The sequence below is a fragment of the Streptomyces afghaniensis genome, from assembly GCF_044327915.1.
Classification (GTDB): Bacteria; Actinomycetota; Actinomycetes; order Streptomycetales; family Streptomycetaceae; genus Streptomyces; species Streptomyces afghaniensis.
This window is the reverse complement of sequence record NZ_JBIRGJ010000007.1, coordinates 54,602-111,656: the sequence shown is the minus strand read 5'-3', so window position 1 is coordinate 111,656 and position 57,055 is coordinate 54,602. Positions and strand designations below refer to the sequence as shown.

Sequence of the window (57,055 nt, the reverse complement as noted above, 5' to 3'; positions counted from 1 at the left end):
GCTTCGGCGAGGACGGCGCCGTCTGGTCCGACACCCGCTTCGAGTACTGCAAGCAGCAGCGGCAGCTGCGCCAGACCGGCTCGAACAAGGAGAAGGCGCAGATCCAGCTCACCGTGCCGAGCAACACGACCCTCGTCGGCACGGGCCGCGACGCCCGGCTGCTCGGGGTGTTCCTGACGGTCAACACCGGCAGCAACATCGTCGTGCGGAACCTGCACCTGGAGGCGCCCGTCGACCACTTCACCAGCTGGTCCCCGGACGACGGCACGCGGGGCAGCTGGAACGCCCGCTTCGACGCGCTCACCGTCATCACCGGCCGGAACATCTGGATCGACCACTGCACCTTCACCGACGGCCGGTTCCCCGACCGCGAGGCACCCCTCGGTTTCCACGGGGAGCGCGTGCAGCGGCACGACGGGCTGCTCGACATCGAGGACGGTTCCGACCTCGTCACGGTCTCCGACAGCCGGTTCGAGGACCACGACAAGGCGATCCTCATCGGGTCGGGCGACGGCCGCGGCGACCGGGACCGGGGACACCTCAAGGTGACCTTCGTCCGCAACCTGTTCAGCGGCATCGTGCAGCGCGCCCCGCGGGTCCGCTTCGGGCAGGTGCACGTCGTCAACAACGTCCACCGGGGGCAGGCACCTCTCTACGCCCTGGGCGTCGGCGTGGAGTCAGCGATCTTCTCCGAGCGCAACGTCTTCCGGTATCCCGGGGGACGGCCGTCCCTCGCCGTCGCGGACTACGGGGGCGAACGGTTCCGCGACACCGGCTCCTGGTTCAACGGCCGGCCCGCCCGGCTCAACGCCGTGGCGAGCGGCCTCGGCCTCGGAACCGACGTCGGCTGGGATCCCGCCGATGTGTACGACTACCGCGCACTGACGTCCCCGTCGGCGGTAGAGCGGTACGTGCTGCGGCACGCCGGAACCGGGAGGTCGTATGGGCACCCATGAGCCGCTCGGCCGGCGGACGTTCGTGGTCGGCACGGGCACGGCGCTGCTGGCCGGGGGAGCGGTGAGCGGGGCGGAGGCCGCGGTCGCGGACGGCCCGCTGCCCGACTTCCATCCGGCGCTGAAGGACGCCCTGACCTTTCCGCTCGCCTGGGGGAGATCCCCGGTCCGCGACTTCGGCGCCTGGCGGCGCGCCGCCCGGGCCACGGTCGAGGAGCACCTGCTCGTCGAACGGCAGGACGGGACGCCGTACGCGCCGCAGGTCGCTGGCCGTGCTCAGGGAGAGGGATACACAAGGGAGTTGATCACTGTCTCCCTCACCCGCTACGAACGCGTGCGCGGCGCCCTGCTCACCCCGCACGGCAAGGGCCCCTTCCCCGCCGTGCTGCTCCTGCACGACCACGGCGCCAAGTTCGACATCGGGAAGGAGAAACTGGTCCTGCCCTGGTACGACGACACGCGTCTGGCCTCCGCCCGGGCCTGGGCGGACAAGTACTTCAGCGGGCGGTTCGTCGGTGACGAACTGGCCCGGCGCGGCTATGTGGTGCTGTGCCTGGACGCGCTCGGCTGGGGCGATCGCGGCCCGCTCGCCTACGACCAGCAGCAGGCCCTCGCCGCCAACTTCTACAACCTCGGCTCCTCGCTCGCCGGGCTCATGGCCCGGGAGGACCAGCGGGCAGCCGCCTTCCTGGCGGGACTCGACCGGGTGGACGCCCGGCGGGTCGCGGCCGTCGGCTTCTCCATGGGCGCCTACCGCGCCTGGCAGACCGCCGCCCTCAGCGACCACATCGCCGCCGCCGCGAGTGTGTGCTGGATGACCGGCCTCAAGGAAATGATGGTGCCCGGCAACAACACGCTGCGCGGACAGTCGGCGTACTACATGCTGCACCCGGGTCTCGCCCGGCACCTCGACATCCCCGACGTGGCGAGCATCGCCGCCCCCAGGCCGATGCTGTTCCTGAACGGTGGGCTCGACACGCTGTTCCCGGCCGACGGCGTACGGGTCGCGTACGACAAGCTGCGTGCCGTCTGGCGGTCGCGCAACGCCGGGGAGCGGATACGGACGAAGACGTGGCCGGAGCTCGGCCACGTCTTCACCCACGAGATGCAGGACGAGGTCTTCAGCTGGCTCGACGACGTCCTGTGAGGCTCATCGCCGTACCGGCTCGACGCCCTCCAGCGTCGGCACCACCGGCTTGATCGTGCCGTCGGCAGCGAACTCCATGCGGTCGATGGTGGTCTCGCGGTGCATACCGTCGCCGCCCGGCCTGCCCGGGCCGTTGAGGGCGAAGCGGTGGTAGACCATGTACCAGTCGTCGGTGCCGGGGGTGTTCACCACCGAGTGGTGACCGGTGCCGAGGATGCCGTACTCGGGCCGCTTCTGAAGGATCGTCCCGCGCTTGGTCCACGGGCCGAGCGGGGACGGTCCCGTCGCGTACGCCACGTGGTAGTTCTCGCTGCGGGTGTCGTCCTCCGACCACATGAAGTAGTACGTGCCCTTCCGCTTGATCACGAAGGAGCCCTCGCGGAAGTTGTCCGGGGTGATGTCCCGCACCTTCGACGCGTCGAAGGACACCATGTCGTCGCCCAGCGGCACGACGTACCCGTGGCCGTTGCCCCAGTACAGGTACGCCTGGCCGTCGTCGTCCGTGAAGACCGACGGGTCGATCATCTGGCCCTTGAGCGCCCCGCCCTTGGCGACCAGCGGCTTGCCGAGCGCGTCCTTGAAGGGGCCCGCGGGGGAGTCGGCGACCGCCACGCCGATCTGCTGCTCGGCGCAGAAGTAGAAGTAGTACTTGCCGTTGCGCTCGGCGATCGCGGGCGCCCAGGCGTACTTGTCGGCCCAGGTCACGTCGGGCCCGAGGTCGAGGATGACGCCGTGGTCCTTCCAGTGGACCAGGTCCTTCGACGAGTACGCCTTGAACTTGGTGCCGCTCCAGCCCTGGAAGCCGTCCGTCGTCGGGTAGATCCAGTATCTGCCGTTCAGGTAGTGGACGTCGGGGTCGGCGTTCAGGCCCGGAAGCATGGGGCTGCGGGTGCGGACCGCCTCGACCGTCCAGGTGCGCCTGGTGCCGTCGGCCGCCGTCACGGTGTACTTCTGAGGCGTACGGAAGTCGCGCCGGGTCCCGGACTCCGGGCTCAGCGTGGCGCCCTCACCGACCCACAGCTTCGGGGCGAGGCCGCGCAGATCGGCATCCGGCTCCATCGGCAGGACGACCTTGGACGCGCTGTCCGTGACGATCGAGTAGCCCTTCTGGTGCTTCGCCGTCGCGTCCACGACCGAGGTGGGCGTGGCCGGGTACGCCGCCAGCAGCCGGTCGTACTCCTTCTGCGTCACCGGGAGCACCGTGCCGTGCCGGGGGCTCGCCGGGAGCTGGTAGTCCGTGGACGGGGTCCACTTGCCGGAAGCGAGGTCGGTGGTCTCGAACGGAACGTAACCGCGGCCGCCGTACTCGTCGATGAACAGGTACCACTTCTTCTCGGTGTTCGACTTGAACACCGTCGGGCCCTCGCCGCGGTCCATCGCGCCCTTGCCGATGCAGTCGGCCACGAAGTCGTACTTCGTCGAGGTCAGGGACGTCGACTTCTCACCGGTGATGAACTTCGAGCAGGGGCTGGAGGAGCTGGGGTCCCGCTCGTCCTTGGTGTAGCGGTAGTACTCGTCCTTGTACTTCACGACCGTGGAGTCGATCACCGAGTAGCCCGGGTCGTTCCAGATCTTCGGCTTGCTGAAGGTGCGGAAGTCCTTGGTGGTCGCGTACATCATCTTGTTGTACGTGTTGCCCTTGTGGTCCGGGTCGTCGTCGGCGTACAGCTTCGACGCCCAGAAGACGACGTACTCACCCAGCTCGTCGTCCCAGTAGGCCTCCGGGGCCCAGGTGTTGCCCGCGTTGTCCGGGGACACCTTCACCAGGCGCTGGTCGGTCCAGTGGACCAGGTCGGTGGACTCCCAGACCATGATCGACTTGCTGCCGTGCCGCTGCACCTGGTCCCAGCTGCCGCTGGAGTTCTGGTACATCCGCAGGTCGGTGGCGATCAGGAAGAACTTGTCGCCCTTGGGGGAGCGGATCACGAACGGGTCGCGCAGGCCCTTCTCGCCGATCGTCGACGTCAGGACCGGCTTGCCGGCGTTCAGCTCACGCCAGTGCAGCGCGTCGTTGCCCCGGCTCAGGGCGTAACGGATCTGCTCGCCGTCGGCGGTGCCCTCACCCGTGAAGTAGGCGAAGAGATAGCCGGCGTACTTGGAGTGCTTCACGGGTGGTGCTCCGGAGTCCGCGGTGCTGGGCGGCGCGGTGAGAAGGGTCAGGACGAGGCCGGTCAGGGCCAGGAACGGCAGCAGGAGCGTGCGGGGGCGCATGACACTTCCTGTCGGAGTCTGGGGGATTCTGTTGGAGTGGCGGCCTTCGGAGTTTCACCGGACGGGGACAGGGCGTCAACGGGTGTGCATGAGGCGGGTGGTTCCGAAACTTTCGCAGACGCGGGCACGCCCGTGCACGTGACAGCGGCAACGGTGGCGACGGCGGCAACCCTTTCGCGGCACGGCGGCGACTGCTGGTCGGAAACGGGCCGGAGCGGGCCCCTCTGAACCGTTTCCGACCCCGTCGCCTAGGAAAGGAACGCTCCGTGCTGCTCAGCACAGGACGCCACCGCAGGACCCGTACGCTCACCATCGCCGCCGCGGTGGTCTGTGCCTCGGGGGCGGGCGGCGTCTATCTCGGGCTCTCGGGCGGCGGCGCGCAGGCCGCCTCGTCGACGGTCACCGTCTCCACCACGGCCCAGCTCGAAGCGGCCGTGCGGAACGCCACCGCCGGCACGGTCATCGAGGTCCACGGCGGCACCTACCACCCGGCCGCGACCCTCAAGTCCACGGCGAACGGCACCAGTTCGGCACGCATCACCCTGCGGGCACAGGGTGGCGAGAGGGTCCGGATCGACGGCTCCGAGCTGCCCGACGGCTCCTGGCTGGCCGCCATCCACGGCGACTACTGGACCGTCGAGAACCTCGCCTTCGTCAACTCCCCGGCCCAGGGCTTCGTCGCCACGTCCTCGGCCGGCGGCGTCTTCCGGAACCTCGTCACCGCGGACAACGGCGACTCCGGCTTCACCCTGCGCGGCGACGGCACGACCGGCAACCTCGTGCAGAACCTGGACAGCCATGGCAACTACGACCCGGCCGGCCAGGGCCGGAACGCCGACGGCATCGCCGTCAAGTTCGGCTCCGGGACGGGCAACAGGATCACCGGCGCCCGGCTGTCCGACAACTCCGACGACGGGCTCGACCTGTGGCAGTTCTCCTCGCCGGTCACCATCGAGCACTCCTGGGCCTTCGGCAACGGCGACAACCGCCGGCGCGCCCCTGCCTTCGAGGGCAACGGCAACGGCTTCGAACTGGGCGGCGGGGGAGCGTCGGTCGCCCACGTCGTCGACAACAACGCCGCCTGGGACAACAGGCTGCACGGCTTCACCGAGAACTCCAACACCGGCGCCATCGCCCTGAACCGCAACACCGCGTACGCCAACGCCCGGAACGGCTTCCACTTCGCCACCGGCAAGGCCCGCCTCGGCAAGAACCTCGCCGTGGGCGACAAGGGCGGCCCCGCGAAGCTGGGCTCCGCGGCCGTCTCCGCCGGCAACAACTGGGACAGCGGCGTCGCGACCCCGCCCTTCACGTCGACGGACGCGAAAAGCGCGTACGCCGCGCGCGGGGCGGACGGCGCCCTCCCCGCGACGACGTTCCTGACCACCGGCCCCACGGCCATCGGGTCGACGATGGAGTAGCGCCGTGCCTCCTCGGCGGGCCGGTCACGGGCAGGTGTCCATCCAGCGGGTGACCAGCGAGGTGTCGTTCTTGTCGGCGTCACGAGCGGGACCGCACAGGAACGGGCCGAAGCGGGTGTCGGCACGCAGCCAGAGGCTGAAGAACGACACGATCCACTTGCCCTGCTTGGCCTTGTCGCCGTAGCCCGTCATCGGGCACAGGTGGTCGCCCGGTACCTCGATGTACAGCTTCTCCGCCCGGGACATGGAGTTGTACCAGGGCACCGCGAAGGTGTCGCCGTGGGCGACGGGGTCGCTCTGACAGGTCAGGAAGAAGGTGGGCTCGGTGACCGAGGAGAAGTTCCCGTTCGGGTGGTACGGGGCGGTCGGCACGCCCGCCTGGAAGCGCGGGTCGTCCCGGAGGGCCGCCATGACGCCCCCGCCGCCCATCGAGTGACCGGCCGCGCCGAGGGTGCCGTCGAGCTTCCCCGACAGCGGGTTGCCGGGGGTCTTGCCGAGCGCGAGCAACTGGGTGCCGGCGGCGCTGATCTGGCGGCCGCGCGATTCGGGATCGTCGGTGAGTGTCTTCGTTCCGACGTTGATGACGACGAAGCCCCAGGAGGCGAGGCGAGGTGCCAGCCACCGCAGGTTCTGCTGGGTGCCCTGGTAGCCCGGCATCAGCACGACGCCCGGATACGAGCCCTTGGCCGTGGGATACGTGACCGTACCCGAGCCGTACCCGCTCGGGCGGGGAACGGTGTAGGCGGCGGTGGTCAGCGGCCCGTCGGCGGCCTCCAGGGAGGCGGTCGTCGGGGACGGGATGCCGGCGGTGACTGCCGGCGCGGCGGTGGCCGTCAGCAGAGTCAGCGCCAAGCCGATGGTGGTTGCCAGTGCGATCAGCGCCGTCACGGGGCGGGATCGAGTCCGTAACGGCGCGCTGGAGTCGGTGGAACGACTAGATGGACGCATTGCTCTACCTCCGGAAAGCGCTAGCGGGACTGCGCGAAGAGCCAGTCGATGACCACGTCGTTCTCGTACGTCTGGGCCCATGACAGGTGGGGGTTCACCGGTGTCGTTCCGGCCGTGTAGCTCGTGAACAGCACGTGGCTGCGCGTGGCCCGGGCCTGCCGCAGGAGGGCCCGCGACCGGGCCTCGAACTGTGCCTTCGGCAGGTCGTTGGCCCACTCCCCGCGGGTGACCCGCGCACCGGCGGTCTCCAGCGCGTTCATCAGGGTCCAGGTGCCGGGGTTGCCGAACCGGCCCTCCCGGTAGGGGACGACCGGGTCGTCGACCGAGTGGTCGGCCCAGATCGGGATGTGCGTGATCCTGTCCATGGCGGCCGCTTCGCCCCAGCCGGCCGTGGGCAGGGCGGCGGCGAACACGTCGGGTCGCTCGGCCAGCAGGCTGTAGATGCCGCGCCCGCCCGAAGACAGGCCGACCAGATAGAGCCGGCCGGTGTCCACGTGGTCCGGGTGCTCGCGCACGAAGGTGTCGATGAGTTCGATCAGCGCGGCCTGGACCTTCGCGTCGGTCCAGTCCGTGCCGTCGGGTCCGTCCATGGGACGGGGCAGGGGGACCTGCGGAGAGAGGACGAACGCGGGGTTGCGCCGCTGTCGTTCCGGTTCGGCGAACGTGACCGCGATCCGGTTGGAAGTCAGCTGGGTCATGTTGTTGTCCGCGACTTCGCCACCGCCGTGCAGGGTGACGACGAGCGGGTACCGGGTACGGGTCTGCGGGTTCCGTAGGAATCCCGCGGGCCGGTACAGCCGGAAGTCCAGTTCGAAGCCTGCGGAGTCGGTGAAGGAACCGGCGGCGAAGTCGTCTACCACGGGAGTGATGACGTCGTCGTTCCGGTGCGCGAACGGACCGGCTTTCAGGACCGGTTCACCCGCCGGGGTGCGCACGTCCGCCACCTGTCTGACGCAGTAGGCGCGGTCGAGCGGAAGGGGATCGGTGGTGCCGACCGCCCTCGCGCCTGCGTCGTTCGGATCGAGCTCGATGATCAGGCGGTCCCCCGGTCGTCCGGGGTGGGAGCGGTCGTCCACCGCGGCCGAGGTGTGGGAGTAGACCCGGGTCACCGTACGAGCCGCTGTCTTTCCGCCCACGGTGGCCTGCACCTGGAAGGCGGTGGGCGGGACCGTCCCGCCGGGTAAGTCGATGCGGTGCGCGTACTGGACGGCGACGGCTGTCACCAGCCAGTTGTTCCTCGGTGTCACCTGCGTGATGAGGTCCGTCCGCAGGACCGGGTTGGGTCCTGAGGCCGCTTGCCGTCCTTCGGACGGGGCTGCCGTGGCCGACGTGCTCACGGTCGGCGCCGCGACCGCACCCGCGGTGACGGCGAGCACCGTACGTCTGGGGATCGATCTCATGGGTCCTCGTCTCGGTCATCGGGCTGGGGGGCGGGCCGAGGTATTACGCGAGCGTGAGGTGTTACGCGAGAGTTTCGGAGCACCACCGGATCCCTGTCCAGCATCAAACCGAGATCTGTCCATGCGATACGCGCATCAATGCGGAGGTACGACGACGCCCCCGCCGGTTCTCACCGGCGGGGGCGTCCTGCCGACCGGCCGAGGGGGGCTCGGCCAGGGCTGTCCGGCCGTCCGAAGGGGGGCTCCGGAGGGCCGGGGGTGCCGGGAGGTCCGACTGGGGCCCGGACATCCGGCAGCCGGCCGGCCCGAAGGGGGGATTCGGGCCGGCCGGAGTTCACATGTGCCGCGGCGTCACTGGTAGCTGATGTCCGAGGCCTTGAACTTGCAGGTCTTGCCGTCCGGGCCGGGCGGGGTCAGCTCCTTGGGCTCCTTGCCCGTGTTGTTGCCCTCGAAGCGCACACACGTCTTGATCTTCTTCTTGCTGTCGCCGTGGATGCGGATCTTCGACAGCGTCGCCGTGTCGCCGTAGTTGGCGTTCACGCCGACGATGGAGTTCATCGGCGCCGTCACATCGATGTCGTTCAGCACGACCGTGCGCTTGTACTGCGTCTTGCAGTTGCCGCAGGAGCGCACCAGCTTCCCGGCGTTCTGCACCTGGAAGCCCGACACGTTCAGCGTCCCGGCGCCGTTGAACTGGAGCACCTTGTCGTCGGCGTTCTTCGCGCCGCCGCCGATCACCTTGTACACGGCCGACGACGACTTGCCCTTGAAGCTGGCCGCGTCCTCGCCGACGTCCGTCCACCACACGTTCTGGAGCGTGCAGCTGCCCTTGCAGTGCACGCCGTCCGCGGCCGGGGTGCCGATGATGACGTTCTTGAGCACCGCGCCGTCGGCCAGCTCGAAGATGGGGTCCTGGCCCTCGTCCTGGCTGTCGCCGCCGAGCGCGCCGGAGCCGTAGAACATCTTCATCCCGCCGTCGTGGACACCGGAGACCGGGATGGTCTTCGACACGGGCGTCTTGCCCTTGTCCGTGGGCCAGGAGGTCGCGGCGCCCGCGGTGGACAGCATCGACGTGGTGACGACCGCCGCTCCCGTGATGCCGAAGGCGGCTAACCCGGCGATCACCGCCCGCCGCTTGGTGACCCGGCGGCGATGGCGGACGCGCTGTTCTGCTGGTGCAGTCATGTACCGATTCCTCAATGGGGGGTGATTCTTGCGCCTGGTGGTCGCCACCCGTGAGGAAAGGGTTGCCGCGTCTTCAGGAATTTTTCACGAGTCGTCGTCGGTGTCGTCCACGGCCGCGAAACCGCCGCCCACGGACAAGCCCTGCGAACCCGCGGCGGCCGTCACCGCGTAGCGGTCGGCGCCGGCATCACGGCCGCCGCGCTCGTGGTCGAACTGGCCCGCGAACACCCACTCGCCTGCCGGGACCCTGCGGCCCTCCTTCAGGGTCCAGGTGTAGACGAGGAAGCCGTCCCGCTCGCCGACCGTGAGTGTGAAGTCCTGCTCGGGCAGCGACCGCCAGGCGCCCGCGTCGGAGACCCCGCCGGTCTGGGCGACGCTCAACCGCACGGTCAGCGCGGTCAGTTCCGAGCGCGTCTTGATCGTGATGTTGCTCTGCGCCCAGAAGTCGTTGCTGTGCGGGTCGACCGAGCCGTCCGACCACAGCGGCCCGTCCTCGGTGGCGGCGGGCGGCCGCCCGGTGACGGAGGTGCTCGGCGTCCGCGAGGGCGGCGGAGCGGACTCGCTGCGCTCCGGCGGGGCGGACGGGGTGGGGTCCACCGGCGGCGCGGGGGCCCGGCTCGTGGCCTCCGGCGACGGTGTGGGCGTCGGCGACGTCGCCACGTCCTGCTGCTGCGGGGCGGTCTCCTCCTTCACCGCGGACGCGACCGCGTAACCGCCCACCGCCAGCACACCCGCCACCGCGGCCGTCGCACCGGCCACCCGCATCCACCCGAACACCGGCGGACGCGTCGCCCGGTGGCCGGAACCGGCCGGACCGGCCATGCCCCGCTCGACCCGGGCCAGGATCTGCTCCCGGTCGGGCTGGTGCGTCCCGGCCGCCTCGTGCAGCCGGGCGCGCAGCTCCTCGTGCACGTCCCGCCGCATGGTCATCGGTCCCTTCCTCCGCCCTCACCGGTGCGCGCCCGCAAGCCTTCCACGACCGGTGAGCTACGGGGAGCGCCCACCGCCGCGTGCATCCGCTGCGGTACTCCCTGTGTGCCCAGCAACCGCTGGAGTTCGGCCATTCCCTTGGAGGTCTGGCTCTTCACCGTACCCACCGAGACGCCGAGGGCGAGCGCGGTGTCCTTCTCCGAGAGGTCGAAGGCGTGCCGCAGCACCACACAGGCCCGCTTGCGGAACGGCAGTCTGCGCAACGCCTCCTGGACGTCGACCACGCCCGGGACGTCCGGGTTCTCGGTGTTCTCCTCGCGCTGCGACCAGAACAGGGCGATGCGCCGGCGCTCGCGCACGGCGCTGCGGATCCGGGTGCGGGCCAGGTTGGCGACCACACCGCGCGCGTACGCCGCCGGATGGTCGGCCGCGCGTACCCGGTCCCAGCGGTGCCACAGCGCCAGCAACGCGTCCGCCGCCAGATCGTCGGCGGTGTCCGACTCGCCCGTCAGCAGATAGGCCAGGCGGGACAGTTCGGCGTAGTGACGCTCGAAGAAGGCGTGGAACTCCACGGAGGCGGCGTCGTCGACGACTGTGCCCACGGGCGACCTCTCCTCGCAGCGGCTTCGGGCACTCCGGGCGGGGGTGCCTATGCGTGTCATGTAGATGACATGTGATCATCCGGGGGAGGTCCGGACGAGATCGGGAAGCGTAGCAGCGTTCTCAGGACGGTTCGTACGGAGCTTCGAACGGCGTATGGCAGGCCGGACTCTGATTCCGTAACACGAAGAAAACCTGAATGTGGTTCAACGCGGGAACAATCCAGCCAGCATCCGCACACCGATCACCCAGGCATCAAGGAGCACTCCCCATGTCCGAATCGCAGAAGGTGGCCGACCGGTCCGACGCCGCACCACCGGCGGTGAACAGCGTCGACCGGTTCTTCAAGATCTCCGAGCGGGGGTCCACCTTCGGCCGTGAGATACGCGGCGGCTTCGCCACGTTCTTCACGATGGCCTACATCCTTGTCCTGAATCCCATCATCCTGGGCAGCGCGAAGGACAAGTTCGGGCACCAGCTGGACGCCGTCCAGCTCACCACCGCCACCGCCCTGGTGGCCGCGGTCATGACGATCATCATGGGCGTGGGCGGCAATCTGCCCCTCGCGCTGGCCGCCGGACTCGGCCTGAACGCCGTGGTCGCCTTCCAGATCGCCCCGCTGATGAGCTGGGACGACGCGATGGGCCTCATCGTCCTCGAAGGCCTGCTGATCTGCGTGCTGGTGGTGACCGGGCTGCGCGAGGCCGTCATGCACGCCATACCCCAGCCGCTCAAGCAGGCGATCAGCGTCGGCATCGGCCTGTTCATCGCCTTCATCGGCTTCGTCGACGCCGGGTTCGTCAGCCGCATCCCGGACGCCGCGAACACCACCGTGCCGGTTCAGCTGGGCGGCACGGGAACGCTCACCGGCTGGCCGATTCTCGTCTTCTGCCTGGGCATCCTGCTGACGATCGGTCTGCTCGCCCGCAAGGTCAAGGGCGCCATCCTGATCAGCATCGTCACCATGACGGCGCTGGCGATAGTGATCAACTCCATAGCCGACATCAAGACCTGGGGCCTGACGACACCGTCCTGGCCCGACAAGCTCGTCGACGCCCCCGACTTCGGACTCGTCGGCGACTTCGACCTGTTCGGCGCCTTCAGTGCCCCGGGCGTCGGCGTCATCACCGTCGTGCTGTTGATCTTCACGCTGATCCTGTCCGACTTCTTCGACACCATGGGCACGGTCGTCGGCATCAGCGCCGAAGCGGGCCTGCTCGACGAGGAGGGCAAGGTCCCGAACCTCGGCCGGGTGCTGCTGATCGACGGTGCCGCCGCGGTCGCGGGCGGCGCGGCCTCGGCCTCCTCGGCGACCTCCTACATCGAGTCGGCGGCCGGCGTCGGCGAGGGCTCGCGCACCGGCTTCTCCAACCTCGTCACCGGCTCACTGTTCGGCCTCGCGCTGTTCCTGACCCCGCTGCTCACCATCGTCCCGCTCCAGGCGGCCGCCCCCGCCCTGGTCGCCGTCGGCTTCCTGATGATGACCCAGGTCAAGCACATCGACTGGGACCGCTACGAGATCGCCATCCCCGCGTTCCTCACCATCGCGGTGATGCCGTTCACCTACTCCATCACCAACGGCATCGGCGCCGGCTTCCTCGCGTACGTCGTGATCAAGACCGTGCTCGGCAAGGCCAAGGAGGTCCACTGGCTGCTGTGGGGGACCTCGGCGCTGTTCCTCGTGTACTTCGCGATCGACCCGGTCGAGCAGCTCCTGGGAGCCAAGTAGAGAGAAGGGCCGCCCCCGGGGGGAAGGGGGCGGCCCATCAGTACAGACGGCTTTCACGCGGCCGGGGTTCAGTCCTTCAGCGCGGCTTCCATCATCGCCTTGGCGACCGGCGCCGCCAGGCCGTTGCCGCTGACCTCCGAGCGGGCCGCGTTCGACTGCTCGACGACGACCGCCACGGCGACCTCCTTGCCCGACGAGTCGGACTTCCCGTACGAGGTGAACCAGGCGTACGGCACCTGGCTGTTGTTCTCGCCGTGCTGCGCCGTACCCGTCTTGCCGCCGACCGTCGCGCCCGGGACCTGGGCGTTCGTGCCCGTACCCTTCTCCACGACCGTCTGCATCGCCGACTGCAACTGCTCGGCGGTCGAGGAGCTGACGATCTCCTTCGAGCCCGCGTCGTCGTCGTAGTCCTGCAACACATCACCACCGCTGTTGGTGATCTGCGAAACCATATGCGGCGAAACCAGCTTGCCGCCGTTGGCTATGGCCGCCGACACCATGGCCATCTGGAGCGGCGTCGCCGTGACATCGAACTGGCCGATGCCCGTCAGGGCCGTCTGCGACGGGTACATGTCCGAGGGGTACACGCTCGTGTAGGCCCGGACCGGCACGTCCAGCTCGTCGTCGTTGAAGCCGAACTTCTCGGCCATCGCCTTCACCTTGTCCTGGCCGAGCTGGACGGCCATCTTCGCGAAGACGTTGTTGCACGAGTACTCCAGCGCCGTACGGATCGTGGCGTTCGTACAGGGCGCGTTCGGGTTCTCGTTCGACAGGTCCCGGGAGGTGCCCGGCAGCGTGTACGGGTCGGGGCTGGCGGTCTTCTCGTCCACCGACTGGTACAGCCCGTCCTCCAGCGCCGCTGCCGCCACGACCAGCTTGAACGTCGAACCCGGCGGCAGCGGCTGCCGCAGCGCACGGTTGACCAGCGGCTTCTCCGGGTCGGTCGTGAGCTTCTTCCAGGCCGCCCCCGCGGTGTTGGCGTCGGTCAGCGACGAGGGGTTGTACGACGGGGTCGACACGACCGCGAGGATCTTCCCGGTCTTCGGGTCGATGGCGACGGCCCCGCCCTTTTTGTCGCCGAGCGCGTCGTAGGCCGCCTTCTGCACGTCCGGGTCGATCGTCGTGACCACGTTGCCCGGGTCGGCCCGCTGGTTGGTGATGGTGTCCATCACGGACTTCAGACGGTTGTCCGTGCCGTTGAGCAGGTCGGTGTAGATGCCCTCCAGCTGGGTCGGCGCGTACGCCTGCGAGGCATAGCCCGTCACCGCCGCGTACAGCTCGCCGTCCGTGTACGTGCGCTTGTACCTGAGGTCGCTGTCCTTCGTCGGGGCCGAGCCGGTGACCGACCGGCCGCCCACGATGATGTTCCCGAGCGGCGCCGAGTACGTCTCGATCGCGTTCCGCCGGTTGTCCTTGTCGTCTGCGAGCGCCTGGCCCTCGTAGAACTGCACCCAGGTCGCCCTGACCAGCAGAGCGAGAACCAGCAGCAGCGTGAAGACCGATGCGCGCCTGATCGTCTTGTTCATCCCGAACATGAGGACGAGCCAGGCGGGGCGGATCGTTCCCACCCGTCCGGTTTTCTCATCCGGCGTTCAGAAAGCCCGCCTCGTACGCCGCGATGACCGCCTGTGTACGGTCCCGGGTGCCCGTCTTGGCCAGCACCGCCGCCACGTGCGACTTCACCGTGGCGGGACCGACCTCCATCCGGCGGGCGATCTCCGTGTTGGTCAGCCCCTGCGCCATGTGCCGCAGCACCTCCCGCTCGCGTCCCGTGAGCTTCGCCACCCACTGCGGCGGCGCCGGGTGCGCGCGTGCGTGCTCGGTCGCGAGGGTGCGGACGGCCGCCGGGAACAGCAGGCTGTCGCTGCGGGCCACCAGCCGGACCGCCTGCACGAGCGCGTCGGCGTCCGCCCGCTTCAGCAGAAACCCGGAGGCTCCTGCGCGCAGCGCGTCGTACACGTAGGAGTCGTTCTCGAAGGTCGTCACGACGACGATCCGGGGCGGATCGTCCAGCGTGGCGAGGATCTGCTCGGTGGCGCGGATGCCGTCGATCTCCGGCATGCGGACGTCCATGAGGACGACGTCCGGCCGCAGGTCCCGGACGACCGACACGGCCTCGGCGCCGGTGGCCGCCTCGCCCACGACCTCCAGGCCGGGCTCGGCGGAGAGGATGGCGCGCAGCGCGGTGCGGACCATGCGCTCGTCGTCGGCGAGGACGACACGGACGGGGGCGGGGCGGGTCATACGGGTCCCTTCATCGGCAGACGGACGTGCAACCGCCAGTTCTCCCCGGCCGCTCCGGACGAACCGGCGGCCGGTCCGGCCGTCATGGTCCCGCCCAGCAGCCTGACCCGGTCCGCGATGCCGCGCAGCCCGTGGCCGCCGCCGGGACGGGAGGACGCGGGAGCGGTGACCGCGGCGGGGCCGGTCACCGGATTCTCCACGGTGATCTCCAGCGCTCCGCCCACCACCGCGATCCGTACGTCGACGGCGACCCGGTCGCCCGCGTGCCGGAGGGCGTTGCTCAGCCCCTCCTGCACGATCCGGTAACCCTCCCGGGACAGCAGCGCAGGCAGCACCTCCAGGTCGGTGCCGACGGTGGCCGTCACGCGCTGTCCACCCGCCCGGGTGCGGCGCAGCAGCCCGTCGAGGTCGGCCGCCAGCGTCGGCGCCGGGGCCGTGCCGGGGGCGTCGCCCTCGCGCAACACGCCCAGCACGGCGTCGAGTTCGCCGACGGTGCGCCGGGTCGTGTCCTCGATCGCGGCGAGGGCCTCGCGGACGAACTCCGGATCGGAGTCGAGGACGCGGCGGGCCGCGCTCGCCTGGAGACCGACCGCGCTCAGCGCGTGGCCGACGGAGTCGTGCAGCTCCCGCGCGAGCCGGTTGCGGACGGCCAGGTCGGCGGCGCGTGCCTCGGCGGCCGCGAGCCGGCCCTCGGGGGACGGGCCGAGCAGCGCGGGCGCCCAGCGGGCCAGCAGCGCACCGACGCCTGCCGCGCAGCCGGCGAGGGCGACGAGCATCGCCGCGCCCGCGACCGGGGCGAGGGCCAATGCCCAGGTGTGGTCGAGGACTTCGGGCAGCCCGAGCCGCCCGCCGCGCAGTCCCGCGACGACCGGCAGCACGATCAGCACCACGGCGAACGGCGGCACGGCCAGCGACATCCCGGCGATGATCCCGCCGAACCCGAGATGCAGCGTGAACCAGCCCGCCGTGCGGCCCTTCTCACTCCGCGTCCGGGCCGGTCCGAAGGCGAGCCGGTCGGTGTCGACACCGCACAGCCAGCGCACGGCGGCGGCCTCCAGCGGCCGGGTCAGCGGGAACAGGGACGTGACGGCGGCGAGCGGCAGCCCCACGCCGAAGGAGGCGAGCTGGAGGGGAAAGGACGTGAAGACGTCCGTGCCGCCGGTGGCCGGACCGATGATCACCGAGCCGACCAGGACGTACGGCATCGCGAGCGCACCGCCGAGGATCAGATGCACCCAGCGCAGCCGGGCCCGCCGGCCGAACAGGGACCGGGCGGCCTGTCTCACGGAGTCCGCCGTGCGGCCCGGGCCGAGCGCTCGGCGAAGTAGTAGGCGCCGATGGCGGCGACGAGGAAGCCGACGAGCATCTGCCCAGCGTAGACAAGGTTCATCAGCGGCGTCGGACGGTCGGCGATGTCCTCGACGCCGCCGAGGGAGGCGAGCGACAGCCAGCCGCCCCAGCAGGCCACGGCGCCCGAGCCGACCCAGGCCAGGCCGAGCGGCACCGCCACGGGCAGCGCCCGCCCGCGCCGGAAGGCCAGCAGGAAGCCGCCGGCGACGGCCGCGAGGAGGAAGACCACGAACACCGCTTCCAGGACGTGGAAGTCACCGCCGCGGTCCGCCGCCCGGCCCTCGCTCAGCCCGGCGGTGCCGCCGCAGGCCCACAGCACGTGGAGGGCGAGCGGCGGCACGGCGAGCACGGCGGCCGCGACGGCGAGGGCGCGGTGGGCCGGCCCCACGACACCCACGGGCACCTCCCACACCCGCCCGCGCCACAGGTGCCCCCAGCGGTCGCGGGCGTAGAGCACGAACAGGGCGCCCAGGGCGAGCCCTTGGAGGATGAACCCCGAGTACACGACGGCGAACACCCACTCGGCCAGGAAGGCGTCCCGCCCCGGGGACTTTGCGCCCCCTCCGCCGAACGCCCTCACGACCAGCTGCGCCGGGAACCCCGCCATGATCGGCGCGAGCAGCCCGCCGGCGACCCACACGGGGAACGCCAGGAGCCACGCGGGCACCCTCAGCCCCCATGGCCGGGTCAGCACCAGCGCCAGCACGATCACCGCGCTGTCCAGCAGCACGGAAATGCCGTTGATCACCGCCATGCCCACCCGGTCGTCTAGCAGCCCGCTGCCCTCCGGGATACCGACGTGGCTCCCCGCGATCCAGGCGGCCTTGAGCCCGAGGTACGGCACGCAGGAGAGGACGGCGACGGCACGCAGGAGGCGCCGGGGACGGCTGAGCCGGACGGCGGGGCGGTCGACGGCGGCGGGAGCGAGTGACCGCGTCGTGCGGTGTGACTGCGTCATGCGATCAGGCTCCCGCGCGGCGGGCCGGCGGCACCTCCTGCACGACGATGATCCGCCTCCGCCGGACGGGGGAGGGCGGCTCAGCCCTCCAGGAGGAGCACCGTCTCCTCGATCTCCGCGCCCCGAGCGCTCGCGTACCCGCTGGCCGTCGCCACGGCACGGAAGCCGCACTTCTCCAGTACGCGCAGCGAGCCGGCGTTGTCCGACGCCGCCCGGGCGTACAGGGGGCGCTCGGGCACCTCCGTCAGCAGCGCCCCCAGGGCCGCCGTGGCGATGCCCTTCCCCCAGTACGCGCGGTCGACCCAGTACGTCACCTCGCGCTCGCCCGGCACGCCGTACACCGCCGCGCTGCCGACGACGTCGCCGTCGGCCAGGACGGTCCGCACCACGTCGGACGAGGACCGGATCCTGGCCCAGTGGGCGTCGAAGGCGCCCCGGTCGGCCGGGTCCTTGGGGACGAAGGCCGCCATCCGGAGGGCCTCGGGGTCGTTCATCTGCCGGAAGAAGACCGGCAGATCGCTGTCGTGGACCTGGCGCAGCTCGACGTTCATGCCTCAGAGCCTACGGGTGGCCAGTGTCAGCCGGTCCCGGGCGTCGAACAGCGCGTCCTTCACCAGCTGTTCGTGCGCCGGTGTGAGCCGCGCGACCGGCACCGAGCAGCTGATCGCGTCCCGCGCCGGCGTGCGGTAGGGAATGGCCACGCCGAAGCAGCGCAGCCCCAGCGTGTTCTCCTCGCGGTCCACGGCGAAACCCTGCTCCCGGACCTGGGCCAGCTCCTCGATGAGCTTCTCGCGGTCGGTGATCGTGTTCTCGGTCAGCGCGGGCAGCGTCTCCGGCAGCATCTTGCGGACCTGCTCGTCCGAGTAGGTGCTCAGCAGGGCCTTGCCGAGGGACGTGGAGTGCGCGGGCAGGCGGCGGCCGACCCGGGTGAAGGGACGCAGGTAGTGCTGAGACTGGCGGGTGGCGAGGTAGACGACGTTCGTGCCGTCGAGGCGGGCGAGGTGGATCGTCTCGGTCGTGTCGTCCGAGAGCCGGTCCAGCGTCGGGCGGGCCGCCGCCACCACCTCGTCGCCGTCGATGTACGACGTGCCGACCAGCAGGGCCCGCACCCCGATGCCGTACCGCGTGCCCGTCGCGTCCGTCTCCACCCAGCCCAGCTCGACGAGCGTGCGCAGCAGCATGTAGAGACTGGACTTGGGATACCCGACGGCCTCCTGGACCGCCGCGAGCGAATGCATACCGGGACGCCCGGCGAAGTATTCGAGCAGTTCAACCGTTCGTACCGCGGACTTGACCTGCGCCCCGCCGCCCGTCTCGCCAGCCGACATCGCCCTTGACCCCTTCGTTCGACGGGAAATAGTCTCCACAGCATATTCATCATCAGAGACAGCGTTCAGTATATCGAACGCCCCTGGTGGATGACCCAGTACTGCGGCATTACATGTGTGGAGGGACCCGCGGTGGCAGCAGCACCAGTCTGGAGTGTCGACCCCCGAACCGGGAAGCAGCGTGAACAGGTTGCGGTGGAGGCCACAGCCCAGGAGGTGGACGCAGCCGTCCGCGCCGCGCACGAGGCGCGTGGCTCACTCGCGGACCGTAGCGTCCGCGCGGCCTTCCTGCGCAGCGCCGCCGAGGAGCTGCAGGCGGCCAAGGACGGTCTCGTCGAGACCGCCGACGCCGAGACCGCGCTCGGCCCGGTCCGGCTGACCGGCGAGCTCGCCCGCACCTGCTACCAGCTGCGGGCCTTCGCCGACATCGTCGACGAGGGCGCCTTCCTCGACGTCGTCATCAACCACCCCGACGACACGGCGACCCCGCCGATCCCGGACCTGCGCCGCTACAAGGTGCCCCTCGGCGTCGTCGCCGTCTACTCGGCGTCGAACTTCCCCTTCGCCTTCTCCGTCGCCGGCGGCGACACCGCGAGCGCCCTCGCGGCCGGCTGCCCCGTCGTGGTCAAGGCCCACCCGGACCACCCGGCCCTGTCCGAGTACGTCGCGAAGGTGCTGCGCCGCGCCGCCGCCCGGCACGACATCCCCGACGGCGTCCTCGGGCTGGTGCACGGCTTCGAGGCGGGCGTCGAGCTGATCAAGCACCCGCTGGTCTCGGCGGCCGGCTTCACCGGGTCCGTGCGGGGCGGGCGTGCGCTGTTCGACGCGGCCGCCGCGCGTCCCGTGCCGATCCCCTTCCACGGCGAGCTGGGCTCGCTGAACCCGGTCGTCGTCACCGAGGCCGCCGCCGCCGAGCGGGCCGAGGCGATCGGCTCGGGCCTCGCCGGCTCGATGACGCTGGGCGTCGGCCAGTTCTGTGTGAAGCCGGGCCTCGTCCTCGCGCCGTCCGGCGCCGCCGGTGACGCCCTGCTGAAGTCGCTGACCGACGCCGTCAGCGACACCGACGCCGGGGTGCTGCTCGACCACCGCATGCGTGACAACTTCGTGGCCGGTGTCGCCGAGCGGGCCGAACTGCCCGACGTCGACTCCCCGGTCACGCCCGGCGCGGGCGGCGAGCACACCGTCAGCGCGGGCTTCCTGACCGTTCCGGCGAGCAGGCTGGCGGCGGAGGGGGAGCACGACCTGCTCCTGGAGGAGTGCTTCGGGCCGGTCACCGTGGTGGCCCGCTACGAGGACGATGCCGAGGTGAAGGCCGTGCTGTCGCGGCTGCCGGGCAACCTCACGGCGACGGTGCAGCTGTCCGAGGAGGAGGCCGCGGGCGAGGGGCGGGGCGCGGAGCTGCTCCAGGAGCTGACGCCGCTGGCCGGGCGTGTGCTGGTGAACGGGTGGCCGACGGGGGTTGCCGTCGCGCCGGCGCAGCACCACGGGGGGCCGTATCCGGCTACGACGTCGACGTCCACGTCGGTGGGCGGGACGGCGATCGAGCGGTGGCTGCGGCCGGTTGTCTACCAGAACGCTCCGGAGGCGCTGCTTCCCGCGGAGCTGCGGGACGAGAACCCGCTGGGGCTGCCTCGGCGGTTCAACGGGCGTCTGGAGCGATAGCGCCGTAGGGGTGCGGTGAGTTGCGGGGTGCCGGTTCGTTGTGGTTGATCGCGCAGTTCCCCGCGCCCCTTCAGGTCGGAGCTGGAAGAGTGGGGCGAATGGAACTGGAACTTCCCGAACTTCCTTTCGCTCTGCGCACTTACGGGCCCGAGGCCCACTGGTCCCACGAGGACGGGGTGCTCACCGGGTGGGCCGGGGCGCGGCAGGATCGGTTTGTGCCGCCCACCGGGGAGGGGCTGGACCCCGCCTCCGACGCGCCGCGGCTGCTGGGGGCGCCCGAAGGGGACTTTCAGCTGATCGCCCGGGTCACGGTCGGGTTCGGTGCGGCCTTCGACGCCGGGGTGCTCTACGTCCATGTCGGCGAGCGTGCCTGGGCCAAGCTCTGTCTGGAGTACTCCCCGGACGTGCCCACCGTCTGCACGGTGGTCACCCGGGGGCACTCCGACGACGCCAACTCCTTCACCGTCGACGGCAGTTCCGTCTGGCTCCGGGTGAGCCGCACCGGCCGCGCCTTCGCCTTCCACGCCTCCCGCGACGGTGAGCGCTGGACCTTCGTCCGCCTCTTCACCCTCGGCGACGAGAAGGAGACGGGCGCGGCCCTGGTCGGCTTCATGACCCAGTCGCCGATGGGGGAGGGCTGCGTGGTGACGTACGACCACATCGAGTTCAGGCCGCACTGGCCGAACGACCTGCGCGACGGAAGCTGAGGCCTGGTGGTCATCCGTACCGTCCTGCCCGCCGATGTGGAGGACGTCGTGGCGCTGCATGCGCGGGCCCGGGCGACCTACTACCCCGACGGGCTGCCGCAGGACGGCACCGACTGGCTCGCCGCCTGGCGGAGCGCCCTCGCGCGGCCGGACGGGCGGGTGTGGTGCGTCGAAGAGGCGGGGTGCATCGTCGGCCTGGCCTCCTTCCGCACCCCCGGGGGCGCCCCGTCGGACACGGTGAAGCTGTTCCAGTTCCACGTCGACCCGGACCACTGGGGCCGCGGCGTCGGCACCGCCCTGCACACGGCCTGCGTCGAGGCGTGGACATCCGGCGGAAGGCGGACGGCCGTCCTCGACGTGCACGTCGACAACCGGCGGGCGCAGCGGTTCTACCGGCGGCACGGGTGGGTGCCGGAACCGGCCGGGCCGGGGGATCACCACCTGACGATGCGGCTCCCCCTGACCACGGAATGAACCCGGCTGCTTGAACGTTCACCAACTCGGCGGAGGGAGCCTCCGCACCCCGTACGAGCTGGAGAGAGCCGAAGACATGCGCGTCGAGATCTGGAGCGACATCGCCTGCCCCTGGTGCTACGTGGGCAAAGCCCGCTTCGAGAAGGCGCTGCGGGACTTCCCGCACCGCGACGAGGTCGAGGTGGTGCACCGCTCCTTCGAGCTGGACCCGGGCCGCGCCAAGGACGACATCCAGCCCGTGATCACGATGCTCACCAGGAAGTACGGCATGAGCGAGGCCCAGGCCGAGGCCGGTGAGGACAACCTGGGCGCGCAGGCCGCCGCCGAGGGGCTCGACTACCGCACCAGGGGCCGCGACCACGGCAGCACCTTCGACATGCACCGCCTGCTGCACTTCGCCAAGGAACAGGGGCACCAGGAGCGGCTGCTCGACCTGATGTACCGGGCGAACTTCGCCGAGGAGCGCTCCGTCTTCAATGACGACGAGCGGCTGGTGGAGCTCGCCGTCGCCGCCGGACTGGAGGCGGAGGCCGTCCGCGCGGTGCTCGCCGACCCCGGCTCCTACGCCGACGACGTACGCGCCGACGAGCGGGAAGCCGCGCAGCTCGGCGCGAGCGGTGTGCCGTTCTTCGTGCTCGACCGCAAGTACGGTGTCTCCGGTGCCCAGCCCGCGGAGGTCTTCGCCCAGGCCCTGACCCAGGCGTACGGCGAGCGCTCGCCCCTGACGATCGTCGACGGCGGCGACGCGGACGCGTGCGGGCCGGACGGCTGCGCGGTGCCCCAGCGCTGAAGCCGCAGGTCGGGGCGTATGTATAAGCGCCTCTTAGCGACATCACGCAGAAATCGGTAATGGACGGGGAGATCCAGGGGACGCAGAGTGGTTCCATGGAGACCTTCGAGAACCTCGTCCGTGCCGAGTTCGCCCCGAAGCACACCTACCTCAACACCGCGAGCAACGGGCTCCTGCCCGCCCGGACCGTCACCGCCCTGCACCAGGCGGTGCTGATGCGCGCGGAGGGCGTGCCCCTGGGGCCCCTGTACGAGGACGTCGAGGCGGCCCGCGCGTCCTTCGCCCGGCTGGCCGGCGTGCCGGCCGAGCGGGTCGCCACCGGTGCCTCGGTGGCCGAGTACGGCGGGCTGATCGCCGCCTCGCTGCCCGAGGGCGCCGAAGTCCTCACCGCGGAGGCCGACTTCGCCTCCCTGGTGAACCCCTTCCACGCGCGCGGGGACCTCAAGGTGCGCGCCGTGCCCCTGGAGCGGCTCGCCGAGTCCGTCCGCCCCGGCACCGCGCTCGTCGCGGTCAGCACGGTCCAGTCCGCCGACGGCCGCCTCGCCGACCTGCCGGCCGTGCGCGAGGCGGCCCGGGCGCACGGGGCCCGCACCTACGTCGACGCCTCCCAGTCGGCCGGCTGGCTGCCGATGGAGGCCGACGCGGACGACTTCCTCGCCGCCGTCGGCTTCAAGTGGCTCCTGGGACCGCACGGGGCCGCGTTCTTCGTCGCCCCGCGGGACTTCGGCGGGCTCACCCCGCTGCTCGCCGGCTGGGTCGCCGGTGAGAAGCCCTGGGAGAGCTGCTACGGCCCCGTCGAGGAACTCGCCCACTCCGCCCGGCGCTTCGACATCAGCCCCGCACTCTTCAGCTACGCCGGGCTGCGCGCCTCCCTGGAGCTGCTGGAGGAGATCGGCATCGACGTCGTGCACGCCCACGACGTCGCCCTCGCGGACCGCTTCCGCGTCGGGCTCGCCGAGCTGGGCCACGCGCCGGTGCCCGCGCCGGGCTCGGCGATCGTGTCCGTGCCGGGGCTCGGCCACCGGCAGGGCGAGCTGAGCCGGGCGGGCATCCAGGTGTCCGACCGGGCCGGGAATCTGCGAGCCGCGTTCCACCTCTACAACACGGCGGCGGACGTCGACCGGCTCCTGGACATCCTCAAGGCATGAAGGCATGAAGGCATGAAAAAACCGGGTGGGGCCTCCCGTCCCACACGAGGAGGCCCCACCCGGCAGCTTGGTCACACGGTCACTTCACCGGCGTGAAGTCCCGCGCCCCGATGAACTCCGGACGCCGCACCGGCGCCGCGAACGGTTCCACCGCCGTGTTCTCCACGCTGTTGAACACGATGAACACGTTGCTGCGCGGGAACGGCGTGATGTTGTCGCCGGAGCCGTGCATGCAGTTGCAGTCGAACCAGGTCGCCGAACCGGCCTTGCCCGTGAACAACTTGATGCCGTGCTGCGAGGCCAGCAGGGTCAGCGCCTCGTCCGACGGCGTGCCCGCGTCCTGCATCTGCAGCGACTTCTTGTAGTTGTCCTTCGGCGTGGCCCCCGCGCACCCGAGGAAGGTCTTGTGCGACCCCGGCATGATCATGAGCCCGCCGTTGGTGTCGTAGTTCTCGGTCAGCGCGATCGAGACCGACACCGTGCGCATCCGCGGCAGACCGTCCTCGGCGTGCCACGTCTCGAAGTCCGAGTGCCAGTAGAAGCCACTGGCCCCGAAGCCCGGCTTGACGTTGATCCGCGACTGGTGGACGTAGACGTCCGAGCCGAGGATCTGCCGCGCACGGCCGACGACCCGCTCGTCCCGCACCAGCTTGGCGAACACCTCGCTGATCTTGTGCACCTCGAAGACCGAGCGGATCTCCTTGGACATCGGCTCGACGATCGACCGCTCGTCGGCACGGATGTCCGGGTCGTTCACCAGCCGGTTCAGCTCGTTCCGGTAGACGGCGACCTCGTCGTCGGTGATCAGCTCGTCGATGGCGAGGAAGCCGTCACGCTCGAAGGAGAGCAGGTCGGCGGGCGCGACCGGACCGGGCGCGTCGGGGGCGCCCCAGACGACCGGGTCCTGGCGCGGGGTGAGCACCTCGGTGGCGCCACGACTGGGATACAGGTCGGGGATACCGGTGGTGGTGTCGGTGGTGGCGGTCATGGAAACGTCACACCTCCTCGGTGAGCAGCGGGTAAACGCCGTTCTCGTCGTGGTCCTCCCGTCCGGTCACGGGCGGATTGAAGACGCAGAGGCAGCGGAAGTCCTTCTTGATCCGCAGCGTGTGCTTCTCGTGCCCGTCCAGGAGGTACATGGTGCCGGGCGTGATGGTGTACGACTTCCCGGTCTCGTGGTCGGTGAGCTCGGCCTCGCCCTCCACGCAGACGACGGCCTCGATGTGGTTCGCATACCACATCGACGTCTCCGTACCCGCGTACAGGACCGTCTCATGCAGGGAGAAGCCGACCTTCTCCTTGGCGAGGACGATGCGTTTGCTCTCCCACGTGCCGGACGCCGACTTCACGTGCCGGTCGGTACCTTCGATCTCCTTGAACGAACGGACAATCACGGTGCTGCGATGCCTCCTAAATGGGGTGGTGCCGGTTACTTGGTCAGGCGGTCTCGCGGACGGCGCGGGCCAGCATCGACAGGCCCTCGTCCAGTTCCTCGGGCGTGATGGTGAGGGCGGGAAGCAGTTTCACGACCTCGCTCTCGGGCCCGGACGTCTCGATGAGCAGGCCGAGTTCGAAGGCGCGCTTGGCGACCTTGCCCGCGCGGGCCTTGTCGTGGAACTCCATGCCCCACACCAGGCCGCGGCCCCGGTACTCCTTCACGTCGGCCAGGTTCTCCTCCGTGATGGAGATCAGCGCCTGCTCGACCTGCTCGCCGCGCTTGCGGGTCTGCTTCTCCATCGCGGAGCCGTCGGCCCAGTACGCCTCCAGGGCCGCTGTGGCCGTGACGAAGGCGGGGTTGTTGCCGCGGAAGGTGCCGTTGTGCTCGCCGGGCTCCCACACGTCGAGCTCGGGCTTGAACAGGCACAGCGACATGGGCAGGCCGTAGCCGCTGATCGACTTCGAGACGGTGACGATGTCCGGCGTGATGCCCGCCTCCTCGAAGGAGAAGAAGGCGCCGGTACGGCCGCAGCCCATCTGGATGTCGTCGACGATCAGCAGCATGTCCTGCCGCTCGCACAGCTCCGACAGGGCGCGCAGCCACTCGGGCCGGGCCACGTTGATGCCGCCCTCGCCCTGCACGGTCTCGACGATCACGGCGGCCGGCTTGTTCAGGCCGGAGCCCTGGTCCTCCAGCAGCCGCTCGAACCACAGGAAGTCCTCGACGGTGCCGTCGAAGTAGTTGTCGAACGGCATGGGCGTGCCGTGCACCAGGGGGATACCGGCGCCGGCCCGCTTGAAGGCGTTGCCGGTCACGGCCAGCGAGCCCAGCGACATGCCGTGGAAGGCGTTGGTGAAGGACACGATCGACTCGCGCCCCTTCACCTTCCGCGCCAGCTTCAGCGCGGCCTCCACGGCGTTGGTGCCGGTCGGGCCCGGGAACATGACCTTGTACGGCAGGTCGCGCGGGCGCAGCAGCAGGTTCTGGAAGGCCTCCAGGAACGTGCGCTTGGCGGTGGTCGACATGTCGAGCCCGTGCGTGACGCCGTCCCGCTCCAGGTAGTCGATCACGGCGCGTTTCAGGACCGGGTTGTTGTGCCCGTAGTTCAGTGACCCGGCTCCGGCGAAGAAGTCGAGGTACTCATGGCCGTCCTCGTCGTACATGCGGCTGCCCACCGCACGGTCGAAGACGGTGGGCCAGCCGCGGCAGTAGCTGCGTACCTCGGACTCGACGGTCTCGAAGACACTCAGGTCGGGCTGGGTGATGGTCACGAAGAATCGCTCCTCGGTGCGTGGGGGAAGTCTGCGGGAGTCGGGCGGAAAGTCAGGGGGCCAGCGGGCCGATGCGGTACAGGACCTCGGGGTCGTGCGGCCCGTCGGGGAACACGGCCGTGTCGAACAGCACCTCGCGCTCCAGCCGGGCGCCGTGCCGCTCGGCGAACGACGTGAACAGGCGCTCCGAGGCGGTGTTGCCCGGGGTGATGGTGGTCTCCACCGTCGTCACCCCGCGCTCGGTGACGGTCCGGGCGACCAGACCGTCGAGCAGCGTGGCGGCCAGCCCGCGCCCGCGGTGCGCCTCGTCCACCGCCACCTGCCAGACCAGCAGGGTGCGCGGGCTGTCCGGCCGCACGTACCCGGTGATGAAACCCATCGGCTCGCCGTGCTCGTCACGCGCTACGGCCGACGTGGCCGCGAAGTCGCGGCACCACAGCAGATAGCTGTAGGACGAGTTCAGGTCGAGAACCTTCGAGTCCTTCGCCATCCGCCACAGTGCGGCTCCGTCAGCCACCGTGGGGCGGTCGATTTGCGGATCTGCTTGTACGGCAGTCATGCGAATTGAACTTACCCAGCGAAATTCAAAATTGCATCGCCGTGAGGGGTTACGTATGAGCCATGCCTGTGTTATCGCGCGAGCGCGAGGCTTCACATCGGAAGGCGGCAAGATGCCCGATATTGCCCGGGTAATACCGGGCATAGCGGTCACGATGTGTAACGCGTCACAGCCATGTAATCACCACGAGATCTGCCCGAATTCCCTCTCCGAGTGTTCTCAAAATCTTTGGGTTTAGGATCGGAGAAAGCGGGCAGAAGAATACGGGAAGCTGTTCTTGAAAGAATTCCTAATTGTGTGCCAGCTTACATATGGGTCGCTTCGGAAAGCACGTCTAATTCAGGCCCCGGTCACTCCGTCGATGCGTTCCCGCAGGAGATCGGCGTGACCGTTGTGCCGTGCGTACTCCTCGATCATGTGGATCAGCACCCAGCGCATGCTGACCTCCATCCCGGGCACCGGCCCCTCGGCGACCCGCCCGATGTGGTCCAGCGGCAGTCCCGCGCACAGCTCCCGGCCCCGCGCGATCTCCCGCCGCCAGATCCCGAGCGCCTCGTCGAGCCCTCGCCCCGGGTCCAGCGTGTAGCCGGTGCCGTCCTCGTACACCGGCGGCACGTCGAGGCCGGCGGCCACCCGCTGGAACCAGTTCCGCTCGACCTCGGCGAGATGCTGCACCAGCCCGAGGAGCGTCAGCCCGGACGGCTCGGCCGACGCCGTCCGTACCTGCGCGTCGTCCAGCCCGGCGCACTTCAGCGCCAGCGTGGCCCGGTGGAAGTCCAGCCAGCTCTCGAGCATGGCCCGCTCGTCACCGCTGAGGTGCGGGACGGGGCGGCCGTCGGGAAGGGTGATGGGGGTGTCGGCGGGGGTGTTGGTGGTCATACGGGGAGCATGGCACGGACCACTGACAGCGGCTGCGGGACCGGGCGACCGCCGCGCGCCGGCCTCCGGCTACCGTCCGGCGCCGGAACCCGGCCACCGCCACGCATCCTCGGCCGCCCGCAGCGCCCCCGTCACGTCCACCGGCAGCCCCGCCTCCCAGAGCGCGGTCCCCAACGCCGCCAAGCTCGCCCGCACAGCCCCCGGCGTGGCATCGGCCCCGTAGTGATTGACCCGGATCATCTCCTTGGCCAGCGCACCTCCGCCGGCGGCGAGCGGCACCGCCGGATCCGCCTGAAGCGCCCTGGCCACCAGCTCCGACGCCACCAGCCCGGAAGGCGCCCGGAGCGTCGTGGCGACCGGCGCCGCGTCCCGGGCCTCGTACACATACGGCTCCAGCCCGCCACCGAGTGCGACCGCCCCGGCCCGCGTGGCCGCTGCCGCGCAGGCGTGCCGGGCCATCACCGCGTCCGGCCCCTCCGCCTCGATCCGCTCCACGCACGCCTCCAGCGCCAGCATCTCCAGCTGTGCCGGAGCGTGCAGCAGCGCCTTGCGGCCGCCGTCGATCCACCGCTCCTTCCAGTCCAGAAGCGACAGATACGAGCGGCGCGGCGCCCGCGGGTTCGCCGCCATCCGGGCCCACGCCCGCTCGCTCACCGACACGGCCGACACGCCGGCCGGCCCGCCCATCGCCTTCTGTGCCCCGATCACGCACAGGTCCACGCCCCACGCGTCCGGCAGCACCGGCTCGGCACCGATCGACGCCACCGCGTCCAGGTAGAACAGGGCCCCGTGCGCCCGCACCACCTCGCCGATCTCCGCGACCGGATTGGTGTTGCCGGTCGCCGCCTCCGCGTGCACCAGCGACACGAAGTCGATCTCCGGGTGCTCGGCGAAGGCCTGCCGTATCTGCTCGGCCGTGACCGCCGTGTGGAAGGGCACCGCCAGGTCGACCACCGTCGCCCCGCAGTCCCGCAGCCAGTCGCCGAAGGTCTGCCCGTACGGGCCCGTGATCACGTTCAGGGCCGTCGTGCCCGGACCGGCCGCGGCACGGATCGCGCCCTCCAGCGGCAGCAGCGCCTCGCCCTGCATGATCACGACGTCCTGCTCGGTGCTCAGCAGCCGGGCCACACGGTCCTCGATCGCGGCGAAACGGTCCGCACCGAGCGGGGCCAGGTCCAGAAACGGATGCGTCACGGTGGCGCTCTCTTCACTCGCGGGAACAACGGGAACGAGGGTAACCGCCGTGCCCCGGCCCGCTGCGACCGGCGACTTCCCAGGTCCGGCGGCTCCGCAGCCATCGGATTGTTTTCAGGAGCCCAAACTTCTCCTTATGATCGGAACCCATAGTTCACTCACAGGAGGCTCGCCGTGAACACGCACCCCGGGCACCGGGCCCGCATCCTGGCCGCCACCACCGCGACGGCCGGGCTGCTGCTCGTGGCCGGCTGCACCTCCACCGACGACGGCGGCAGCGGCAAGAAGACGGCCGCGGGCGGCGTCGAACTCGTCAAGGCGGGCCGGCTCACCACCTGCACCCACCTGCCGTATCCGCCGTTCCAGTCGGAGATCGACGGCAAGGTCCAGGGCTTCGACGTGTCGCTGATCGACCTGGTCGCCAAGGACCTGGGCGTGCGGCAGCACATCGTCGACCAGCCCTTCGAGAACTTCAAGACCGGCGGGTCCCTCAACGCCGGCCAGTGCGACCTCGCCGCCGCCGGCATGACCATCACCGAGGAGCGCAAGAAGAACGTCGACTTCTCCGACCCGTACTTCAACGCCACCCAGGCGGTGCTGGTCGACAAGAAGAGCGGCATCGGCTCCTTCGCCGCGCTCAAGGGCAAGAAGCTCGGCGCCCAGGCGCAGACGACCGGTGAGGACTACGCCAAGAGCAAGGGCCTCGACCCGGTCTCCTTCGAGTCCTCCGACGCCGTCCTCAACGGCCTGCGCACCGGCCAGGTCCAGGCCGTCGTCATCGACTACCCGGTCGTCCAGGGCTGGCTGAAGGACAAGGCCAACGCCGACGCCTTCAAGGTCGTCGACAACATCGAGACCGGCGAGCAGTACGGCTTCACGGTGAAGAAGGGCAACACCAAGCTCCGCGCCGCGATCAACAAGGCGATCGCGGACGCCAAGGCCGACGGCACGTACAAGAAGCTGTACGAGCAGTGGATCGGCCCGTACGACGAGTCCGCCGCCTCGCCCGCCGCCTCATGACCGACACGGCCACGCCCGAAGTCCGGCCCGAGAAGAAGGGCCTCACCCGGCGGCAGAAGCGCAGCCTCTCGCGCGGCGTCCAGTACGCCGTCTTCGTCGCGGCAGTGATCGCCTTCGCGGTATCGGCCGACTGGGACCGGCTCCAGAACCAGTTCGCGCAGGCGGACATCGCCGAGCGCATGTTCCCGGACGTCATCACGCTGGCGCTGAAGAACACCGTGCTCTACACGGTGACCGGCTTCGCGGTGGGGCTGGCCCTCGGCATGGTGATCGCGCTGATGCGGCTGTCCTCCGTGGGGCCGTACCGCTGGCTCGCCGGGATCTACATCGAGATCTTCCGCGGCCTGCCCGCCCTGCTGATCTTCATCTTCATCGGTGTCGCCGTGCCGCTGGCCTTCCCCGGCACCGAGATCATCGGCGGCACGTACGGGAAGGTCGCCCTCGCGCTCGGCCTGGTGGCCGCCGCGTACATGGCGGAGACGATCCGCGCCGGCATCCAGGCCGTGCCCAAGGGGCAGCTGGAGGCGGCCCGTTCGCTCGGCTTCTCGCCCGCGCGGGCCATGATCTCCATCATCATCCCGCAGGCGTTCCGCATCATCCTGCCGCCGCTCACCAACGAACTGGTGCTGCTGTTCAAGGACTCCTCGCTGGTGCTGTTCCTCGGCGTCACCCTGGAGGAGCGCGAACTGTCCAAGTACGGCCGCGACCTGGCCAGCCAGACCGCCAACTCCACGCCGATCCTGGTCGCCGGACTGTGCTACCTGCTGGTCACGATCCCGCTCGGCTTCGTCGTACGCCGCATGGAGGCGAAGGCCCAGGAGGCCGTGAAATGAGCCGACCCGAGATCGAGGTGCGCGCGCTGCACAAGTCGTTCGGCGCCAACGAGGTGCTGCGCGGGATCGACCTGGAGATCGCCCGGGGCGAGGTGGTCTGCGTCATCGGCCCGTCCGGCTCCGGCAAGTCGACGCTGCTGCGCTGCGTGAACCTGCTGGAGGAGCCGACGAAGGGCCAGGTGTTCGTCGGCGGTACGGAACTGACCGACCCGGACGTCGACATCGACGCCGCACGCCGCCGCATCGGCATGGTCTTCCAGCAGTTCAACCTCTTCCCGCACCTCACGGTGACCGAGAACCTCACGCTGCCGCAGCGCCGGGTGCTGCGCCGGGACAAGGCGGCGGCCGCGAAGGTGGCCGCCGAGAACCTGGCACGCGTGGGCCTGTCCGAGAAGGCGGCCGCCTACCCCTCCTCGCTCTCCGGCGGCCAGCAGCAGCGCGTCGCCATCGCCCGGGCCCTGGCCATGGGCCCCGAGGTGATGCTGTTCGACGAGCCGACCTCGGCGCTGGACCCCGAACTGGTCGGCGACGTCCTCGCGGTGATGCGCATGCTCGCCGACGAGGGCATGACGATGATGGTCGTCACCCACGAGATGACCTTCGCACGCGAGGTCGCCGACCGGGTCGTCTTCATGGACGGCGGTGTGATCGTCGAGGACGGCACCCCCGAGCAGGTCATCGGCAACCCGCGCCACGACCGCACCCGCCACTTCCTCTCCCGCCTCCTCGACCCCGCCATGGCCGAGGTGGAGGAGGAGACCTCGGACCAGGTGGGCAAGGCCGACTAGCGGCTGGCTAGGGTGCCGTACATGAGCGATCGCACGGTGCTGCACGTGAAGGGACGGGTGCTCGTCGGGCCCGAGGAGGTCCGCGACGAGCTGTGGGTCGTCGACGGCCGGATCTCCTACGAGCGTCCCGCCGGCGCCCGCGACATCCGTACCGTCAGGGGCTGGGCCCTGCCCGGCCTCGTCGACGCGCACTGCCACGTGGGACTCGACCGGCACGGCGCGGTCCCCAGGGACGTCGCCGAGAAGCAGGCCCTGACCGACCGGGACGCGGGCACGCTGCTGATCCGCGACGCGGGCTCGCCCTCCGACACCCGCTGGATCGACGACCGCGACGACCTGCCGAAGATCATCCGCGCCGGGCGGCACATCGCCCGCACCCGCCGCTACATCCGCAACTACGCCTGGGAGATCGAGCCGGACGACCTGGTCGCCTACGTCGCCCAGGAGGCCCGGCGCGGCGACGGCTGGGTGAAGCTGGTCGGCGACTGGATCGACCGCGATCTCGGCGATCTGTCGGCCTGCTGGCCGCGCGGGGCGGTGGAGGCGGCGATCGCCGAGGCGCACCGGCTGGGCGCCCGGGTCACCGCGCACTGCTTCGCGGAGGACTCCCTGCAGGACCTCGTCGAGGCGGGCATCGACTGCATCGAGCACGCGACGGGCCTGACCGAGGACCTCATCCCGCTCTTCGCCGAACGGGGCGTCGCCATCGTCCCGACGCTGGTGAACATCGCGACGTTCCCGCAGCTCGCCGACGGCGGCGAGGCCCGGTTCCCGCGCTGGTCGGCCCATATGCGCCGGCTCCACGAGGGCCGCTACGACACCGTGCGCAACGCCTACGACGCCGGGATCCCGGTCTTCGTCGGCACCGACGCCGGCGGCGGACTCGCCCACGGCCTCGCGGCGGCCGAGGTCGCCGAACTGGTCACCGCGGGAATCCCGCCCGTCGAGGCCCTGGCCGCGGGGACTTGGACGGCCCGCGCCTGGCTCGGCCGCCCCGGCCTGGACGAGGGCGCCCCGGCCGACCTCGTCGTCTACGACGAGGACCCGCGCAAGGACGTGGGCGTACTGGCGGCACCGCGCCGGGTGGTGCTGAACGGGCGCGTGGTCGGGTAGGCCTGTCGTTCGGAGGGACTGATGCTGCTGGGCACGGGCCTGTCACCCTCCGCGCCGCCGTCAGTCGGTTGCCGGTCGGCCGGCCGTGGCTGGTGTTCTGCTGTTCCGCCGTCCCGTTGCGTCGGCGCACCGACCGGGACGGGGGCGGCCGGGAGCGCGCGGCGGTGAGCCGTCGTGGTGGGCACCGGTCGGTCTTCGTTCGCGCCGCCTCAGTCGGCTGGCCCCGGCGGCTGGCCGTGGTCGGCCGGGCTTCGGGTCGCCGTGGCCGGTGTTGTGCTGTTCCGCCGTCCCGTTGCGTCGGCGCACCGACCGGGACGGAGACGGCCGGGAACGCCCGGCGGTGAGCCGTCAGTCGGCCAGCGCGCGCTCCAGTGCCCGCAGGAACCCGTCCATCGTCGCCCGGTCCCGTACCGCCAGCCGCAGCCACTCCTCGTCCAGGCCGGGGAAGGTGTCCCCGCGCCGGACGGCGTAGCCGAGGTCGCGCAGGCGGCCGCGTACGGTCGCCGCGTGCGGAAGCCGGATCAGGACGAACGGGCCCTGTGCGGGTTCCACCACCCGCAGCCCGGCCGGGGCGAAGCGGGCGAGGCCCGTCAGCAGGTGGGCCCGGTCCGCGGCGATGCGGTACGCCGCGTGCGCCGCCTCCGCCACCGCCCGTGGCCCCACGCACGCCTGCGCCGCGGCCAGCGCCGGCGTCGACACCGGCCACAGCGGCTGCGCCCGCTCCAGGTCCTCGACGGTCTCCGGCGCCGCCAGTACGTAACCGATCCGCAGCCCCGCCAGCCCCCATGTCTTGGTCAGGCTGCGCAGCACCACGAGGCCGGGCACGTCGACGCGGTCCGCGAGGGACTCCCGCTCGCCCGGCACCGCGTCCATGAACGCCTCGTCCACGACCAGCAGCCGCCCGGGCCGGGCGAGGGAGGCGATCACGTCCGCCGGGTGCAGCACCGACGTCGGGTTCGTCGGATTGCCGATCACCACCAGGTCCGCGGTCTCGGGAACGGCCGCCGGGTCCAGCCGGAAGCCGTCCTCCTCCCGCAGCAGCACCCGGTCGACCGTGTGCCCGGCGTCCCGCAGCGCGGCCTCCGGCTCCGTGAACTGCGGATGGACGACGACCGGCCGCCGCACCTTCAGCGCCCGCGCCAGCAGCACGAACGCCTCCGCCGCCCCCGCCGTCAGCAGCACCCGCTCCACGCCCAAGCCGTGCCGCGCCGCCACCGCCGCGCGTGCGGCCCGCCCGTCCGGGTACGCCGCCAGATCGCCCAACGAGGCGGCGATGTGCTCGCGCAGCCACGCCGGCGGGGTGTCCGCGCGGACGTTCACGGCCAGGTCGACGAGCGAGCCGCCGTCGTCCCGGACCTCCGCGTCCCCGTGGTGCCGCAGATCGTGCCCGCCGTCAGTGGACATGGGAGTGCGCCCCGTGGTGGTGCCCGTGCCCGTGGTGGTGGCCGTCGTCGTCCGGGTGGAAGTGCGGCTGCTGCGGCAGCCCCACCTTGTCCTCGAAGCCCGGCAGCGCGATGCGGTACACGCACGAGTCGCAGTTCATCCGCAGATCACCCTCGACGGCCTCCGTGTACCGCTCCCACACCAGGTCCAGCAGCTCCGGCTCCGGCCCGATGACGTCGGCCGAGCGCACCTCGACCTCCGGGTGCGCCGCCGCCCAGCCCTCCGTCTGCAGCCGCACCCGGTCCGGCAGGATGCCGGTGAACAGGAAGTAGGGGAGCACCACGATCCGGCGGGCGCCCAGCCGCACGCACCGGTCGAGTCCGCTCGGGACGTCCGGCGCCGCCAGCGACACGAACGCCGTCTCGACGCCCGCGTACCCACGCCCCTCCCACAGCAGCCGGGCAGCCTTGTGCACCTCGGCGTTGGCGTCCGGGTCCGTCGACCCGCGCCCCACCAGCAGCACCGTCACATCGGCCCGGTCACCCGGCCTGCGCCCCGCCGTGCCGCCCAGCGCCTCGTCCAGCCGCCGCTCCAGCACGTTCAGCAGCGCCGGGTGCGGACCCAGCGGACGCCCGTACGTGTACGAGACCCCGGGGTGCCGCTCCCGCTCGCGGGCCAGCGCCGCCGGGATGTCGCCCTTGGCGTGCCCGGCGGACACCAGCATCAGCGGCACGGCCGCGAACCGCCGTACGCCCCGTTCCACCAGTTCGGTGACGGCCTCGCCCAGCGGCGGCGGGGACAGTTCGATGAAGCCGCCCGCGACGGGCAGTTCCGGGTGGCGGGCCCCCAGCTCCCGCACGAAGTCGCGGAACGCCTCGGCTCCGGCGTCGTCACGGGTGCCGTGGCCGGCGATGAGCAGGGCGGGCGGGGTGGTCACAGTTTCTCCTCGGCGGAAGTGGGGTGGTGGACGGCGCGGTTCACTCGGGCTCCTCCTGCCAGCGGTAGCCGCGCGGCGTCACCATGCGCCCGGCGATCTCGCGGGTCGCGGTGTTGCCCACGGTGACGACGGTCATCATGTCGACCGTCGCCGGGTCGAGCGCGGCCAGAGTCGTGAGCCGGGCGGACTCGTCCGGCCGCGAGGCGTTGCGCACGACACCGACCGGCGTCGTCGGCGCCCGGTGCTCGGCGAGGATGTCCAGCGCCTTGGGCAGCTGCCAGTCGCGGCCGCGCGAACGCGGATTGTAGAACGTCACCACGATGTCGGCCTCGGCCGCCGCCCGTACCCGCCGCTCGATGACCTCCCACGGCGTGTGCAGGTCGGACAGGCTGATCGACACGTGGTCGTGGCCCAGCGGGGCGCCCAGGATCGCGCCTGCCGCGAGCGCCGCCGTCACACCGGGCACACCGACCACGTCGATGTCGTCGGAGGCCTCGGCGAGCGCCGGGGAGGCCATGGCGTACACGCCCGCGTCCCCGCTGCCGACCAGCGCGACGGCCCGCCCCGCGCGGGCCTCCTCGACGGCTGTGCGCGCCCGCTCCTCCTCGGCCCCGAGGCCCGACTCCAGGATCCGGGTGCCGGGCCGCAGCAGGTCGCGGATCTGGTCGACGTACTGGTCGAGCCCGACCAGCACGGAAGCGCGCCGGAGTTCGGCCTTCGCACGCGGCGTGAGCAGGTCCCGGGCACCCGGCCCGAGCCCGACCACCGCGAGCCGTCCGCGCCCCGGGCGCCGTACGACGGCACAGGTCGCCATGGCGGGGCTCGCGGCCGACTTCCGCTTGGGGACGAGGAGTTCGCCCCCGCGCACCAGGGCGGCGGCCTCCGCGACCGAGGGCGTACCGACGGCGACGAGCGGCGCGTCGGACGGATTGGGCACCTCCACCCCGGCCAACTCCCCGGCGGAGTACGTCACCAGAGGGACACCGAGCCGCCGGGCGGCCTCGACGATGCCCGGCTCCTCCGCTTTGGCGTCGACGGTGGCGAGCTCGGCGACCGACGCGGCGGACAGCCCGGCCTCCCGCAGGACGCCCTCGACCAGCCCGAGCACCTCCTCGGCGGGGGCACCCTTCGACGCCCCGACCCCGACGACCAGGGACGGCGGGCGCAGCACCACCTCGCGCTCGGCCGCCGGGACGAGCCGGTCGGTCAGCCGGATCGTGTACGACCCCTCACCGGCCACCGGGAGCGGCGGCAGCGGCCAGGCCACCTCGGCCCGCAGCGCCACCGCCTCACCGTCCAGCATGGCGCGGGAGACCCCGGCGACATCGCCCTCCACGGGCAGACCGAGGGTGTCCAGGCCGGGCAGGTCCGCCGCGTCCGTCGCCGTGGTCACGACCGGCTCGGCACCCAGCAACTCACCTACCTCCCGGGCGAGTTCGTTGGCCCCGCCCGCGTGCCCGCCCACCAGGGACACCGCGAACCGGCCGCCCTCGTCGACGCACACCACGCCCGGGTCCGCCGTCTTGCCGGACAGCAGTGGTGCCACCAGCCGCACCACCGCGCCGGTCGCCAGAAAGCACACGAGCTGCTCGCACTGTGCGAACGCGGCCCGTACGGCGTCCCCGACGGGACCCTCGTACACGCGCGTGCGGTCCGGCCACGCGGCGGCCAGCCGGTCCCGCGCGGCCGCTCCCGCCGCCGTGGCGGAAATGAGGCCGATCACTGAGCGACTCCTTCTGCGATGTCTTCCCTGCGCCCGACAGGTACGGGAGGCCGGACGATCATGTGCGGGCACCCCGTTCGCGCAGGGCCTTGCGGGCCTCCGGGTCGGCCTTGCGGTAACCGTGGAAGTGGCCCGGGTGGTAGAGGTGCGAGCGGGTGCCGTGCGCGTCGAGCGCCGGGCCGACGAGGAACAGCGTGTGCTTCCAGAGCTTGTGTTCCTTGACCGTCTCCTCCAACGTGCCGATCGTGCACTTCACGACCAGTTCCTCCGGCCAGGTCGCCTGGTACGCGATCACGACCGGGGTCGTCGTCGGATAACCGCCCTCCAGCAGCTCCCGCACCAGCTGCCCGCTGCGGGCGGCGGAGAGGAAGATCGCCATGGTGGTGCCGTGCCTGGCGAACTCACGGACCTCCTCCCCGGGCGGCATGGGCGTCTTGCCCCCGCCCAGCCGGGTCAGGACGACGGACTGCGCGACCTCGGGGATGGTCAGCTCGCGCTGCGCGAGCGCGGCGACGGCGGAGAAGGCGGACACCCCGGGCACGACCTCGGTCGCGAGGCCGATCTCCGTACACCGGTCGAGCTGCTCCTGGGTGCCGCCCCACAGGGCGGGGTCACCGGAGTGGATCCGGGCCACCTTCAGCCCCTCTTCGCGTGCCCGCTCGTACACGGCCACCACGTCCTCCAGGGACAGGGCCGCCGAGTCGAGGATCTCCGCGTCCTCGCGCGCGTGCTGGAGGACCTCCGCCTGGACCAGGCTCGCCGCCCAGATCACCACGTCGGCCTCGGCGATGGCGCGCGCGGCACGGAACGTCAGCAGGTCGGCGGCGCCGGGGCCGGCACCGACGAAGGTCACCTTGCCGGTGGGGGCGTCGGCCATGGGGTTGGTCCTCTCGTACAGGGGGTTACCGGTGGGCGGGGTGAGGGGCGGGCGCGTCAGAGCTTTCCGCCCCGCCCGCCGTCGCGCCGCGCGGGGGAGATGAGTGTCGACAGATAGGGCAGGGGAGTGCCGTCGAGTTCGGCGGCCGGCCGGATCGACTCCTCCGTCAGCCCCAGGGCCGATCCCCACACCGCGTCGCCGATCCGCCCGGTCTCCCGCAGCGCCTCGGCGACCTCGTGCGCCTGCCGACCGAACTTGTAGGCGACGACGGTCCCGGGCCCGGCGAGGGCCTCCTTGAGCACCGTCGCCCCCGCCGTGACGGGCACGAGCGTGAGCGGCTCGGTCCCCTCGGTCAGCACGGCACCCGACCGCGCGGCGAGGTCCTGCATGGCGGTGATCCCGGGCACCGTGTCGACGACGGTCCCCGGCACCAGCTCGGCGACGGTCTGGGCGAGATACGTGAACGTGGAGTACACGTTGGGATCCCCGATGGTCGCGAAGGCGACGGCACCGTGCCCGCGCAGCAGCTCGGCCACCCGCTCGCCCGCCGCGTCCCAGGCCGCCTCGCGCCGCGCCCGGTCGCTCCGCTCGTTCAGCGCGAACACGACCCGGACGACCTTCTCCTCGGGCACGTAGTGCAGCACGGTCGCCTCGGCGCGCCCGCGCTCTCCCGTGTCCATGACGGGCACGACGACGACCTCGGCTTCCCGCAGGGCGTTCACGCCCTTGACGGTCACCAGCTCGGGATCCCCCGGCCCGACCCCGACCCCGACCAGCCTGCTGCTCATGACGTCCGGCACCTCTCCACGAACCGACGGGCGACACCGGGCTCCGCCGCCCAGTGCGTGTGCAGATAGCTCGCGTGCACACCGCGCCGCACGAACCCCTCGACGCGCCGCTGAGGGGTCCTGAGGCCCCAGGCGGGTTCGGCACCCGCCCCGGGCTCCACGACGGTCCGGTGGAACTCGTGCCCGCGCAGCCGTGTCCCCGCCGCCGCGAGCACACTGTCGCCGACTGCCACCGCGTCCCGATACCCCAGGGTCAGCCGTCCGGTCATCCGCGCCCCGGCGTCCAGCACCCCGCACATCGGCTGTCCGTCCAGCTCGCGGCACAGATACAGCAGCCCGGCACACTCGGCGGCCACCGGAGCGCCGCTCTCCGCCAGGTGGGCAACGGCCTTGCGCAGGGGTTCATTGGCGGACAGCTCGGCGGCGTACACCTCGGGGAACCCGCCCCCGATCACCAACCCCCGCGTCCCTTCGGGCAGTTCCTCGTCCCGCAGCGGATCGAAGGGCACGACGTCGGCACCGGCGGCGGCGAGCAGCTCGGTGTTCTCGGCGTAGGAGAAGGTGAAGGCTTCACCGCCGGCGACGGCGACCACCAGCCCGTCCGGCGTTTGAGGACGAGGCCGTTCAGGCCGATCGGGGGTCCAGGGGGCGGAGCCCCCCGGCGGGGTCGAAGGGGCGGAGCCCCTGGAGGACGGGACGGGTAGGGGCGGCGGGGGCGAGGAAGCCACTGCCGCAGCCGCATCCCAGGCCTCGCACGCCAACACCCCCGCGCTCCGCGCCAACCCCATCAACCCGTCGAGATCACAACCGTCGGAGACCTGCGCGGCCATCGCCGCAACCGCCTCCACGGCCTCGGCCCGCCGCTCGGCGACCGGCACCAGCCCCAGATGCCGCGACGGCGTGTCCACCTGCGGAGCCCGCCGCAGCACCCCGAGCACAGGCACCCCCGTCTGCTCCAGCGCCTCCCGCAACATCTCCTCGTGCCGGTCCGACGCGACCTTGTTCAGAATCACGCCCCCGACCCGCACCTCCGGATCCCAGGAGACGAACCCGTGCACCAGCGCCGCCACCGACCGCGACTGCGACGACGCGTCGACGACCAGCACCACCGGCGCCCGCAACAGCTTCGCGACATGAGCCGTGGAGGCCAGCTCCCCCTCCCCGGCGGCCCCGTCGTACAGCCCCATCACGCCCTCGACGACGGCCAGGTCACACCCGCGCGCCCCGTGCAGGAACAACGGCCCGACCAGCTCCGGCCCGCACAGATACGCGTCGAGGTTCCGCCCCACCCGCCCGGTCGCGAGCGCGTGGTACCCGGGGTCGATGTAGTCCGGCCCGACCTTGTGCGGGGACACGGCGAGCCCCCGCGCGGCGAACGCGGCCATCAGCCCGGTGGCGACGGTGGTCTTGCCACTGCCCGACGAGGGCGCGGCCACGACCAGCCGGGGCACGGACGAGGACATCACCACTCGATGCCCCTCTGCCCCTTCTGCCCCGCGTCCATGGGGTGCTTCACCTTGGACATGTCGGTCACCAGGTCGGCGAAGTCCAAGAGCTTCTCCGGAGCGTTGCGCCCCGTGATCACCACGTGCTGGGTACCGGGCCGGTTCCGCAGCACGTCCACGACCTCGTCCGTGTCCACCCACCCCCAGTGCATCGGGTAGGCGAACTCGTCCAGCACGTACAGCCGGTACGTCTGGGCCGCCAGGTCCCGCTTGACCTGCTCCCAGCCCTCCCGGGCCTTCTCCTCGTTGTCGAGCTGCGCATCGCGCTGCACCCAGGACCAGCCCTCGCCCATCTTGTGCCAGGCGACGGACCCGCCCTCACCGGAGGCACCCAGCACACGCAGCGCGTTCTCCTCGCCGACCTTCCACTTCGCCGACTTGACGAACTGGAACACCCCGATCGGCCAGCCCTGGTTCCAGGCCCTGAGCGCGAGCCCGAAGGCGGCCGTCGACTTGCCCTTGCCGACGCCCGTGTGCACGACGACCAGCGGCCGGTTCCGGCGCTGTCGGGTCGTCAGACCGTCGTCCGGAATGACACTCGGCTGTCCCTGCGGCATTACGCGGCCCTCCTCGAAGTCCCCTGCACATCCCTGACCAGCCCGGCGATCGAGTCGGCCCGCAGCTCGTCCAGCGTGACGGCGGTGCCGCCCAGCTCACCGGCGAGCTGCCCGGCGAGCCCGAGGCGCACCGGCCCCGACTCGCAGTCCACGACGACGGACGCGACGCCCTCGGCCGCGAACAGCCGTGCCGCCCGCCCGGCCAGGGCGACCGGCTCCGGGCCCCCGGTGGCCCGCCCGTCCGTCACCAGCACGACCAGCGCCCGCCGTGCCGGGTCCCGCAGCCGCTCCACCCGCAGCACGTCGTGCGCGCGCAGCAGCCCGGCGGCCAGCGGCGTACGCCCGCCGGTCGGCAGCGACTCCAGCCGGGCCGCCGCCGCGTCCACCGACGAGGTCGGCGGCAGCGCGACGTCCGCGCCCGAACCCCGGAACGTCACCAGCCCCACCTTGTCGCGCCGCTGGTAGGCGTCCAGCAGCAGCGACAGCACGGCCCCCTTCACGGCACTCATCCGCTGCCGCGCCGCCATCGACCCGGAGGCGTCCACGACGAACAGCACGAGGTTGCCCTCGCGCCCCTCGCGGGTCGCCTGCCGCAGATCGTCCCGGCGCACCACAAGACCCGGCCCGGACCGCCCGCGCGCCCGCTGGTGCGGTGCCGCAGCCTGCACGGTCGCCGCCAGGTGCAGCTTGGTGAGCGCGCCCCGCGGCCGCCGGGACCCGGTCGTCCGCCCGTGCTCGGTGCGCGCCCGCGAACGCCGCCCGGCGGCGCCTTCGCCGATCCCGGGCACGCTCAGCACCTTGGTCCGGAACGGCTCGGCAGCCCGTACGGCCGACTGCTCACCGGCGCCCGACGGCTGCGGCTGCCCGCTCTCCCCGGCCTCGGGCGGAGCCCCGGTGTCATCGCCCTGGGGGCCCTCGTCGGGCTCCGGCTGTCCGCCGCCCCCGCCGCCTCCGTCGGGCCCGTCCGGCCCCTGGTCGGGGTCCGGGTCCGGGTCGTCGTCCCCGGAGAACTCCTCCAGGGTCTCGTCCAGCTTGTCCTCGTCAAGACCCGGCGCGTCGAAGGGATTGCGCCGCCGGCGGTGCGGCAGCGCGAGCAGCGCGGCCTGCCGGACGTCCTCCGCGAGCACGTCCGTACGCCCCGCCCAGGCCGCCAGCGCCGTCGCCGTCCGCGCCATCACGATGTCGGCGCGCATGCCGTCCACCTCGAAGGCCGCGCAGGTCGCCGCGATCTGCCGCAGCGCCCCGTCGCCCAGCCGCACCGACGGCAGCAGCTCCCGTGCCGCGACGATCCGCGCCCGTACGTCGGCCTCCTCGTCCGCCCACCGGGCCGCGAAACCGTCCGGATCGGCGTCGTAGGCGAGCCGCCGCCTGACGACCTCCACCCGCTGCTCGGGCTCCCGCGAGGCCGCGACCTCCACGGTCAGCCCGAACCGGTCGAGCAACTGCGGCCGCAGCTCGCCCTCTTCGGGGTTCATGGTGCCGACGAGCAGGAAGCGGGCCGCGTGCCGTACGGAGACGCCCTCGCGTTCCACGTACGAGGCGCCCATCGCGGCCGCGTCCAGCAGCAGGTCGACCAAGTGGTCGTGGAGGAGGTTGACCTCGTCCACGTAGAGGATGCCGCGGTGCGCGGCGGCGAGCAGGCCAGGCTCGAAGGCCTTCACGCCCTCCGACAGCGCCCGCTCGATGTCCAGCGCGCCCACCAGCCGGTCCTCCGAGGCACCGACGGGCAGTTCGACCATCCGGGCCGGACGGGCATGCCCGGCGGTACCCGGCGCGTGCGGCCCGTCGGGGCAGGCGGGGTCGGGGGCGGAGGGGGCGCAGGAGAAGCGGCACTCCGGGACGACGTCCACCTCCGGCATGAGCGCGGACAGAGCCCGCACGGCCGTCGACTTGGCGGTGCCCTTCTCACCGCGCACCAGCACACCGCCGACCGCCGGCGACACGGCGTTCAGCAGCAGCGCTAGCCGCAGGTCGTCCTGGCCCACCACGGCCGTGAACGGGAACGGGGTGCTCACTTGTCGTCACCTTCCAAGTCGCCTTCGAGCTCCAGGTACGTGGCACGCAGCCGGTCCAGCGTCTCCGCGTCCGGCTCCGCCCACAGTCCGCGATCGGCGGCCTCCAGCAGCCGCTCGGTGATGCCGCGCAGCGCCCACGGGTTGGACGTCTTCATGAACTCCCGGTTCTCCGGGTCGAAGACGTACTCGGCGCTGAGTTTCTCGTACATCCAGTCGTCCACGACCCCGGCCGTGGCGTCGTACCCGAACAGGTAGTCCACCGTCGCGGCCATCTCGAAGGCGCCCTTGTAGCCGTGCCGCCGCATGGCCGCCATCCAGCGCGGGTTGACCACGCGGGCGCGGAACACCCGGTGCGTCTCCTCGCCCAGCGTGCGGGTCTTCACCTGGTCCGGGGTGGCAGAGTCGCCGACGTACGCCTCGGGGCTCGCGCCCGTCAGATGGCGGACCATGGCGACCATGCCGCCGTGGTACTGGAAGTAGTCGTCGGCGTCGACGAGGTCGTGCTCACGCGTGTCGACGTTCTTCGCGGCGACCGCGATCCGCCGGAACGCCGTCTCCATGTCGCCGCGCGCGGCCCGCCCGTCGAGCCCCCGCCCGTAGGCGTAGCCGCCCCACACCGCGTACACCTCGGCGAGGTCCGCGTCGGAGCGCCAGTTGCGGGCGTCGATCAGCGGCAGCAGACCGGCCCCGTACGCCCCCGGCTTGGACCCGAAGATCCGGGCGGTCGCCCGGCGCCGGTCGCCGTGCTCGGCGGTGTCCTCGTCGGCGTGCGCCCGGACGTAGTTCTGCTCGGCGGGCTCGTCCAGCTCGGCGACCTTGCGGACGGCGTCGTCGATCAGCCCCACCACGTGCGGGAACGCGTCCCGGAAGAAGCCGGAGATCCGGACCGTCACGTCGATGCGCGGCCGGCCGAGCTCCTCCGGGGGGATCACCTCGAACCCGGTCACCCGGCGCGAGGCGTCGTCCCACACCGGCCGGCAGCCCAGCAGCGCGAGGATCTCGGCGATGTCGTCGCCCTGGGTGCGCATCGCCGAGGTCCCCCACACCGTCAGGCCGACGGACTTCGGGTACTCGCCCGTGTCGGTCAGATACCGCTGCACCAGCGAGTCCGCGAGCGACTGCCCGACCTCCCAGCTCAGCCGGGACGGGATCGCCTTCGGGTCGACGGAGTAGAAGTTGCGTCCCGTCGGCAGGACGTTGACCAGGCCGCGGGTCGGCGAGCCGGAGGGACCCGCCGGGACGTAACCGCCGTCCAGGGCCCGCAGGATGTGGCCGATCTCGTCGGTGGTCCTGGCCAGCCGCGGCACGACCTCCGTGCAGGCGAACTCCAGCACCGCCACGGCGTCGGCGACGTCCCCGCCGAGCACCTCCCGGACCAGTGCCGGGGCCTCGGCGACCGCCCAGCCGCGCTCCTCCATGCCCTCCGCGATCCGCCGGCACAACTGCTCCAGCAGGTCGATCGCGTCGGCGGCGGTGCGCGCCGGGCCCGCCACCAGCTCCGTCAGCTCCGCGGGGACCTTCTCGGGAGCGCCCGGCTCGGCCAGCAGCTCCTTCTCCACCAGCCCGAAGTGCTCCGCCAGCGCCGCCCGGAGCCCCGGCAGCGCGTCGGCCCGACCGCCCCACACCTGCGAGGCGCGCAGCACCGCGAGCACGAGGTTGACGCGTGGCTCGCCGACCGGGCCGCCGCCCAGGATGTGCAGGCCGTCGCGGATCTGCACGTCCTTGATCTCGCACAGATAGCCGTCGATGTGCATGACGAACTCGTCGAACGCCTCGTCGTCCGGCTGCTCGTCGACATGCAGGTCGTGATGGAGCTCGGCGGCCTTCACGAGGGTCCAGATCTGCGCGCGCACGGCCGGGGCCTTCGCCGGGTCCAGGTCGGAGACGAGCGCGTACTCGTCCAGGAGCTGCTCCAGCTTCGCCAGGTCGCCGTAGGTGTCGGCGCGGGCCATCGGCGGCACCAGGTGGTCGACGACCGTGGCGTGCCCGCGCCGCTTGGCCTGGGTGCCCTCGCCCGGGTCGTTGACGATGAACGGGTAGATCAGCGGCAGCTCCCCGAGCACGGCGTCCGGGGCGCACCCGCCGCTGAGCCCGAGGCCCTTGCCGGGCAGCCACTCCAGCGTGCCGTGCTTGCCCATGTGCACGATCGCGTCCGCGCCGAAACTGTTCTCCAGCCAGCGGTAGGCCGCCAGGTAGTGGTGGGACGGCGGCATGTCCGGGTCGTGGTAGATCGCGATCGGGTTCTCGCCGAAGCCGCGCGGCGGCTGGATCATCACCACGACGTTCCCGAACTGCAGGGACGCCAGCACGATGTCGTCCCCGTCGACGTAGAGGCTGCCCGGCGGCTCGCCCCACGCCTCGGTCATGGCGTCCCGCAGCTCCGGGTCGAGCTTGTCGAACCACGCCCGGTAGTCCGCCAGCGGCACCCGCGCGGGCGCGGCTGCCAGCTGCTCGTCCGTCAGCCACTCCACGTCGTGCCCGCCGGCCGCGATGAGCCGGTGGATCAGCTCGTCGCCGTGGTCCGGGTACTCGGTGAGGCCGTACCCGGCGTCCTTGAGGGCGTCCAGCACCCGCACGGCCGAGGCCGGGGTGTCGAGCCCGACGGCGTTGCCGACCCGCGAGTGCTTGGTCGGGTACGCGGTGAAGACGAGCGCGAGCCTCTTCTCGGCGTTCGCCTTGTGCTTCAACCGTGCGTGCCGTACGGCGATCCCGGCGACCCGCGCGGCCCGCTCCGGGTCGGCGACGTACACGGGCACATCGTCCGCACCCTGTTCCTTGAACGAGAACGGCACGGTGATCAGCCGCCCGTCGAACTCCGGGATCGCCACCTGCATCGCGGCGTCCATGGGGGAGAGGGCGGCGTCGGACGCCTCCCAGGCGCGCCGCGAGGACGTCAGGCACAGCCCCTGCAGCACGGGGATGTTCAGCTCGGCGAGGGCGCCGATGTCCCAGGACTCCTCGTCACCGCCCGCCGAGGCCTGCGAGGCGTGGGTGCCGCCGGCGGCGAGGACGGTGGCGACGAGCGCGTCCGCCCGCCCGAGGATCTCGTACAGCCCCGCGTCGGCCCCGCGCAGCGAACCGCAGTACACGGGAAGCACGTTGGCGCCCCGCGCCTCGATCGCGTCGCACAGGGAGTCCACGAAGGCGGTGTTGCCGCTCAGCTCGTGCGCCCGGTAGAAGAGCACGCCGACGGTCGGCCGGCCCTCGACCTGCGCGCGCTCGCCGCGGACGCCGTACTCCGGCATCCGCTGGGGCGCGGCGAACCCCTCGCCCGTGAGCAGCACGGTGTCGGACAGGAACCGCGCCAGCTCGGTGAGGTTGGGCGGCCCGCCCTCCACGAGGTACTTCAGCGCCTCCGCGACGACACCGGCCGGCACCGACGACTCGGCCATCAGCTCCGCGTCGGGCACCGCCTCGCCGCCCAGCAGCACGGTCGGGACGCCCGAGGCCTTCAGCGCGGCGAGCCCGTCCTCCCAGGCCCGCTTGCCGCCGAGCAGCCGTACGACGGCGATGTCCGCGCCGTCGAGGAGAGCCGGAAGCTCCTCCTGGACATCCACGCGGGTCGGGTTGCCGATCCGGTACGAGGCACCGGAGGCCGCCCGGGCCGCCAGCAGGTCCGTGTCGGCGGTCGACAACAACAACACAGTGCTCATGCGGGTGCTCCCGGTGGAATGAAGGGCAGTCCTCGCGGTGCGCCAGACTCGATGAGCCGCCACAGCGCGTCCGTGTCCGCGTGCTGTTCGATCAGGTCCCCGAGCCGGTCGAGCTGCTCCTCGCGCAGCGCGGCGAACGAGGTGTCCGGCGCCGGTACGAAGCGACGCCCAGCGGCGGCGGCCACCTCGCGCAGGAAGGCCCGCCGGAAGCCGTCCGACTCCAGCGAGCCGTGCCAGTGCGTGCCCCAGGTCTGGCCGACCCGGCAGCCGTCCAGGAAGGGAGTGCCGCCGGTGACGTCGGCGACCCCGTGATGGATCTCGTAGCCCTCCACGCGCTCCCCGAGGGCCTCGCCCTCCGGCCGCGTCAGGGTCTTCTCGCGGGCGAACCGCACCCGCACGGGCAGGACCCCGAGCCCCTCGACATGACCCCGGCGGCTCTCCACGTCGTCCTCGATGTGCTCGCCGAGGATCTGGAAGCCGCCGCAGATCCCGAGGACGGGCCGCTGCTCGGCGGCCCTGCGCACGAGCGCGTCGGCCAGTCCGCGCTCCCGGAGCCACTCCAGGGCACGGACGGTCCCTCGGGTCCCGGGCACGATGACGAGGTCGGCGTCGGCGAGTTCCTCGGGCCGGTCCACGAACCGCACCACGACTCCGGGTTCGGCGGCCAGCGCGTCCACGTCCGTGAAGTTGGACATGAGCGGAACAGCGCACACGGCGACGCGCAGCACGTCCTCGCCGACCGGCGGGGCGACGACGGACTCCCGGACCGTCCCCCGCAGGGAGACACTCCCCCAAGCTCTCGACTCCGCTCGAGCAGGGGGGACCCCCATCCCGTCCTCCTCGTCGATCCCCAGCCCGTGCCGGAAGGGCAGGACGCCGTACGTACGCCGCCCGGTGAGGCCGAGCAACATGTCGAGCCCCGGCTCCAGCAGGGAGACGTCCCCCCGGAACTTGTTGACGAGGAACCCGGCGACGCAACTCTGGTCCTCGCGCGACAGCAGCGCCACGGTCCCGAAGAACGAGGCGAAGACACCGCCCCGGTCGATGTCGCCGACGACGAGCACGGGGAGCCCGGCGCCCCGGGCGATCCCCATGTTGACGATGTCGGTCCGCCGCAGATTGATCTCGGCGGGACTGCCCGCCCCCTCACAGATCACCGCGTCATACGTGCCCCGCAACTGCTCCAGGCAGTCCAGCACGGTCCCGAGCAGCTGCTGCTGCCGTCCGCCGTGGTACCCGCGTGCGCTCAGCTCCCCGACCGGCTTGCCCAGCAGCACGACCTGACTGCTGCGCTCGCCACCGGGCTTGAGCAGCACCGGGTTCATCAGCGCGGTCGGCTCGACGCGGCAGGCCTGCGCCTGCATGGCCTGCGCGCGCCCGATCTCGGCGCCTTCCTTCGTCACGAAGGAGTTGAGGGACATGTTCTGCGCCTTGAAGGGCGCCACCTTGACGCCCTGTCGCACCAGCCACCGGCAGATCCCGGCGGTCACGACGCTCTTGCCGGCGTCGGAGGTGGTACCGGCGACGAGAAGTCCACCGCCCGTCATGACGTACGCCCTTTCGCGATGCGGCGCGCGGCGACACAGACGCCGAGCGCGAGCCAGCCGACACGCCTGGACAGCCGTACGGCCCGTTCGATGTCCCGGGTGCGGACGGCGCGACCGGCCGCCCCGTTGAGCACGGGCCGGTGCTCGACGCGCCCGCCGTACGACAGCGTCCCGCCCAGCCGCACCCCGAGCGCCCCCGCGAACGAGGCCTCCACAGGCCCGGCGTTGGGGCTCGGATGCCGGTCGGCGTCGGCACGCCAGGCCCGCGCCGCTCCCCGTGGATCGTCTCCTGCCAGGACCGCGAGCACGGCGGTCAGCCGGGCCCCGGGCCAGCCCGCGAGATCGTCCAGCCGCGCGGAGGCCCACCCGTAGCGCCGGTACCGCGCCGACTTGTGCCCGACCATGGCGTCGAGGGTGTTGACGGCCCGGAACCCGACGAGCCCCGGCACACCACCGACGGCCCCCCACACGAGCGCCCCCACGACCGCATCGGAGGTGTTCTCCGCGACGGACTCGACCACGGCCCGGGCGATCCCGTCGGCGTCGAGCGCCTGTGGATCCCGCCCGCACAGATGCGGCAGCCGCGCCCGGGCCCCCTCGACGTCCCCCGCCTCCAGGGCACGCCCGATGGCCCGGGCCTCCCGCGCGAGCGAAGTCCCCCCGAGCACGGCCCAGGTGGCGGCAGCCGTCAGCGCGACGGACGCGGCGGCGGAGTCCCGCACGGCACGCGCGGCGGCGCCCCCGAGCGCGACGGCACCTCCGGCGCACACCACGGTGTGCAGCGCGCCCCACCCCCGGTGGTCCCGCCACAACACCCGTTCCACGGCGCCCGCGGTCCGTCCGAACACGGCGACCGGATGCCCCCGGCGGGGATCGCCGAGCAGCAGGTCACCGATCAGACCGGCGGCGGCGCCGTACGCGAAGACGCGACCGGCACCCATGGGCTCAGCCGGCCGCAGGGGCGGGCAGGGGTGGGGTACTGAACCTCGATCGGCAGCCGCGCATGGCGATATGTCCTCACTCAGGGTGTCCACGCCCTGGTTCGACTAGACCGGCGGTGAGAGTTCCTGGCTCCCGGGGATTGCTACCCCGGTGACAGTGGCGGGACCGCGCCGGACTCGCACCGGCTTCCTCTCCTGCCGCCGTACTGGCCCCGGCAGTCCACCACGGCCGGGAACGGCCGTCAACTTGCCGTTGACCTGCGAGGGGAGAGTGTGGAGAAGCCCACACCGCCGCTCTGACACCGAGTTGGTGTCCCCCCGCCACACGACGACCGGGCGGTACGGGACCCAAGTCCCGTACCGCCCGGCGGAGTCGATCGTGATCAGGCCACGATCAGATAGATCCCGTATCCCACGGCAGCCGCACACGCCGCGAAGCACGCGTACGCGCCCGTCACCGCGAGCCCCGCGGACCCGCCCTCCGCGGCCGCCCGCTCGTGGCGGGACAGGCCGGTGATGCCGAGGGTGAACAGGGCCACCAGGGCCACGGTGACCACGAGGCTGACACCGAAGACGGCGCCGAGGGCCGCCCAGTCGATCTTCATGGCAGAGGTTCTCCTTGTAACCGAGTGGGCGGGGTCAGACCGGGGTGGTCGTGGTGGAGGGCTCGCGTTCGGCCGAGGCCTGCGCCGGGATCGTGACGCTCGGCCCGTCCGTGGCCGTGCCGCCCGCCGGAGGCGGGGTCACCGCGGCCATCGCCGTGGTGACCACACCGGCCGGCTCCGCCACGTCGGCGTCGTTGACGTTGGTGTGGTCGACGACCTCACGCCGCGAGATCTTCCAGATCGCCGCGCTGGAGGCGACGAGGAAGACGGCGACCACCGCGGTGCCCCAGCTGCCGAAGCCGGTGACGTACTCGGCGAGCGCGCCCACCAGGGCCGCCGCCGGCAGCGTCAGACCCCACGCGACGAACATCCGCGTCGCCGTCGACCAGCGGACGACGCCGCCCTTGCGGCCGAGCCCCGCGCCCATCACCGAGCCGGACACGGAGTGGGTGGTGGACAGGGAGAAGCCGATGTGCGAGGAGGCCAGGATGACCGTGGCCGCGCTGGTCTGGGCGGCGAAGCCCTGCTGCGGCTGGAGGTCGGTCAGGCCCTTGCCCATGGTGCGAATGATGCGCCAGCCGCCGAGGTACGTGCCGAGCGCGATCGCGAGACCCGCCGAGAGGATGACCCACATGGGCGGGTCGGAGTCGGGGGCGACGGCGCCGCCGGCGACCAGGGCGAGGGTGATGACACCCATCGTCTTCTGGGCGTCGTTGGTGCCGTGGGCCAGCGAGACCAGACCCGCCGAGGCGATCTGGCCCGCCCGGTAGCCCTTCTCGGAGGCCTTGCCGTCGGCCTTCTTGCCGAGGGAGTACGTCAGCCGGGTGGCGAGCAGTGCCGCGATGCCCGCGACCACCGGGGCGGCGATCGCCGGGATCAGCACCTTGGTGACCAGGACGTCACCGTGCACCGCGCCGACGCCCGCCGAGGCGATCGTGGCGCCGATCAGGCCGCCCATAAGGGCGTGCGAGGAACTGGACGGCAGGCCCACCAGCCAGGTCAGCAGGTTCCAGAGGATCGCGCCGACCAAGGCCGCGAAGATGACCTCGGGACGGATGCCGGCCTCGTCGACGAGGCCTTTGGAGATCGTGTTGGCGACTTCCACGGACAGGAAGGCGCCGACCAGGTTCAGGACCGCGGACATGGCCACTGCGACCTTGGGTCTCATGGCGCCCGTGGAAATGGTCGTGGCCATCGCGTTCGCGGTGTCGTGGAAACCGTTCGTGAAATCGAACGCGAGTGCGGTTACCACCACAATCGCGAGGATCAGCGAGAAGCTTTCCATTTACCCAGGCAATCGTTCGAGGTCGTTGGCCGGACGAACGTAGGTAACCTGAGTGAACGGAAGATGAACTGGGAGGGGCGCTGGGATGTCCACGACCGAGGGTTACCGTTCCGCCCTGCTGTGAGGCTCCCCACGCCCCCGAAGGCTAGGCGCCGCGCGCGAACTGTTTCAGCCGATCGAGTGACCCGTCGAACAGGTTCTGATCACCCGGCAGGGTCCCCGATCCGTTGTCGTACTGCCAGAAGGTCCACGAGGACCAGCCGGCCGGCAGGGTGCCCGCGCTCGCGGCGTCGTAACGGGCTATCCACAGGGGGTGGTCGGCGGCGAAGGCGCGGCTGCCGCCCGTGCAGGTGTTCCACCAGTGGGTGGTCGTGTAGATCACCGGGCGGCGTCCGGTGAGCCGCTCGACCTCGTCGCTGAACGACCTGATCCAGCCGACCATCCTCGCCCTGCTCAGGCCGTAGCACTTGTGCTTCTTGTCGTACGGGTTGTACTCGATGTCGAGCGCGGGCGGCAGCGTCCAGCCGTCCGCGGTCCAGCCGCCGCCATTGCGTACGAAATGCGCCGCCTGCGCCTGGCCCGACGACCTGTCGGGCACCGCGAAGTGGTAGGCGCCGCGGACGAGACCCGCCGTGCGCGAGCCGTTGTACTGCCGGCCGAAGTAGGGGTTGCGGTAGGTCGTGGACTCCGTCGCTTTGACGTAGACGAACCTGGCGCCTTTCGCCTTCGCGCCCTGCCAGTCGATGTTCTTCTGGTGCGACGAGACGTCGTGTCCCTTCGGGCGGCTCGCCCCCGAGGCGGGAGCCTCGGCGAGGGCGGTGCCTCCCAGCGCGAGTGCCGCCGCGTACGCGGCGAGCCATCGGGCTCGGTGTCGGAACGGTATGCGGTCACGGGCCATGGTTCCCCCCGGAATGGCGACGTGCACGGCAAATCCCCCAGAGAGTACTGGAAGGTCGTTGAATGCCCGGAGATCTCCGGCCAAGAGAGCTGCGTGGGGTTTCTGTCCAGGTATGTGCCCTTACGGAGGGGCGGCTTCCGGCCTAAAGTGCCCCCGCCCGGCGGCGCGTTGAGGGCCCGCCTGGCAGGATCGCCGCATGGCTGAGGAGCGAGGGAACGGGCGGGGCGCGGGGGACGTCCGGGATGGCGGACAGGGTGCGGGGGAGCCGCGGCGGAGGGCTGTGCGTCCCGAGGAGGCGCACGCCTGGGAGGAACTCGTCACGACGGCCCGCCGGACCGTCTCCGACGGACTCGTCGTCGGAACGTCCGGGAACGTCTCGGTGCGCGTCGGGGACACCGTGCTGGTCACGCCGTCGGGCGTCCCCTACGACCGGCTGAGGCCGGACGACGTGACCGGCGTCGGCCTCGACGGCGGGCAGGTCCTCGGCACGCTCGTGCCGACCAGCGAGCTGCCCATGCACCTCGCGGTCTACCGCACGACCGGCGCCCGTGCCGTCGTGCACACCCACGCCGTGCACGCGACGGCCGTCTCGACGCTCGTGAGCGAGCTGCCGCTGATCCACTACATGGCCGCCGCGCTCGGCGGACCCGTCCGGGTCGCCCCGTACGCCACGTACGGCACCGACGAGTTGGCCGAGAACATGCTCCGCGCCCTGGCCGACCGCTCCGGCTGCCTCCTCCAGAACCACGGCACGGTCACCCACGGCGCGTCCCTGGACCAGGCCTACGACCGCACCGCGCAGCTGGAATGGATGTGCCGCCTGTGGCTGACCGCCGCATCGGTACCGGGCCTGTCCCCGAGCCTGCTGTCGGGGGAGCAGCTGGCGGAGGTGGAGAAACAGCTGCGGGGCTACGGCCAGCGCCGCTGACCCTCCGCCCCGGCCGTCCGCCCCCGTCACCCCGCGGCTGCCTCCCACTGGTCCGTCGTCCGGTCCACCGGGACACTGGAGGCGTGCGCACTGCCAGAGCGACGGCCGCTGCCGTCACCGCCGTGGTCGGAGTCGGTGCGGCCGCCGTGGCCGCCGGACGGTTCGCCAGTGACGCGGCGCTCAAGGCGCCTCCCGGCCGGCCCCTGCCCACCGAACCCCGGCTCACCGTGCACGGCACCACCGCGGGGAAGATCAGCCTCACCCGGGACCTGGCCGCCCTGCGGCCCGGCCGCTACGGCCTGTCCGGCAACGGCTCCCACGCGGTCGTCGGCCCGGTCCTGACCGACGCCCCGCACTCCGCCGACACCGTCGTACGCCGCCTGGAGCGGGTCACGCACGGCACCCTGAAACCCGGCGACAAGGTCTGGCTCACCCCGAACGTGTACGTCGGCAACCCGAGCGCCGCCCTCGGCATCGAACACACCGACGTCGACATCCCGGGCCAACTCGGATCCCTGCCCGCGTGGTTCGTACCCGGCGCCCGGGACACCTGGGTGATCGCCGTGCACGGCCTCGGCACCACCCGGGAACTCGCCATGAACGTCATGGGGTTCCTGCACCGCAGCCACATCCCGGTGCTCGCCCTCGCCTACCGCGGCGACCTGGGCGCACCCCGCTCGCCCGACGGCCTGAACCACCTCGGCGAGACCGAGTGGCGCGACCTCGACGCGGCGATCCGCCACGCCGTGCGCCACGGCGCCCGGCAGGTCGTCCTGCACGGCTGGTCCACCGGCGCCACCATGGCCCTGCGCGCCGCCGAGCACTCGGAGCTGCGCGACCGCGTCTGCGGGCTCGTCCTGGACTCCCCGGTGCTCAGCTGGGAGGCCACCCTGCGCGCGCTCGCCGCGGCCCGCCGCACCCCGGGCGCGCTGCTTCCCCTGGCGGTCCGCGCCGCACAGGGCCGCACCGGCCTCCACGGCGACCGCGCTCCGGGCGACGCCCCCGCCGCCGGGCTCCGGGTCCCGGCGCTCGTCCTCCACGGACCCGACGACACGGTGGCCCCCTGGCAGCTCTCCCGCCGGCTCGCCGACGCCCGCCCCGACATGGTCGCCCTCCGCACCGTCGGCAACGCGCCCCACGGAGCCATGTGGAACGCCGACCCGCAGGCCTACGAGGAGGCCCTGCGCCGCTTCCTGACCCCTCTCGTGTGACCCCGACGCGTCAGCACCCCCCGTTCACGCCCCCTTCGCCCCGTCGCAACCACGTCCCGTCCCGCTCCCCGACGACCGGTCGTGATGATTCCGTTTAGCGTCGTACCAGTGGCCTGTTTGCGGCCCTCGACCACTCGCGGGACCCCGTGCGTTGGCCATCCCCGTCGCCCGCCGTGACATTCCGTTTGGGTTTTCGGACCGTCAACCGGAAGACTGCCCTCGTGACGTCCCGTATCCCGCGCGACTCCAGGCTTCGACTCGTCCGCCCGCGACCCCTGGCCGCCGCCCCGCAAGCGATGAACCAGCGGCGCTCGCGCCGACCCGCACCGCGCCCCCCGGAGGGCACCCCGGCACCGGCGGAGCTGGCCAGAATGGCTCGCTCAGGTCTGGCCGACGCGGCCCGCGTCGCCCGCTGGGCCGACACCGAGCTCGGCCCCGGACGGGGCAGCGCCACCGCCGACGGCAAGGCCACCCTCTCCGCCGCGACCGCCGAACGGGCCGCCCGCGAGTTGGGCCTGACCCCGGATCAGGTCAGAGCCGACTGGGACACCGCCCGTCTCGCCGGACTCGTCGAGGTGCACGGCGACAGCGCCCGCCCCGGCTGGCGGCTGCGCGCCTGGGACCGCGACGACAGCGCCGTACTGCGCGGCTGGGTCGCCCTCTTCGACGCCTGGTCGCTCGCCTATCCGGAACCCGAGGACCACGAGCCCGCCGCCGTCGCCGAGGTCGTCTCGGCCATGCCGCAGGCGCTCTCGTTCCTCCAGCTGTCCGCCGGCCCCGTCCCGGTGGAGCAGCTCCTGGACCTCCTGGAGCAGCGCGTCACCGAGCTGCGCACCGCGCGCTGCGAGATCCCCTACGGCCCGCAGCCCGAGCCGCCGGCCGAACCGGCGCCCGCCGATGCCCCGCTCGCCCCGCTCCTGGACTGGGCCCTGCGCGCCCTCGCCTCCGTCGGCGCCCTCACCTACGGCGACGGCCAGGCCACGCTCACCCCGCTCGGCAGCTGGGCCGTCTGGGTCAAGCTGGAACAGATCTGCGTCGCCGCCCAGAGCCCCGCCGGGAACATCGAGCAGGCGGCCGAGGACATGCTCCGCGGCTGCGCCCAGCTGCGCCCGAACGCCGCCCGTGCCGAGTACCGCGCCTGGCTCGCCGCCCGCCCCGTCGGCAGCGCCGTCACCGAACTCCTCGGCGCCGCCCGCGGTGAGGACGCCCTGCTGCGCGGCCTCGCCTTCGAGGCGCTGCGCGTGGTCGGCGCCCCCGCGGAGCCGGACGTCCGCGCCGTGCTGGACGAGCCGACGCTCAGGCCGTACGCACTGCTGTGGCTGGCCGAGCACGACGGGGCCGACCCCGAGGACGCCCACGAGGTCCTCACCCGGGAGGAGGCGACCTGGCTGTGGGTGGACACCGCGGCCGCCGTCGCCGACCACGGTGAGGCCCCGCTGCTCGTCCGCCACCTGGAGTCCGCCGTCCAGCCGACCATCCCGATGCTGCTGGACGAGGTGCGCGCCGTGGGTCATCCGAGGACCGTGCAGGTCCTGGTCGCCCTCGCCGCGGCACACCCCGACCCGGCCCTGGCCAAGGCCGTACGCCGGGCCGCCTTCCAGGTCCACACCGGCGGCAGCTAGCGCCGACGACAGGCCCTGGGGCCCGGCCGGGCCGTCAGCCGGATATCTCCGGTGCGTACGTCCCGAAGCTCCACACGTTGCCCTCGAGGTCCCGGGCCATGTAGTCCCGCGAGCCGTAGTCCTGGTCCGTCGGGGGCATCAGGATCTCCGCGCCGTGATCCACGGCGCGGCGGTGGTGCGCGTCCACGTCGTCCACGACGACGTACACCCCGGTCGTGCCCGCGTCCTTCATCGCCTTGTCGAAGACGCTGCCCGTGCCCTTGCTGCCGATCATCACCGCGCCGTTGCCCTGCACCAGCTCGGCGTGCATCACCGCGCCGTCCTCGCCCTCGAACACCGACAGCTCCGTGAAACCGAAGGCCTGCGTGAGCTGCCGGATCGCCGCCTTCGCGTCGGCGTACAGCAGCGTGGGACAGATGCTCGGACGCCCGCCGGACGTGCCTGCCATACCGACCACTCCCTTCTGCCGCCCAGTCTGGCACCCACCACTGACACCGACCCGGCGAGACCAACCGAACACCCGCACGCAGAAAAAGTGGTTGCATCCCCCCGTTAGACTGTCCCCCATGGCCTTTCTCCTCGCGCATTAGACGGCGGGAACGTCCTCAGCCGCCCATCCCGCCCCCGTATCCGCCCTGGAGTCTGTCCGTGATCTCCGCCTCCGGTATCGAGCTGCGCGCCGGTGCCCGCGTCCTCATCGAAAACGCCACCTTCCGCATCGCCAAGGGCGACCGCATCGGCCTCGTCGGCCGCAACGGCGCGGGGAAGACCACCCTCACCAAGTGCCTCGCGGGCGAGGGCGTGCCCGCCGGCGGCACCATCACCCGCTCCGGCGAGGTCGGTTACCTCCCGCAGGACCCCCGCACCGGCGACCTCGACATCCTGGCCCGCGACCGCATCCTGTCCGCCCGCGGCCTGGACGTGCTGATCCGCAAGATGCGCGACAACGAACAGCGCATCGCCAATGGCCAGGGCGCCACCCGCGAGAAGGCGCTCAAGCAGTACGAGCGCCAGGAGACGGAGTTCCTCACCAAGGGCGGGTACGCCGCCGAGGCCGAGGCCGCCACCATCGCCGCCGCGCTGAACCTGCCCGACCGGGTGCTCGGCCAGCCGCTGCACACGCTCTCCGGCGGTCAGCGCCGCCGTATCGAGCTGGCGCGGATCCTCTTCTCCGACGCGGACACCCTGCTCCTCGACGAGCCGACCAACCACCTCGACGCCGACTCGATCGTCTGGCTGCGCGACTACCTCAAGACCTACCGCGGCGGCTTCATCGTGATCTCCCACGACGTCGACCTGGTCGAGACGGTCGTCAACAAGGTGTTCTACCTGGACGCCAACCGCGCCCAGATCGACGTCTACAACATGGGCTGGAAGCTCTACCAGCAGCAGCGCGAGGCCGACGAGAAGCGCCGCAAGCGCGAGCGGCAGAACGCCGAGAAGAAGGCCTCCGCGCTGCATTCGCAGGCCGACAAGATGCGGGCCAAGGCCACCAAGACCGTCGCCGCGCAGAACATGGCCCGCCGGGCGGACAAGCTGCTGGCCGGCCTGGAGGCCGAGCGGAAGTCCGACAAGGTCGCCAAGCTCCGCTTCCCCGAGCCCGCCCCCTGCGGCAAGACCCCGCTGATGGCCGAGGGCCTGTCGAAGTCGTACGGCTCGCTGGAGATCTTCACCGACGTCGACCTGGCCATCGACAAGGGCAGCCGCGTCGTCATCCTGGGCCTGAACGGCGCCGGCAAGACCACCCTGCTGCGGCTGCTGGGCGGCGTGGAGCAGCCCGACACGGGCGCGGTCGTCCCCGGCCACGGTCTGAAGCTCGGGTACTACGCGCAGGAGCACGAGACCCTCGACCCGGAGCGCACGGTCCTGGAGAACATGCGCTCGGCCGCCCCCGACCTGGACCTGGTGGAGGTCCGCAAGACGCTCGGCTCCTTCCTGTTCTCCGGCGACGACGTCGACAAGCCCGCCGGTGTCCTCTCCGGCGGCGAGAAGACCCGCCTGGCGCTCGCCACCCTCGTGGTGTCCTCGGCGAACGTGCTGCTCCTCGACGAGCCGACCAACAACCTCGACCCGGCCAGCCGCGAGGAGATCCTCGGCGCGCTGCGCACGTACAAGGGCGCGGTCGTCCTCGTCACGCACGACGAGGGCGCCGTGGAGGCGCTCCAGCCGGAGCGGATCATCCTGCTGCCGGACGGCGTCGAGGACCTGTGGGGCGCCGACTACGCGGATCTCGTCGCCCTCGCTTGATCGAATGCGTGATCAACGGCGTATGGATCATTCGGCCTAGCGGTGATCCATCA

At 71.8% G+C, this 57,055-nt stretch carries 50 protein-coding genes and 1 riboswitch (1 of these 51 only partly in view); of the genes, 17 read left to right on the top strand and 33 right to left on the bottom strand.

The window, feature by feature from the left end; genetic code table 11:
- Together ACH4G3_RS26305 and ACH4G3_RS26300 are read left to right on the top strand one after the other, a co-directional pair.
- A protein-coding gene (locus tag ACH4G3_RS26305) for a pectate lyase family protein (RefSeq protein ID WP_397626824.1) crosses the window boundary here: on the top strand, positions 1-956 show its 3' portion. It extends 310 nt beyond the left edge of the window; 956 of the gene's 1,266 nt are visible here — the last part of the coding sequence; the start codon falls outside the window, past its left edge; it ends in the stop codon at positions 954-956.
- Positions 943-2,100: a dienelactone hydrolase family protein gene (locus ACH4G3_RS26300; protein ID WP_397626823.1), complete on the top strand. Its 1,158-nt coding sequence runs from the start codon at positions 943-945 to the stop codon at positions 2,098-2,100. The genes ACH4G3_RS26305 and ACH4G3_RS26300 overlap by 14 nt, the downstream gene beginning before the upstream one ends.
- 3 nt (positions 2,101-2,103) lie before the next feature.
- Here the strand turns inward: ACH4G3_RS26300 and ACH4G3_RS26295 are convergent, their stop codons facing one another.
- Positions 2,104-4,311 carry a glycoside hydrolase family 43 protein gene (locus ACH4G3_RS26295; protein WP_397626822.1) on the bottom strand — a complete coding sequence of 736 codons (2,208 nt, stop codon included), beginning with the start codon at positions 4,309-4,311 and terminating at the stop codon, positions 2,104-2,106.
- A gap of 266 nt (positions 4,312-4,577) precedes the next feature.
- On the opposite strand from ACH4G3_RS26295, the gene ACH4G3_RS26290 reads away from it, so the two are divergent.
- Positions 4,578-5,732 (top strand): right-handed parallel beta-helix repeat-containing protein, encoded by a 1,155-nt coding sequence (locus tag ACH4G3_RS26290; RefSeq protein ID WP_397626821.1) that lies wholly within the window; start codon positions 4,578-4,580, stop codon positions 5,730-5,732.
- 24 nt (positions 5,733-5,756) lie between these two features.
- Here ACH4G3_RS26290 and ACH4G3_RS26285 read toward each other — a convergent pair whose 3' ends face one another.
- The 5 genes from ACH4G3_RS26285 to ACH4G3_RS26265 form a co-directional block, all read right to left on the bottom strand.
- Positions 5,757-6,620: a poly(ethylene terephthalate) hydrolase family protein gene (locus tag ACH4G3_RS26285; protein ID WP_397626820.1), complete on the bottom strand. Its 864-nt coding sequence runs from the start codon at positions 6,618-6,620 to the stop codon at positions 5,757-5,759.
- Positions 6,621-6,700: 80 nt separating this feature from the next.
- Positions 6,701-8,080, bottom strand: coding sequence for a prolyl oligopeptidase family serine peptidase (locus ACH4G3_RS26280; RefSeq protein WP_397626819.1), 1,380 nt, complete (start codon positions 8,078-8,080; stop codon positions 6,701-6,703).
- A 351-nt stretch (positions 8,081-8,431) separates the two neighbouring features.
- Entirely contained in the window at positions 8,432-9,265 is an 834-nt protein-coding gene (locus ACH4G3_RS26275) for a pectate lyase (protein WP_397626818.1), read from the bottom strand.
- An 84-nt stretch (positions 9,266-9,349) separates the two neighbouring features.
- Positions 9,350-10,195 carry a hypothetical protein gene (locus ACH4G3_RS26270; protein ID WP_397626817.1) on the bottom strand — a complete coding sequence of 282 codons (846 nt, stop codon included), beginning with the start codon at positions 10,193-10,195 and terminating at the stop codon, positions 9,350-9,352.
- On the bottom strand, positions 10,192-10,797 hold the full coding sequence (locus ACH4G3_RS26265; RefSeq protein ID WP_397626816.1) for a SigE family RNA polymerase sigma factor: 606 nt from the start codon (positions 10,795-10,797) through the stop codon (positions 10,192-10,194). Before ACH4G3_RS26265 ends, ACH4G3_RS26270 begins: the two co-directional genes overlap by 4 nt.
- Positions 10,798-11,066: 269 nt before the next feature.
- On the opposite strand from ACH4G3_RS26265, the gene ACH4G3_RS26260 reads away from it, so the two are divergent.
- Positions 11,067-12,524 (top strand): NCS2 family permease, encoded by a 1,458-nt coding sequence (locus ACH4G3_RS26260; RefSeq protein WP_397626815.1) that lies wholly within the window; start codon positions 11,067-11,069, stop codon positions 12,522-12,524.
- 68 nt (positions 12,525-12,592) lie between these two features.
- Here ACH4G3_RS26260 and ACH4G3_RS26255 read toward each other — a convergent pair whose 3' ends face one another.
- From ACH4G3_RS26255 to ACH4G3_RS26230, 6 genes are all read right to left on the bottom strand, one after another.
- Positions 12,593-14,050, bottom strand: coding sequence for a peptidoglycan D,D-transpeptidase FtsI family protein (locus ACH4G3_RS26255; protein ID WP_397627237.1), 1,458 nt, complete (start codon positions 14,048-14,050; stop codon positions 12,593-12,595).
- A 55-nt stretch (positions 14,051-14,105) separates the two neighbouring features.
- Positions 14,106-14,768: a response regulator transcription factor gene (locus ACH4G3_RS26250; RefSeq protein WP_397626814.1), complete on the bottom strand. Its 663-nt coding sequence runs from the start codon at positions 14,766-14,768 to the stop codon at positions 14,106-14,108.
- Positions 14,765-16,054: a sensor histidine kinase gene (locus tag ACH4G3_RS26245; RefSeq protein WP_397626813.1), complete on the bottom strand. Its 1,290-nt coding sequence runs from the start codon at positions 16,052-16,054 to the stop codon at positions 14,765-14,767. The genes ACH4G3_RS26250 and ACH4G3_RS26245 overlap by 4 nt, the downstream gene beginning before the upstream one ends.
- Positions 16,051-17,076 (bottom strand): hypothetical protein, encoded by a 1,026-nt coding sequence (locus tag ACH4G3_RS26240; protein ID WP_397626812.1) that lies wholly within the window; start codon positions 17,074-17,076, stop codon positions 16,051-16,053. The genes ACH4G3_RS26245 and ACH4G3_RS26240 overlap by 4 nt, the downstream gene beginning before the upstream one ends.
- Before the next feature lie 80 nt (positions 17,077-17,156).
- A complete protein-coding gene (locus ACH4G3_RS26235) occupies positions 17,157-17,627 on the bottom strand; it encodes a GNAT family N-acetyltransferase (protein WP_397626811.1) in 471 nt (156 codons plus the stop codon).
- Between the two features lie 3 nt (positions 17,628-17,630).
- A complete protein-coding gene (locus ACH4G3_RS26230) occupies positions 17,631-18,404 on the bottom strand; it encodes an IclR family transcriptional regulator (protein WP_020277261.1) in 774 nt (257 codons plus the stop codon).
- Positions 18,405-18,536: 132 nt separating this feature from the next.
- On the opposite strand from ACH4G3_RS26230, the gene ACH4G3_RS26225 reads away from it, so the two are divergent.
- From ACH4G3_RS26225 to ACH4G3_RS26205, 5 genes are all read left to right on the top strand, one after another.
- Positions 18,537-20,066, top strand: a complete 1,530-nt coding sequence (locus ACH4G3_RS26225) for an aldehyde dehydrogenase (NADP(+)) (RefSeq protein WP_397626810.1) — start codon at positions 18,537-18,539, stop codon at positions 20,064-20,066.
- 98 nt (positions 20,067-20,164) lie between these two features.
- Positions 20,165-20,773: a DUF1349 domain-containing protein gene (locus ACH4G3_RS26220; protein WP_397626809.1), complete on the top strand. Its 609-nt coding sequence runs from the start codon at positions 20,165-20,167 to the stop codon at positions 20,771-20,773.
- A 3-nt stretch (positions 20,774-20,776) separates the two neighbouring features.
- The gene (locus ACH4G3_RS26215; RefSeq protein WP_397627236.1) at positions 20,777-21,247 is read left to right on the top strand and encodes a GNAT family N-acetyltransferase; all 471 of its coding nucleotides are present in this window, start codon (positions 20,777-20,779) and stop codon (positions 21,245-21,247) included.
- 76 nt (positions 21,248-21,323) lie between these two features.
- Positions 21,324-22,037, top strand: a complete 714-nt coding sequence (locus tag ACH4G3_RS26210) for a DsbA family oxidoreductase (RefSeq protein ID WP_397626808.1) — start codon at positions 21,324-21,326, stop codon at positions 22,035-22,037.
- 95 nt (positions 22,038-22,132) lie between these two features.
- Entirely contained in the window at positions 22,133-23,185 is a 1,053-nt protein-coding gene (locus tag ACH4G3_RS26205; protein WP_397626807.1) for an aminotransferase class V-fold PLP-dependent enzyme, read from the top strand.
- Between the two features lie 79 nt (positions 23,186-23,264).
- On the opposite strand, the gene thpD is transcribed toward ACH4G3_RS26205, so the two are convergent.
- From thpD to ACH4G3_RS26175, 6 genes are all read right to left on the bottom strand, one after another.
- On the bottom strand, positions 23,265-24,173 hold the full coding sequence (gene thpD, locus ACH4G3_RS26200) for an ectoine hydroxylase (protein ID WP_397626806.1): 909 nt from the start codon (positions 24,171-24,173) through the stop codon (positions 23,265-23,267).
- A 7-nt stretch (positions 24,174-24,180) separates the two neighbouring features.
- The gene (locus tag ACH4G3_RS26195) at positions 24,181-24,579 is read right to left on the bottom strand and encodes an ectoine synthase (RefSeq protein WP_397626805.1); all 399 of its coding nucleotides are present in this window, start codon (positions 24,577-24,579) and stop codon (positions 24,181-24,183) included.
- 43 nt (positions 24,580-24,622) lie between these two features.
- The gene (gene ectB / locus ACH4G3_RS26190; protein ID WP_397626804.1) at positions 24,623-25,894 is read right to left on the bottom strand and encodes a diaminobutyrate--2-oxoglutarate transaminase; all 1,272 of its coding nucleotides are present in this window, start codon (positions 25,892-25,894) and stop codon (positions 24,623-24,625) included.
- 52 nt (positions 25,895-25,946) lie between these two features.
- Complete coding sequence (ectA, locus tag ACH4G3_RS26185) at positions 25,947-26,453, bottom strand: diaminobutyrate acetyltransferase (protein ID WP_397619821.1); 507 nt, start codon at positions 26,451-26,453, stop codon at positions 25,947-25,949.
- A gap of 339 nt (positions 26,454-26,792) precedes the next feature.
- Positions 26,793-27,332, bottom strand: a complete 540-nt coding sequence (locus ACH4G3_RS26180) for a DinB family protein (protein ID WP_397626803.1) — start codon at positions 27,330-27,332, stop codon at positions 26,793-26,795.
- A gap of 69 nt (positions 27,333-27,401) precedes the next feature.
- Complete coding sequence (locus ACH4G3_RS26175; protein ID WP_397626802.1) at positions 27,402-28,526, bottom strand: pyridoxal-phosphate-dependent aminotransferase family protein; 1,125 nt, start codon at positions 28,524-28,526, stop codon at positions 27,402-27,404.
- A 174-nt stretch (positions 28,527-28,700) separates the two neighbouring features.
- Between ACH4G3_RS26175 and ACH4G3_RS26170 the strand changes: the two genes are divergently transcribed.
- The 4 genes from ACH4G3_RS26170 to ACH4G3_RS26155 are packed head-to-tail and all read left to right on the top strand — an operon-like array spanning position 28,701 to position 32,280.
- Positions 28,701-29,546: a transporter substrate-binding domain-containing protein gene (locus tag ACH4G3_RS26170; protein WP_397626801.1), complete on the top strand. Its 846-nt coding sequence runs from the start codon at positions 28,701-28,703 to the stop codon at positions 29,544-29,546.
- Complete coding sequence (locus ACH4G3_RS26165) at positions 29,543-30,379, top strand: amino acid ABC transporter permease (protein ID WP_397626800.1); 837 nt, start codon at positions 29,543-29,545, stop codon at positions 30,377-30,379. The genes ACH4G3_RS26170 and ACH4G3_RS26165 overlap by 4 nt, the downstream gene beginning before the upstream one ends.
- Positions 30,376-31,167, top strand: coding sequence for an amino acid ABC transporter ATP-binding protein (locus ACH4G3_RS26160; RefSeq protein WP_397626799.1), 792 nt, complete (start codon positions 30,376-30,378; stop codon positions 31,165-31,167). The genes ACH4G3_RS26165 and ACH4G3_RS26160 overlap by 4 nt, the downstream gene beginning before the upstream one ends.
- A 21-nt stretch (positions 31,168-31,188) precedes the next feature.
- Positions 31,189-32,280 (top strand): amidohydrolase family protein, encoded by a 1,092-nt coding sequence (locus ACH4G3_RS26155; protein ID WP_397626798.1) that lies wholly within the window; start codon positions 31,189-31,191, stop codon positions 32,278-32,280.
- A 348-nt stretch (positions 32,281-32,628) separates the two neighbouring features.
- Here ACH4G3_RS26155 and cobC read toward each other — a convergent pair whose 3' ends face one another.
- The 14 genes from cobC to ACH4G3_RS26085 all read right to left on the bottom strand — a co-directional run bounded on the left by cobC (position 32,629) and on the right by ACH4G3_RS26085 (position 50,994).
- Entirely contained in the window at positions 32,629-33,684 is a 1,056-nt protein-coding gene (cobC, locus tag ACH4G3_RS26150) for an Rv2231c family histidinol phosphate aminotransferase CobC (RefSeq protein WP_397626797.1), read from the bottom strand.
- On the bottom strand, positions 33,674-34,600 hold the full coding sequence (locus tag ACH4G3_RS26145; RefSeq protein WP_397626796.1) for a sirohydrochlorin chelatase: 927 nt from the start codon (positions 34,598-34,600) through the stop codon (positions 33,674-33,676). The genes cobC and ACH4G3_RS26145 overlap by 11 nt, the downstream gene beginning before the upstream one ends.
- Positions 34,601-34,640: 40 nt before the next feature.
- Positions 34,641-36,323 (bottom strand): precorrin-3B C(17)-methyltransferase, encoded by a 1,683-nt coding sequence (cobJ, locus tag ACH4G3_RS26140; protein ID WP_397626795.1) that lies wholly within the window; start codon positions 36,321-36,323, stop codon positions 34,641-34,643.
- Positions 36,324-36,381: 58 nt separating this feature from the next.
- Positions 36,382-37,200: a precorrin-4 C(11)-methyltransferase gene (cobM, locus tag ACH4G3_RS26135; RefSeq protein ID WP_397626794.1), complete on the bottom strand. Its 819-nt coding sequence runs from the start codon at positions 37,198-37,200 to the stop codon at positions 36,382-36,384.
- A gap of 56 nt (positions 37,201-37,256) precedes the next feature.
- Positions 37,257-37,988 (bottom strand): precorrin-2 C(20)-methyltransferase, encoded by a 732-nt coding sequence (cobI, locus tag ACH4G3_RS26130; RefSeq protein ID WP_397626793.1) that lies wholly within the window; start codon positions 37,986-37,988, stop codon positions 37,257-37,259.
- Positions 37,985-39,451: a cobyrinic acid a,c-diamide synthase CobB gene (locus ACH4G3_RS26125; RefSeq protein ID WP_397626792.1), complete on the bottom strand. Its 1,467-nt coding sequence runs from the start codon at positions 39,449-39,451 to the stop codon at positions 37,985-37,987. The genes cobI and ACH4G3_RS26125 overlap by 4 nt, the downstream gene beginning before the upstream one ends.
- Positions 39,451-40,050 (bottom strand): cob(I)yrinic acid a,c-diamide adenosyltransferase, encoded by a 600-nt coding sequence (gene cobO / locus ACH4G3_RS26120; RefSeq protein ID WP_086565657.1) that lies wholly within the window; start codon positions 40,048-40,050, stop codon positions 39,451-39,453. The genes ACH4G3_RS26125 and cobO overlap by 1 nt, the downstream gene beginning before the upstream one ends.
- Positions 40,050-42,065 carry a putative cobaltochelatase gene (locus ACH4G3_RS26115; RefSeq protein WP_397626791.1) on the bottom strand — a complete coding sequence of 672 codons (2,016 nt, stop codon included), beginning with the start codon at positions 42,063-42,065 and terminating at the stop codon, positions 40,050-40,052. The genes cobO and ACH4G3_RS26115 overlap by 1 nt, the downstream gene beginning before the upstream one ends.
- Positions 42,062-45,718 (bottom strand): cobaltochelatase subunit CobN, encoded by a 3,657-nt coding sequence (cobN, locus tag ACH4G3_RS26110; protein WP_397626790.1) that lies wholly within the window; start codon positions 45,716-45,718, stop codon positions 42,062-42,064. The genes ACH4G3_RS26115 and cobN overlap by 4 nt, the downstream gene beginning before the upstream one ends.
- On the bottom strand, positions 45,715-47,265 hold the full coding sequence (locus ACH4G3_RS26105; RefSeq protein WP_397626789.1) for a cobyric acid synthase: 1,551 nt from the start codon (positions 47,263-47,265) through the stop codon (positions 45,715-45,717). The genes cobN and ACH4G3_RS26105 overlap by 4 nt, the downstream gene beginning before the upstream one ends.
- Positions 47,262-48,206: a cobalamin biosynthesis protein gene (locus tag ACH4G3_RS26100; protein WP_397626788.1), complete on the bottom strand. Its 945-nt coding sequence runs from the start codon at positions 48,204-48,206 to the stop codon at positions 47,262-47,264. Before ACH4G3_RS26100 ends, ACH4G3_RS26105 begins: the two co-directional genes overlap by 4 nt.
- Positions 48,207-48,307: 101 nt before the next feature.
- A riboswitch (cobalamin riboswitch) is annotated at positions 48,308-48,446 on the bottom strand.
- A gap of 143 nt (positions 48,447-48,589) precedes the next feature.
- Positions 48,590-48,811, bottom strand: coding sequence for a hypothetical protein (locus tag ACH4G3_RS26095; RefSeq protein WP_397626787.1), 222 nt, complete (start codon positions 48,809-48,811; stop codon positions 48,590-48,592).
- Positions 48,812-48,845: 34 nt separating this feature from the next.
- Positions 48,846-50,096 (bottom strand): inorganic phosphate transporter, encoded by a 1,251-nt coding sequence (locus ACH4G3_RS26090; RefSeq protein ID WP_397626786.1) that lies wholly within the window; start codon positions 50,094-50,096, stop codon positions 48,846-48,848.
- Between the two features lie 145 nt (positions 50,097-50,241).
- Complete coding sequence (locus tag ACH4G3_RS26085; RefSeq protein WP_397626785.1) at positions 50,242-50,994, bottom strand: lysozyme; 753 nt, start codon at positions 50,992-50,994, stop codon at positions 50,242-50,244.
- A gap of 196 nt (positions 50,995-51,190) precedes the next feature.
- On the opposite strand from ACH4G3_RS26085, the gene ACH4G3_RS26080 reads away from it, so the two are divergent.
- The 3 genes from ACH4G3_RS26080 (at position 51,191) to ACH4G3_RS26070 (ending at position 54,755) form a co-directional block, all read left to right on the top strand.
- Positions 51,191-51,922 carry a class II aldolase/adducin family protein gene (locus ACH4G3_RS26080; RefSeq protein ID WP_397626784.1) on the top strand — a complete coding sequence of 244 codons (732 nt, stop codon included), beginning with the start codon at positions 51,191-51,193 and terminating at the stop codon, positions 51,920-51,922.
- A gap of 83 nt (positions 51,923-52,005) precedes the next feature.
- Positions 52,006-53,133, top strand: a complete 1,128-nt coding sequence (locus ACH4G3_RS26075) for an alpha/beta hydrolase (protein ID WP_397626783.1) — start codon at positions 52,006-52,008, stop codon at positions 53,131-53,133.
- Between the two features lie 221 nt (positions 53,134-53,354).
- Positions 53,355-54,755: a hypothetical protein gene (locus ACH4G3_RS26070; RefSeq protein ID WP_397619800.1), complete on the top strand. Its 1,401-nt coding sequence runs from the start codon at positions 53,355-53,357 to the stop codon at positions 54,753-54,755.
- Positions 54,756-54,789: 34 nt separating this feature from the next.
- On the opposite strand, the gene ACH4G3_RS26065 is transcribed toward ACH4G3_RS26070, so the two are convergent.
- Positions 54,790-55,203 (bottom strand): VOC family protein, encoded by a 414-nt coding sequence (locus ACH4G3_RS26065; protein ID WP_397619799.1) that lies wholly within the window; start codon positions 55,201-55,203, stop codon positions 54,790-54,792.
- 200 nt (positions 55,204-55,403) lie between these two features.
- Here ACH4G3_RS26065 and ACH4G3_RS26060 point away from each other — a divergent pair, with 200 nt between their 5' ends.
- Complete coding sequence (locus ACH4G3_RS26060; RefSeq protein ID WP_397626782.1) at positions 55,404-57,002, top strand: ABC-F family ATP-binding cassette domain-containing protein; 1,599 nt, start codon at positions 55,404-55,406, stop codon at positions 57,000-57,002.
- The last annotated feature ends 53 nt before the right edge of the window (positions 57,003-57,055 follow it).

Excerpts from the sequence above, each read along its gene's own strand:
- ACH4G3_RS26250 (WP_397626814.1), bottom strand. The coding sequence starts at position 14,768 with ATGACCCGCCCCGCCCCCGTCCGTGTCGTCCTCGCCGACGACGAGCGC.
- thpD (WP_397626806.1), bottom strand. The coding sequence starts at position 24,173 with ATGACCGCCACCACCGACACCACCACCGGTATCCCCGACCTGTATCCC.
- ACH4G3_RS26085 (WP_397626785.1), bottom strand. The coding sequence starts at position 50,994 with ATGGCCCGTGACCGCATACCGTTCCGACACCGAGCCCGATGGCTCGCC.
- ACH4G3_RS26100 (WP_397626788.1), bottom strand. The coding sequence starts at position 48,206 with ATGGGTGCCGGTCGCGTCTTCGCGTACGGCGCCGCCGCCGGTCTGATC.
- cobO (WP_086565657.1), bottom strand. The coding sequence starts at position 40,050 with ATGCCGCAGGGACAGCCGAGTGTCATTCCGGACGACGGTCTGACGACC.
- ACH4G3_RS26080 (WP_397626784.1), top strand. The coding sequence starts at position 51,191 with ATGGCTGAGGAGCGAGGGAACGGGCGGGGCGCGGGGGACGTCCGGGAT.
- cobN (WP_397626790.1), bottom strand. The coding sequence starts at position 45,718 with ATGAGCACTGTGTTGTTGTTGTCGACCGCCGACACGGACCTGCTGGCG.
- ACH4G3_RS26230 (WP_020277261.1), bottom strand. The coding sequence starts at position 18,404 with ATGTCGGCTGGCGAGACGGGCGGCGGGGCGCAGGTCAAGTCCGCGGTA.
- ACH4G3_RS26280 (WP_397626819.1), bottom strand. The coding sequence starts at position 8,080 with ATGAGATCGATCCCCAGACGTACGGTGCTCGCCGTCACCGCGGGTGCG.
- ACH4G3_RS26240 (WP_397626812.1), bottom strand. The coding sequence starts at position 17,076 with ATGACGCAGTCACACCGCACGACGCGGTCACTCGCTCCCGCCGCCGTC.
- ACH4G3_RS26210 (WP_397626808.1), top strand. The coding sequence starts at position 21,324 with ATGCGCGTCGAGATCTGGAGCGACATCGCCTGCCCCTGGTGCTACGTG.
- ACH4G3_RS26295 (WP_397626822.1), bottom strand. The coding sequence starts at position 4,311 with ATGCGCCCCCGCACGCTCCTGCTGCCGTTCCTGGCCCTGACCGGCCTC.
- ACH4G3_RS26260 (WP_397626815.1), top strand. The coding sequence starts at position 11,067 with ATGTCCGAATCGCAGAAGGTGGCCGACCGGTCCGACGCCGCACCACCG.
- ACH4G3_RS26270 (WP_397626817.1), bottom strand. The coding sequence starts at position 10,195 with ATGACCATGCGGCGGGACGTGCACGAGGAGCTGCGCGCCCGGCTGCAC.
- ACH4G3_RS26065 (WP_397619799.1), bottom strand. The coding sequence starts at position 55,203 with ATGGCAGGCACGTCCGGCGGGCGTCCGAGCATCTGTCCCACGCTGCTG.
- ACH4G3_RS26160 (WP_397626799.1), top strand. The coding sequence starts at position 30,376 with ATGAGCCGACCCGAGATCGAGGTGCGCGCGCTGCACAAGTCGTTCGGC.
- ACH4G3_RS26180 (WP_397626803.1), bottom strand. The coding sequence starts at position 27,332 with ATGACCACCAACACCCCCGCCGACACCCCCATCACCCTTCCCGACGGC.
- ACH4G3_RS26255 (WP_397627237.1), bottom strand. The coding sequence starts at position 14,050 with ATGAACAAGACGATCAGGCGCGCATCGGTCTTCACGCTGCTGCTGGTT.
- ACH4G3_RS26125 (WP_397626792.1), bottom strand. The coding sequence starts at position 39,451 with ATGTCCTCGTCCGTGCCCCGGCTGGTCGTGGCCGCGCCCTCGTCGGGC.
- ACH4G3_RS26155 (WP_397626798.1), top strand. The coding sequence starts at position 31,189 with ATGAGCGATCGCACGGTGCTGCACGTGAAGGGACGGGTGCTCGTCGGG.
- ACH4G3_RS26300 (WP_397626823.1), top strand. The coding sequence starts at position 943 with ATGGGCACCCATGAGCCGCTCGGCCGGCGGACGTTCGTGGTCGGCACG.
- ectA (WP_397619821.1), bottom strand. The coding sequence starts at position 26,453 with ATGACTGCCGTACAAGCAGATCCGCAAATCGACCGCCCCACGGTGGCT.
- cobM (WP_397626794.1), bottom strand. The coding sequence starts at position 37,200 with ATGGCCGACGCCCCCACCGGCAAGGTGACCTTCGTCGGTGCCGGCCCC.
- ACH4G3_RS26220 (WP_397626809.1), top strand. The coding sequence starts at position 20,165 with ATGGAACTGGAACTTCCCGAACTTCCTTTCGCTCTGCGCACTTACGGG.
- ACH4G3_RS26205 (WP_397626807.1), top strand. The coding sequence starts at position 22,133 with ATGGAGACCTTCGAGAACCTCGTCCGTGCCGAGTTCGCCCCGAAGCAC.
- ACH4G3_RS26090 (WP_397626786.1), bottom strand. The coding sequence starts at position 50,096 with ATGGAAAGCTTCTCGCTGATCCTCGCGATTGTGGTGGTAACCGCACTC.
- ACH4G3_RS26105 (WP_397626789.1), bottom strand. The coding sequence starts at position 47,265 with ATGACGGGCGGTGGACTTCTCGTCGCCGGTACCACCTCCGACGCCGGC.
- cobI (WP_397626793.1), bottom strand. The coding sequence starts at position 37,988 with ATGAGCAGCAGGCTGGTCGGGGTCGGGGTCGGGCCGGGGGATCCCGAG.
- ACH4G3_RS26235 (WP_397626811.1), bottom strand. The coding sequence starts at position 17,627 with ATGAACGTCGAGCTGCGCCAGGTCCACGACAGCGATCTGCCGGTCTTC.
- cobC (WP_397626797.1), bottom strand. The coding sequence starts at position 33,684 with ATGTCCACTGACGGCGGGCACGATCTGCGGCACCACGGGGACGCGGAG.
- ACH4G3_RS26165 (WP_397626800.1), top strand. The coding sequence starts at position 29,543 with ATGACCGACACGGCCACGCCCGAAGTCCGGCCCGAGAAGAAGGGCCTC.
- ACH4G3_RS26095 (WP_397626787.1), bottom strand. The coding sequence starts at position 48,811 with ATGAAGATCGACTGGGCGGCCCTCGGCGCCGTCTTCGGTGTCAGCCTC.
- ACH4G3_RS26275 (WP_397626818.1), bottom strand. The coding sequence starts at position 9,265 with ATGACTGCACCAGCAGAACAGCGCGTCCGCCATCGCCGCCGGGTCACC.